Origin of the sequence: Pelagicoccus albus (genome assembly GCF_014230145.1) — a bacterium.
In the GTDB taxonomy this organism is placed as follows: Bacteria; Verrucomicrobiota; Verrucomicrobiia; order Opitutales; family Opitutaceae; genus Pelagicoccus; species Pelagicoccus albus.
In genome coordinates, this window is sequence record NZ_JACHVC010000006.1 from 230687 (window position 1) to 288031 (window position 57345).

Sequence of the window (57345 nt, forward strand, 5' to 3'; positions counted from 1 at the left end):
CGGCAAAGGCTATGTTCTCAATGCGAACGGGACGTTCGAGATATTCTCCTAACGCTTTGGCTAAATCAACACTTACGCCAGCAGGTTGATTGTTTTGATCCGACATCTCGAATGGCGGGTAAGACAATTCCATGCCGACCACAAGAGTTGGGTCTTCGGGCTTTTCTCCGCAGGAAACGAGTAGCAGACTGCAGGCGAGGGCGGTGAGAATTCGGTTCAACATCTATCTAAATGGTGTGTGGACTCTATCGTCTCCTCCAAAGTGTCGCTTGGGCAATGCTGTATTGATTTTTTCGGGAGTGTTCGCGGATGAGGAAAGGCATATCTAGAGCTTCTATCTCTTCGAATTCAGGTTGCAGTATTTTCTGAAGGCTTTGGTAGCTGCGGACTGGCGATCCCTCCTTCTGAAAGCCACCGAGCCATTTATCGCGAGGCGTAAACTCTTCGAGCCAAGTGTAGGGTGATGTGATTGCGAGTATACCATCAGAATTTATCAATGAAGCGATGGAGTGCAGGCATCGCGCCGGATCTGGCAATCGATCGATCAGATTCGCCATTAGCACAAAATCGAACGTACCGAGATCGTTGCTCAGATTCATGGCGTCCCCTTGCTGATACCTCAAATGAGTCGGTCGAGCGGCATTTGGACGATGAAGGGATATCGACGTTGTGAGATCTCCCTCTAGCGCAATCTCGACATCTGCGGACTCACCTTCCTGCATACGTTTTGCTGCTTCAATCAGACCGTGGGAGAAGTCGATCCCAATAGTCTCTTCAAAATGTGCAGAGAGTTCGCAGGAGCTACCTCCCACCGCGCATCCCAAGTCTAGGGCTCTCCCTTTCGAAACGGGATGTCGCAAGGCCAACTGTCCGCACCGCTGGGGGAATGAGAGGGACTCGGGAGGACCTCTAAAATGTTCTGCTTCACCATAGTGGAAGAGCAGGTACTCGGAGATTATCTTATCGGTCTCGTAATAGCTGTCGGTACGGGTCATATCTTACGGAAAGAGACTAAGGGGAAGGTAATTCTGTTAAATCGTCTTTTGGCGAATCAACGAGGGGGCGATTAGCGATATTGCGGACGAGCTTTTTGAAATAAATTGGAAAAAAGTGAATTTGCGGCTAAGCTTCCGGAGCATGTCCAATCCGTACTCAACTCGTTGAAGATTAGGACGATTGGTAAGCCTAAAATACCCATGAGTCTCCCAGATATTTCCGACGATCAGCTTACTACGCTCACTTCAAACGCCATTTCCAGCGTCTTCGAGACGATGCTCGGAAGCGAGGTCGCATTTCAAAAGTCTTGTGACTATTCCGGCATGAAGGCGCCTTTCCCCGACTTAGGCGGAGAGGAGAAGAAAATGATCTTTGTCGGTTCGGTAGGGTTCGTGGGCAATGTAAATGGACTGGTTTACCTCTACATGAAGTCCTGCTTTGCGGAGCGTGCAGCTGGAAAAATTACTGGTTTGGAAGGGGATGAGCTCGATTTTGAAATCGTATCCGATGTGTGCGGTGAGTTGACTAACGTCTTTGCTGGAGGCTTCAAAAATGCCTTGGCGGACATGGGCTACAACTCCGTACTCACCATCCCGACGGTATTGAGTGGCGATGAGCTCTACATTTCCACGCTAGGGGTGGTGAAGCATTTGCGACACAATTATCTCTCAAACGGCGAGGAGATTGTGGCGGATCTCGTTTTAGCTGAGACTAAGGACTAGAACGGTTTCTCAGTGTCTCAATCCTGAGCGTTCGAGACCGGTACTCCCTTGAGAGTGCTTGAGATGAAGGGGATCAATTCCTTTTTGCGGCTTACGACTCCCTGGAGATCGTAGATGCTGCCTTGTTCTACGGCGGGGTAAGATATCCGTTCGATGAACTCGTTGTCACCCGCCACCAGTAGAAGTGAATTATGGCGATTGATATCGGTGACGAGCATGCAAGCGAAGGCGATGTCCTCTTCTGCGGTGAAGGAACGCAGGGCGCTCAAAAGCTCTTCAGACTTATCCCAGAAATTCTGGAAGCCAAGCTCCTCGATTTGAGATACGGAGAAGCGAATTCCGTTTTCTTCGTAGAACTTCTGGTCCGCTACGATAACCTCGGCAGGTTTCATGGAGAGGATCACCGAACCACTTGAGAATAGCTCTTGCGCTAGATCGTTAGCCTTTAGTTGGGCGATTTCTTCGAGCCATTCGATGATGTCTGCATCCTTGGAGGTCGCGGTCGGACCTTTTAGATTTAAGGTATCCGTGATGATTCCGCTCATCATGATGCCTGCGATCTCAGCACTGGGTTCGATTCCGCTGTTGCGGAAGAGATTTGCTACGATGGTGCAGGTTGAGCCGACCGGGTCGTTTATGAAAAGGATGGGCTGTTGAGTGGTGAGGGAACCGAGCCTATGATGATCGATCACTTCCTTGATGTTCACCTCGCCGGCTCCGGGTACGGCTTGTGTCATCTCGTTGTGGTCTACGAGTACCAAATTCGTTTTGTTCGGCTTCAGGACATCGGTTTTTGTGAAAAGGCCTGCTAGTTTGCCGGTATCCTCAGTAACGAAGAAGGCCTGCGCGTTCGAGCTAGCGATTCTGCGGCTGACTTTAGCCAAACGATCGGCTGGAGAAAATTCCACATAGCTTTTTTCGACCAATGGCATTATTTTCGAAGCGGTACGAATTGCCCAAGCGGTGGTCGCTGAATCGTAGGGGCTAATTATCAAGGAGACCCCATTGGCACGAGCTTGGTCGATGACCTCTTGATCGACTCCCAATCCGCCTGTGATAACGAGGAGGCGAACTCCGATCTGGATGGAGCGTTGCTGGATGTCCCAACGGTCGCCTACGATGATGATGGTTTGATTCGCTTGGATGGCGTCGGAGCCACTAAATTTCCCAAAGGAGCGGATATCCATCGCGCCGATCTTCACGTACATATCCTCCAGCGAGTCGCCCTCCCGGATGTTTTTGACATCGGCCTGCAATGCTCGAGCGACATCGTTTATGCTCGTAAATACATGCCGCATCGAACGCGGCTCGTTGAACTTTGGGATAAAGTAGTCTCCCATCTGGAAGATGGAGATGTAGCCTTTCAGAAGGTCGTTGTCATCGACGACGGGCAGCACTCGAACATCGTGTTCGTCGATTAGTTGGAGAGCCTCTGACATGGTCGCCTCCTCGTTTACCTTGACCACTCTTCGCACCATTATGTCACGCACGCGTGCGGAGACGTCTCCCAAGAAGAGCGGAGTTGGCTGGTTAAACTTGGAGAGGATGGTATCGATCCGAGCGTTGGTATTGCCGCAACGTGCTGGGATGTACCCTTTTTGTCCGCTAAGGACTTTGAAATTGGCGTAGGCTATGGCAGAGCAGATTGCATCCGCGTCTGGGTTCTTGTGGCCTATTACGTAAGTAAGTTCTTGGTCTTCGGGCTTAGGCATGGTTGGAATGCTGCTCCGACCATGCTGCCTTCGCATTATCGATCAATTCCCAAATGTTAATTCTTCAGATCTTATTCGATTGAGAGAGGAATTTTGCAGTTTCGTGAAGTTCGGATCTCGAAAGTGGTTGAAGCCGAGAGCGCTTACCAATCTAGTGATCCCCCATGAATCAGGATCTTATCGCTAAAGTTGCTTCGCTTGAAGAGAGCGGCGGGTTGTTGCCATCTGCTGCTAAGAATATGAAAACCTGGCTCGAGGGCGGGTTTCTTTCTGAAACTTCCTTAGCTAGCATCGCTGAATTGCTCGATGCGGGAGCCGCAGACGAACTGAACAATCGCTTTTATCGCGAGATCGCTTTTGGAACTGGCGGCATGCGTGGCCGCACCATTGGCATGACTGCGACTTCGCTTGAAAAGGGTGAGATGGCGACTACCGGGAGCCCTGCGAATCCTGGCGTCGGCTCCAATATGCTGAACGAGTACACGGTCGTTCGAGCCACCTTGGGTCTCTTTGCATACGCCAAGGCCTACCACGATAAGGAGGGAATTTCCTCCGCTCCGAAATTTGTCATCGCCCATGACGTGCGTCACTTTTCCCGTTTCTTCTGCGAATTGGCCGCTTCGGTTTGGGCGAAAAAAGGTGGAGAAGCTTTCATTTACGAAGGACCTCGCTCTACTCCGCAGCTGAGTTTTTCCGTGCGTCACCTCGGCGCAACTTGCGGCGTGGTGATTACTGCAAGCCACAACCCGCCTCACGACAATGGCTTCAAGGCTTACTTCTCGGATGGCGGCCAAGTGGTACCTCCGAACGACACAGGCGTGATCGAGCAAGTCAATGCAACCCCGTTTGCCGGTTTGCAGGATTATATCGATATCGATTTGTCCAAGGTAACGGTTCTCGGAGCCGAGCTTGACGAAGCCTACGCTCAATGCGTGGCGAACTGCGTAATCGACCAGGATGTATTTGAAAAGGCGGACTTGAAGGCCGTTTTCACTCCTATCCATGGAACTGGCGCGGTCGCGACATTGCCAGCTCTCAAGAAACTCGGCCTTGAGCCGCTTGTAGTGCCCGAGCAATACGAGTTCGATTCTAATTTCCCAACCGTCAAATCACCTAACCCCGAGAATTCCGAAGCGCTTGCTATGGCGACTGCTTTGGCTGAAGCGAATGATTGTGATTTGCTAATGGCTACGGACCCGGACGCTGACCGCATGGGCGTAGCGGTGAAAGGGCCAGACGGAAAAATGGTACTCCTCACGGGTAACCAGATCGGTTCTATCATGGCCGAATACCGTATTTCCAAGCTAAAGGAAATGGGCTGGATTCCGGAAGCGGGAGGAGACAACTGTGCTTTGGTAAAGACTTTCGTGACATCTCCCCTCCAAGACGCGATTGCTACGGGGCACGGTATCAAAGTCGTCAATACGCTTACCGGATTCAAGTGGATCGGCGAAAAGCTTCGCATCTACCAGGACGAAGCTTGCGCAAAAGGCGGCGTGAGCGATTACGATTCTCTCTCCCTTAAAGAGCGTGCGGACCTTCTGCAAAAACACAGTACCTTCTACGTTTTCGGAGGAGAGGAAAGCTACGGCTATTTGCCGAACGACACGGTTCGCGATAAGGACGCCAATGCGGCCTGTGCCTTGTTCTGCGAAATCGCCGCGAGCTTGAAGCTCCAAGGTAGCAGCATGCTTGAGTATCTTGACGCGATCTACCTCAAGAATGGCTACTACCTGGAAGGTCTCGGCCAATTGGTTTACGAAGGTGCAGCTGGGGCGGCCAAAATCGCTCGCATTCTGGAGACCTATCGTTCAACGCCTCCGACCGAGTTTCTGGGCAGCAAGGTTTCTAAGTTTACAGACTTCGGAGTCGAAACCGTACTCGATCCGGATGGCAAGGAGGTGCCCAAGCAGGACCTCTATTTTGTAGAGTTGGAAAATGGATACCGTTACGCGGTTCGTGGTAGCGGAACCGAGCCAAAGATTAAGTTCTACATTTTCGCCAAGGGCGATGTCGCTAGCGCTGACGAACTCGAAGCGACCAAGGGTAAGACCAAGGCAACTCTCGAGGAACTGAAGCAAGCGATCTTGGACGACGCCGGGAAGCGTGCTGACAGCTAGTCTCGGAGTCTTCAGCTAATCTTGATTTTAAGCCGCAGCCTGTTCGTTCAGGTTGCGGCTTTCTTATGCCCAAAACGCCGAGAACAAACTAAGAGTTTGCCATCTCCGCCGGAGTTTCCGCGAACTGCTTGACCGCGGTTTTGCCCCGCTGCCATGAAGGAGCTATCAGTAGGGCGCGAGGCTCCGCTTGTAGCCCCGTTTCGCCTCGGTGAATCATGCCGACTAGCATGTCCACTGCGGCTTCGCCCGTATGGTCGTTGTGCTGCCGCATTCCACTCCAGTTCGGGTCGCTTTTACGCCACTCGAGCTGAATCAAGCCGACGTCTTGTGGAACTTTTATGGAAAGCTTCTCCAGCCAATGGGAAACGTCGTTGTATAGAGTAAAAATAACGTCCGGCTGGTACTTTTGCATCCATTTTTTGAATGCGACCTGATCCTCTTCCTCGATGTGTTTCTGGTAGAGAGGGGGTAACCTGTCCTCAACCGGAAGTCGCATTTGCCCGTAAAGATAGCCAGCTGAGAAGCGGCCTTCGACCAAGCGGTCGATGGTCTGATCGAGCACTAGTCCGGGACGGGAATAGCCGAGCCGCAACGCGTTTTCTACCGCTTGTAAAGCAAGCCCGTGATGATCCACGCACACGTAAGGTATGGTTGGATTGCGAGTTCGTACTCCAGTCACCATCATCGGTAAGGCTTCGGCGATAGGGAGAAGTTTCTCGGGAAGGTTACAGTCGTTCATCAAGCCTACTACCAGGGCTCCCTTTATTCCGCGAGCCAGCATGATCGACTTCAAACGGCGTGCTTTCAGCTCGGGATCGTTCAGCCAAAAATAGTCTATTCGGTAGCCCAACGAGTCAGCTCGGTTGCGGATGCCTTCAACGTATTCTGGGATGGTTGGGTGGCTTTTGAGAGAGCCTTTATCCCGGTGAGCATTGATCAGCGCGATGGTGGCTCGGTAGTTGTCGCGGTTGCGAATTTGGGAAAGGAGTTGCCCGAGCGCAGGGTTGAGTTGATAGCCAAGTCGATCCGCCGTTTCGCGGATTTTCTCTTTCATCGCCGTCGAGACTTCAGGGCTGTTTCTCAGTGCGAGCGACACGGTCGCTTTCGAGACGCCAACCTCTGCGGCGATGGTACTCATGGATACTTTTGCGGGCATATGGGGTAAGGTCTAGAGGTGTACCTTAGTCGACCGTAATCGACTATTTTTCAAAGTCTTAACGGTTAAGCAGTCGTTCTCTTTTGCAACTAAAATCAGACCGGTAATAGATAATCCATGAAGTTTTCTATAGGCCTCGATTTCGGAACTAACTCTGTACGCAGTCTGATCGTGAGAACAGACGGTTCGGGAGAAGTTTCCTCAGCAGTTGTTAATTACCCCTCTGGCAAACAGGGCATCTTGCTCGACTCTAGCGACCACCACGTGGCGCGCCAAAGCCCCAAGGATTATTTAGCTTCTTTAGAAAAGGCGACCGTGGAAGCGATCGCGATCGCCAAGGCGGAATGCCCAGATTTTGACACCGCCGCTGTTATCGGAATCGGAGTGGATACCACTGGATCCAGCCCGCTTCCTGTGGATGAAAAGAACCAGGCTCTAGCCGAGTATCCAAAATGGCAGGATAACCTAGCCGCTCAATGCTGGCTCTGGAAGGATCACACCAGCTATGAAGAAGCGGCGACTATTACTAAGATCGCTGCCAAGGAGCGTCCTCAATACCTCGCCAAATGCGGAAACACCTACTCGTCTGAGTGGTGGTGGAGCAAGATCTGGCGTTGCTTGAAGTCCTCCCCAGACGTTTTCGAGGCTGCTTACTCTTGGGTCGAAATCGCAGACTGGATTCCCTCCCAATTGGCAGGTGTTACCGATCCTAAAGAAATTATGCGTGGCGTGTGCGCCGCGGGCCACAAGGCTTTTTACGCGGACGAGTGGGGCGGTCTTCCTGACAAGGAGTTCCTCTCCATGCTGGAACCCAAATTGGCTGACCTACGCGATCGCCTGTATGAAAAAGCTCATGACGCCTCCGTCGCTGCGGGAACCTTGTCCGCGGAATGGGCAGGTCGTCTTGGTTTGCCGGAAGGTATTCCACTCGCTATGGGCGAATTCGACGTTCACTACGGTGCGATCGGTTGTGGCGTAGAAGAAGGCACTTTGGTCAAGGTCATCGGCACTTCCACTTGCGACTGTGCGGTAGTGAAAGCGAGCGGCGACGTACCAGACGTTCCTGGTATCTGCGGTATTGTTCGTGGTTCCATCCTCCCAGGTTACTTCGGCGTCGAAGCCGGTCAGTCCGCAGTGGGCGACTTGTTCAAGTGGTGGGTAGAAGGCGTTTGCCAAGGGGAAGATTCGACCCACGTGGAGCTTACGAAGGAAGCTGCTAAGTTGGAAATCGGTCAAAGCGGCCTGCTCGCTCTCGATTGGAACAACGGCAACCGCACTGTACTAGTTGACCAACGTCTCACCGGGCTAATTCTCGGGCAGACGCTTCACACCAGCCAAGCAGAAATCTACCGCGCCCTAATCGAAGCGACCGCTTTCGGAGCTCGCATGATTCTTGAGCGTATCAGCGAATACGGCATTCCAGTCAACCGTATCGTCTGCGCCGGCGGTATTGCTGAAAAGAACGCGATGCTCATGCAGATCTACGCTGATATCACCGGTCGTGAAATGCTCGTCACCGCTTCATCCCAGGCCTGTGCATTGGGAGCGGCGATTGGTGCCGCAGTGGTAGCAGGAGCAGAAAAGGGCGGACACGCGGATTTCGAAAGCGCCCAGAAGGCAATGTCCGGTCTAAAGCCAGATCGTTACCTTCCTGACCCCGAGCGTCACGCTAAGTACAACCGACTCTTCGCGTTGTATAAGCAGGTACACGACAACTTTGGCGGTGTTGAAGCGGTGGATCTATCCAACGTCATGAAAGACCTGCTAGACATCAAGGAAGGCAAGTAATCCCTGCCGCTTCCTTTTCTCGATTTATAACTATACCCGAAAAAATACACATGAAATCAGCATTTGATACCAAGCAAGTTTGGCTAATCGTCGGCAGTCAGCACCTCTACGGTCCTGAAACCCTAAAGCAAGTCGCTGCGGACTCTAAGGTCGTGGCCGACTCTCTCGACTCCGATCCAAACGTACCGGTTAAAGTTGTCTTCAAGGCACTCGTTACGACTCCGGACGAAATCGAAGCCGTTTGCCGCGAAGCGAGCAGCACACCCGCTTGTGTGGGTGTTACTCTTTGGATGCATACCTTCTCGCCATCCAAGATGTGGATACGCGGCCTACGTGCGTTGACCAAGCCAATTTGCCACCTACACACGCAATTCGCTCGCGATCTCCCTTGGGAAACGATCGACATGGACTACATGAACTTGCACCAGTCTGCCCACGGTGGACGCGAGTTCGGTCACATCTGCGCTCGTCTGAAGAAGGAGCGCACTGTGATCGTTGGCCACTGGGAAAATGAAGAAGTTCGCGCTCAGTTCGCTCGCTGGACCCGTGTTGCTGGAGCTTGGGCCGCAAGCCAAGAGCTCAAGGTTGTTCGCTTCGGCGACAACATGCGCCAAGTGGCTGTAACCGATGGGGACAAAGTGGAAGCGGAATCCGTATTCGGCTACTCGGTTAACACGCACGGTATCGGTGACTTGGTCGAAGTGATCAAAGGAATCAGTGATGCGGAAGTGGATACACTCTGTGCCCAATACGCTTACGACTACGAGCTTTCTTCCAAATTGCTCGCTGGTGGAGCCATGCGTTCGTCTCTCTACGATGCTGCCCGCATCGAGCTCGGACTTCGCACATTCCTCGAAGAAGGAGGATTTGGCGCGTTCACCGATACTTTCGAAGATTTGCACGGCATGGCGCAGTTGCCAGGTCTGCCAACCCAGCGTTTGATGGCGGACGGTTACGGCTTCGGCGGTGAAGGGGACTGGAAGACTTCCGCTCTCGTTCGCACCATGAAGATCATGGCTAGCGGCATCGACGAAGGTACTTCCTTCATGGAAGACTACACCTACCACTTCAACCCAGCAGGAAGCCGTTGCCTTGGCGCTCACATGTTGGAAATCTGTCCATCGATCGCGGTAGCCAAGCCAACTTGTGAAATCCATCCGCTCGGAATTGGCGGTAAGGAAGATCCTGTTCGCCTCGTTTTCACCGGTAAGTCCGGCCCTGCGATAAACGCTTCTGTTGTGGATATGGGCAACCGATTCCGCCTCCTCGTGAACAAGGTAGAAGCAATGCCGCCTGAGCAAGAGCTTCCGAAGCTGCCAGTTGCCAGCGTACTTTGGGACGTAAAGCCAAACCTCGCTGACGGAGCTGCTGCTTGGATCTACGCCGGGGGAGCTCACCACACTGGCTTCAGCTACACTGTTAATGCCAAGGACATGGAAATGTTCGCGTCAATGGCCGGCATCGAGTACTTGCTCATCGACGAAGACACTAAGCTTCGCGAGTTCAAGAACGAGATTCGCTGGAACGATGCCGCTTACGGAATCCGCGGACTGTAATTAAAAATGAATTACAAGGAAATCAGAGAAGAGTGTGTAGTTGCCAATAAGGAGCTACAGTCTCTCGGATTGATCGATATCACCTTCGGAAACGTAAGCATTTACGATCCGGAGAAAAAAGTGTTCGCGATCAAGCCGAGTGGTGTTCCCTACGACGAGCTGAACGCCAAGCAAATCGTTATTGTCGACTTGGATGGCAAAATCGTGGAGGGCGATCTGCGTCCTTCTTCTGACGAGCCAACTCATCGCCGCCTCTTCATCGAACTCGGCGACAAGGGAATCACCAGTGTGGTGCACACGCACTCGCGCAACGCCGTTGGCTTCGCCCAAGCGGAAAAAGGTATCCCTTGTTTGGGTACGACCCACTGCGACTACTTCCGTGGCACCGTGCCCGTTACGCGTGCTATGACCGAAGAGGAAGTTACCGGCGCTTACGAATGGGAAACTGGAAACGTAATCGTAGAGCTTTTCTCCGAGGTTAATCCTTTGGAGGTCACCGCAGCTCTGGTGCGTAACCACGGACCTTTCGTTTGGGGCAAGAACGGAGCCAAGGCAGTGGAAACCGCGTTTGCTCTTGAGATTGTGGCGGACATGGCGGCCAAAACCTTGGCTCTAAATCCGGAAGCCAAAGGAGCCCCGGCTCATCTGCTGAAAAAGCACTACGACCGAAAGCACGGTCCCGGCGCTTACTACGGCCAGAAATAATTCTCAAACGCCCGCTCACTGTAGCGGGCGTTTTTTTGTCCCCTTATTGAGTGCCACTTTAGTCTTTGCTTTGTAGTTGGCTTCGAAAAGGGCAGGGGCTTTTCTCAGGTTCATGTCCAACCCACGTGACGGAATGAACTACGCTCCAGAAGGAAAGCAAATGGAGCCGGTTGTAGCTCCCGGAGAATTCCAGTTTGCGGCCGCGTTCTTTGATCATGGTCACATTTACGCCCAGATCGATGCCTTGGCTCAAGCAGGGGCTACCTTGAAGTATGTGTTCGACACGCAGGATGGCCGGATCGACTCAGTGCTTCGAAAATACCCGCAGGCCAAAGTGGCTCACTCGCTGGAAGAGATTCTTTCCGATCCGGAAATCCGATTGGTAACTGCGGCTGCGATTCCTGATCAACGGTGCGGCATCGGTCTGCAGGTAATGGATGCGGGTAAGGATTACCTTACGGACAAGGCGCCTTTTACGACTCTCAAGCAGCTCGCTCTCGCTCGGGGCAAGGTTGCGGAAACGGGTCGCAAATACGCGGTTTGTTATTCGGAGCGGCTCTTAAGCGAAGCAGGCTACTATGCATGCGAGCTGGCACGGAGCGGACGAATTGGCCGAGTGTTACAGGTTCTCAATCTGGCGCCGCACAATCTAGCTCCCGAAACGAGACCGGACTGGTTTTTTCAGAAAGAGCGGGTCGGGGGCATTTTGACTGATATTGGCTCCCACCAGTTCGAACAGTTTCTTTACTGCGCGAATGCAAAGGATGCGAAGCTCGGCTTCGCTCGAGTCGAAAATTTTGCCAACCCTGATTATCCCGAATTCGAGGACTTTGGGGAGGCTTCGGCGATTTTGGACAATGGGGCTTCGTGCTACTGCCGTCTGGATTGGTTCAATCCGACCGGCTCGAAGACTTGGGGCGATGGTAGGACTTTCATCTTGGGAGAAAAGGGCTACATCGAAGCCCGCAAGTATCGGGACATCGTCCATGGCCAGTCAGACGTGGTTTACGTCGTGGACGAAAAAGGTGAGGAGCGAATCGAGTGCGCTGGGAAAGTGGGCTTCCCATTTTTTGGACAATTCCTACTCGATTGCCTGAATCGGACTGAGATTGCCATGTCGACCGAGCATGCGTTCAAGGCAGCGGAGCTATCGATGTTGGCCCAAAAGATGGCCGACGAAGGATGATTCTTCGTCCGACTCGTTTTGAAGGTAATTGACTTGGCATTTCCGCTCCGATTACTGGGGCGGTTATGGACAACTTGGACGAAAAAGCTCCGAAATCAGCGGTTGCGGTCTATTCCGGAGGAATGGATTCGACGGTCATGCTCTACCACATGCGTGAGCTTGGCGTAGAGATAAAGGGGGCTTTGAGCGTCAATTACGGCCAAAAGCACAGCAAGGAGCTCGACGTGGCCGCAGCCTACTGCCGGGAGCTCGGCATCGAGCACCGCGTGGCGGACTTGAGTGGGCTACAAGGGATCTTTGGCAAGAGCAGTTTGACGAATTCGGACGAGGACGTGCCGGAGGGGCACTACGAAGAGGATCAAATGAAGTCCACCGTGGTGCCAAACCGAAACATGATCCTGCTCGCAATCGCGACCTCTTGGGCTGTTTCGCTGGAGGCTGAATCGGTTGCCTATGCGGCGCATGGAGGGGATCACGCGATTTATCCGGATTGCCGCGAGGAATTTGCCAACGCTTTGGATAAAGCCATCCGACTCTGCGACTGGAGCGAGGTAAGCTTGTATCGACCCTTTGTAAAGTGGTCGAAGGCCGACATCGCCGGTGCAGGCTATCGCCTCGGAGCCCAATTGGAGCGTACCTGGTCTTGCTACAAGGGCGGGGCAGACCACTGCGGTCGCTGCGGAACCTGCGTTGAGCGCCGGGAAGCTTTTTACTTGGCCGGAGTCGAAGATCTTACCCCGTACGAGGCATCGGCTCCCTCGGTTGAGGAGCTCGTCAAGACAGGTTGGAAAATCTAGTTTTCTTCGCTAGGACTGAACCCCTGTTTCCTGCTAGGATTCAAATTTAGAAATCAATGTTCACCTGTAAAAAGACCTATGCGGACATCCCGTTCGCTCACCGCCAGCATCGCCACGACGGGCATTGCGCTCAAATTCACGGGCACAATTGGAGTTTCACGTTTACCTTTGGTTGCGACGAATTGGATGAATGCGGTTTTGTGGTCGATTTCGGCAAGCTGAAATACATCAAGGCTTGGATAGAAGAAAACCTGGACCACGCCTGCGTCTTCAATCACGACGATCCGCTTCTGCAGGACATCCTTGCCATTAACGAACAGAGCGGCTGCAAGGTTTATCAGCCATACATCGTAGATCTTTGCTCGAGTGAGGGTATCGCAAGGCACGTCTTCGAGGTGATGGAGCCCCAAGTGAAGGAACAGTCGAAAGGCAGGGCGTTTCTGATCTCGGTAGAAGTCGTTGAGGATAGCCGCAATAGCGCGACCTATCAGCCTTCGAGGGCGTAGTTGATACACGGATATGGAAGGTGGGGTTAAGCGATTGCCAGTCCACGAACGGTTTTATTCGTGGCAAGGAGAGGGGATGCACCTTGGGCGTTCCGCCTACTTTATTCGGCTGTTCGGATGCCCCGTCCATTGTCCATGGTGCGACTCTGCTGGAACCTGGCATCAGGACTACATTCCCAAAAACGTGGAACGGTTTAGTCCGCAGGAACTTGCGGATGCTGCTGCTGCCAGCGGAGCGGCTTTCGTGGTGGTAACGGGAGGTGAGCCCGCCATTCACGACCTGAAACCTTTGACTGATGCATTGGGCGCAGCGGGGCTTACGCGTCACTTGGAAACAAGCGGAGCTTTTCCCATCAAAGGCGATTTCGATTGGATTACCCTGAGTCCCAAGTGGCAAAAGGAGCCACTCACGGAAAACCTGCAAAAAGCGTCGGAATTTAAGATTATCGTTGAGGACGCAGAATCCATCCACAGGTGGCAGGACAAGATTGGTAAGCATTTCTCCAAGACAAAGCCCGTGTGGCTGCACCCGGAATGGACTCAGCACAAGAACCCAGAGGTGCTTGAGTCGATCACGCGTTGGATAAAGGAATACGGAGATCCATATCGAGCAGGCTATCAAATGCATAAACTCTATCAGGCGGATCTCTTAGATCCTAATTCGCGTAAGTCAGCTCCCCTTGGAGGAGATGTCTCCAAAGGGTATTAGTGATAAGAGGCGATGAGGTTTAAGACGATAGCTGTATCCAATTATCGGAACATAAAGCTTGCTCGCTTAAATGTTGACGCGGACCGGGTCTTTCTTTTGGGCCGAAATGGACAAGGTAAAACTAACTTGCTCGAAGCCATTGGTTATGTGACCTCGCTGCGTGCGTTTCGAGCACGGGAAAACGATACGCTACTCGGACCCGAATCGCCGCAAGCGGAGATTCTTTATGAGATCGACCACGAAGAGTTTGACGAGACGCAGGCTCGAGTTCTGATCAAGAAAAAGGGGAAGGAAGTCTCTCTCGATGGCGAGTCGGTGCGGCGAGCTTCTGATTTCGTGGGCCGTTTCCCGGCGGTTACTTTATCATCGGAGGATTTGAGTATCGTAAGAGGGTCGCCGGGAGGACGTCGCCGGTTTATCGATACATTTTTGTGCGGTATCGATCGCCAGTACTACGTCGCTCTGCAACGCTATCAAAAATGCGTGCAGGAACGAAATGCACTGCTGAAGAAAGGAGCGGCTGCGAGTTTGATGCGTCCTTTCGAAGCTCAAATGATCTCTCCCGCACTCGAGGTGATAGGGAAACGCAAGCAGGTGATCGGTGAGCTTGGCGAGTTGGCCAGTCGTTTCTATGGGACTTTGTCAGGATCCGAAGAGCAAATCGGCGTGAGCTACAAGCCAAATGCAGATCCGGAGAGCGAGGAGGCCTATTGGACGCTCTTGGATAAGAATCGAAAACGAGACGAGATTCTACACAGCACCGGAAAGGGTCCGCATCGGGACGATTTTGAACTCAGCCTGAATGGCAGAGTTGCTTCTGATTTTGCCTCTGACGGGCAGCAGCGTAGCATTGCTCTCTCGCTTGCATTCGCGACTATCGCTTACTGGCGAGAACGTTTTGGCGTTTGCCCGGCACTCCTGATCGACGATGTGCTAGGAGAGCTTGATCCCTTGAGACGGGAACGATTCTGGAATGCTTTGGACGAGCGTATCCAACTGATAGCGACGGGAACGGAACTCCCCGATGCAGCCAGCGGAAAAGACTGGATGGTATACGGCGTGGAGAACGGCCGTTTCGAATTAAAAGCCTAAAGGGCGGCTTCCAGAATTTCGATCAACTCGAATTTCGAGAGTTCGATCGGGTTGCCTTTCATGCTGCTCGATTGGGCAGATTTGCGGGCCGCTTCTTCGATCTTTTCTTTTTCAAGTCCGAGTTCGCCGAGCGATTTGAGCGGAAGATCTTTGCAGAGCGATTCCAGCCAGGCGACGGCGTAGGAGGCTTTGGCCTGTGGATTTCCGGTTAGGACCGTCGCGGCATCGTCCAGCTTCGCGCGACTAGGATGCTCGGGAGCTCGGTCCTTGAACGCTCGTAAATTGGCTGATAGACAAGGGACGAGGAGACTGGCGCAGATCGCTCCGTGCGGAGCGTCAATCATGCCTCCCAAGGGTCCGGCAAATCCGTGCACGGAACCAAGTTTGGCATTGGCGAGGGCGATGCCGCTACAAAGGCTCGCAGCGCATAAGTCGGACTTCGCTTCCGTATCCAGCTCTCCTCCGCATGCTTTTCGTATGGAGCGAGCGGCAAGCCGGAGTCCCTCGCGAGCGATGCCATCGGTTAGTGGATTTGCGTCTCGAGAAAGATACGCTTCAAGGCACTGGATTAAAGCATCCATGCCGGTATAGGCGGTTACATGTTGCGGCAGCCTGTAGGTAAGCTCCGGATCGACCACCGCCCATTTTGGCAACATGGTTTTGCTGCGAAGGCTTACCTTAACTCCGGCCTGTGGCACTCCGATTACGCTATTGCGGGTAACTTCTGATCCGGTTCCCGCCGTGGTGGGTATGGCCATGAAAGGGAGAGAGTCGTTGCTAAGCGTTTTGCCTTTTCCGACGCCTTCCAGATAGTCGATCAGTTTACCAGGATTGGTTGCCAGAGCGGCGACTGCTTTCCCGGTGTCGAGTGCGCTGCCACCTCCGATGGCGATGACTGCGTTTGCGCCTGCGTCGCGAGCCGCCTCACAGGCTAGGCTGACAGACTGGACTGTTGGCTCTCCCTGTACGGGATGGATGAAGACTTCGAAGCCGTTTTGTGTGAGAAGTCCGATCGTCTGGGAGTATCGTTTCGAGTCGCTACCGGTCAGGACAAAAAGCGGGGAATGGCTTTCATCCAATAGACTTGGTATGGTTTTGACCATGCCCTCTCCGAAATGGATTTCGTTGGCGGTGGCGAATGCGAATGACATGGGCGGCCGAGCGTTTGGGGCTATTTCTTGAACTTGATCTTGAGGGCTTCGTTCACGTTGGGCGGGACGAAGTGTGATACGTCGCCTCCGAACTTGGCCACCTGTTTGACGATGCTGGAGCTGGTGTAGTTGAAGCCTTCTTTAGTCATCAGCAGAACGGTCTCGATCTGCGGAGTTAGGTGGCGGTTCATGAGGGCCATCTGGAATTCGTACTCGAAGTCCGATACCGCTCGCAGACCACGGATGACGGCAATGGCCCCTTGCTCTTTGGCGAAGTCCACTAGAAGTCCGTTGAAAGTGGTCGCCGAGGCATTGGGCAGATCCTTCAAATTTTCCTCCACGAGGGCAAGTCGCTCCTGCGGAGTGAAGAATGGGCCTTTGCCCACGTTGTCCGCGACTGCTACGATGACTTTATCAAACATGCGGCATGCCCGCTGCATGATGTCTAAGTGCCCAATTGTGATGGGATCAAAGGTGCCTGGATAGATGCAAATTCTCATAAGCCAGTAAAAATGAGGAGGTTGCGGTCTGCTCGCGGTTTTGGCAATGCCGGAATAGGTGGATGGTAAGGATGGAATATGGCGTAAATGAGCCATTGGGATACGGTGGATAAGCGATTCGAATCTTCGCTTGAAAGTCTGTGACATTTGGGAGGCTTAGCTTTACTTTGACTGTCTAACCTTCTTGAGTGCGCCCGATGAACCTTCCCAACATACTGACCCTGTCGCGAATCCCGCTGATGTTCATCATCGTGTGGCTAATGCGTGAGTCGTTTTCAGGGGCTGCCAGCGCCGCTTTCGTGCTTTTTGTCATAGCGGGGATCACCGATTGGGCGGACGGCTATGCGGCTAGAAAACTCAAAATGGTCTCGAATTTTGGCATCTTGATGGACGCATTGACCGACAAGATCCTGATGCTTGGCCTTATGGTCGCTCTCGTTGAGCAAGGTATGGTACAGATTTTCCTCGTATTGCTGATTCTGGGTCGCGAGTTCATGATCACCGGCCTGCGTCTCGTCGCGGCGACCAAAGGCGTGGTCATGGCTGCGGAAAGCGCCGGGAAGCAAAAGACGGTTACCCAGATCATTGCTGTGGGGGGATTTTTGCTAGCGGTCGTTTTCCACGTGGACCTAGCCCGAGCCGGAATGCCGTACTCGGAAGAAATCGGATGCTGGGTGGAGTGGATCGGACGGGGCTTTTTCTGGCTCTGTGTGGCGATGACTCTGTATTCGGGGGCGAAGTACTTCCGTAAGTATGGAGAATTGGTATTTAGCAACGACAAGTAGTCGCGTTTTCAGATGATGAGAAATCCGAAATGGGCCCGTTTTTGGCCCGACAAGGTGGTAGTCAAATTGGCTACTTTGGGTAGTATGGGAGATCTCAAGGCTCCCGGAACTTGGGGCTCGGCCATGGGGATCGTATTTTACGCGGTCTTCATTTCCCACCTAAGCGACTTCACGGCGGCGATTGTCTTGGCGGCAGCGACCTATTTTGCGATCGGGATTTGCGGCGAGGCGGAGAAACGGCTCAAAAAGGTCGATCCCGGAGAGGTAATTCTCGACGAGTTTGTTGCTATGCCGATGTGCTTCCTTGGATTGAGCGCCTATGGGTCGCATCCGAAATTCTTCTGGATCCTGCTCGCGGGATTTTTGCTATTTCGCTTTTTCGATATTCTGAAGCCACTAGGCATCAAGAAGCTACAGCGTTACCATGGAGGATTTGGCGTGGTGATCGACGATGTGGCGGCCGCTCTGATGGTAGCGGTTATTATGAATTTCGGAGTCCGATTCTGGCTCGGCTAGGATCTGCCAATTCCCGAAAGCTCTGGCTGCGAACTAGACGGTTTTCTTCCGGCGCGCATAGAGAATGATGGCGATACCCGCTAGTGCCATGGCGAGTGATAAAATCGCTCCCCGGTTGAGGCCCATGATCGGATCTATACCGAAATCGGGCTCTCTGAATTGCTCTCCGATAACCCGTACGATGGAATAGACTAGCAGGAATTCGCCTCCTATCTGGCCAGGGTAGTTCTTGAGGACGGGAGAGGTCCAAATCCGAATCTGAGTATAAACGAGCATCAACAAACCCTCTAGGCCTGCCTCGTAGAGCTGAGATGGATGCCTAGGAACATTGCCAGCCCCCGGAAAGATAACACCCCAGCTTCCATCCGTCGGCTTGCCCCAAAGCTCACCGTTTTGGAAATTGGCCAATCGACCGAACAAAAGCCCGGGAGGAGCCAAGGTCGCGAGTAGGTCACCGATCCTGAAAAACGAAACCTTGAAGCGTCGGGCCATGAGCCATCCTGCTAGGATGACTCCGATGAAGCCTCCGTGACTCGCCATGCCGCCTTGGCTGAATTGGAAAAAGGCGAGGGGATCTTCGAGCAAGGTATCTGGACTATAGAAAATGAAGTAGCCAAGTCGGCCCCCGACGATGACTCCACCGATGATGGCGAGAAAGAGATCGCTCTGCTGGTTGGTATCCAGCGGGGAGAGCCCTTTCTTGTAGTAAATGTGCAAGAGCCAGGCCCCCACCATAAATCCGGCTACGTAGGCGAGGCCGTACCAACGGATTCCAAATGTCTCGGTGAACCTCAAAATGAAGGGGTCGAGATCGTGCGTCCAGATTTGGGAGAATGGCATGTCTAAGGGTTCCAATAACTGGATACCGAAAAGGCGAATAGAAATCTGCGTTTAGGCGGAATCTGGCTTTTCTGCCTGCTTGGGTTCTTCAGGCTCTGCGCCTTCTTTTTTGCCTTTAGCCTCGGAGCGGGCGAACTCCCGCATGTCGATGGCCACATCGTCTTTCTCGAAAATTTCGCGTCCGAGGATATACTCCATGATGTCCTCCATCGTCACGACACCTGCCATGGATCCAAACTCATCGACCACCACGAGAAGTTGCTGGTGAGTTTTGAGAATAGTCTGCAACGCTGCGGCCACCGTAACTGTTTCGGGGATGAAGTGGACCTCGTCTTTAATCTCATTGAGGCGAACTCGATCTTGGTCCTCTGCCACGTACTTCAGTAGGTCCCGTCTTCTGACCACTCCGACGATTTGGTCGATGTCCTCATTGTACACGGGCATGCGAGCGAATGGAATATTGGGAAAGGTCCTAAAAACGTCGCCAATGGTAAGCTCATTATCCAAAGCGGTCACCACCACGCGAGGAGTCATGATGGTACTCACCATTTCATCGTCCAGCTTTAGGGCGTTGGTGACCATGTTGGACTCGCTACTGGTCAGGGTGCCATCCTTGGCCCCTTTCTCTGCCAAGAGGATGATCTCCTCTTCGTTGGAGGAAGAGTCCTCGCTGTTTTGCTCCTCGCGGACCACGAAGCGAACCGAGAAATTGGTGAGAGAAGTGGCGGGCCAAAGCGCGAGCTTCATCCAGCGGAGCGGACTTACGACCCATGGCTGAAGCTGAACGCGGTAGGTTACGCCCAGGTTTTTCGGAATGATTTCCGAAAAAATGAGAATGCTCAGCGTCAACAAGCCGGTGACCCAGCCAAGCACGGCACTGCTCCAGATTTGAGCGGCGAGAGCCCCCACGATCGTTGATCCTGCTGTGTTGGCGATCGTATTCAAAGTCAGGATCGCCGAAATGGTATCCGACAGGTCTGTCTTGTGACGTTCCAGCAATTCGCCTTTTTTGGGCAATCGCTTTTTGAGAGATTCAATATCCGCGATGGTGGTGCTTAAAATCAGAGCTTCGAGCATCGAGCACACGAATGAAACTCCGATGGTAAACGAGACCGCTAGGACGAATTGGATGATCATCTCTTCAGCGTAACTCCAAATTGGGATGACCGGATGGGTCGGTTCAGAGGCAGGTCATAGTCCGCTTTGGGACTTCGCGAGTCAGGTTCCTCTTCCGGCTCTCCTTCCATTTGGAAGCAGGCCAAACCGGGGCAACTTTCGGAGTGTTGGGATTTCGTCATTGATTTTAGCAAGATGGAATCGCTGCTCAAAAAAATCAAGGAGCATATTGGGAGCCAAAATTCCCTCTAGAGAAGCTCTTTTTCTAGGTCCAAGGATTGCAAAAGCGCCGGTGAGCAGACTGGTTTTGTCGGATGGATCCTTTTCTTTTCGATCAGCGTTTCGCCCGTTTTGTGGGTCAGGTCGACTCTGCGGCGGCCTCCAAAGGGACGGAGTTGTTCGAGTCGGGCGCGGTTCGTGTGGACTCCTTGGGTAAGTCATTGATTTCCGGTTGGGTGGAAGAGCGACGCGAAGGGCGATTTCGAGTCAAGTTGGCTTTGAACGACGAAGGTGGATTCAGTGGTTCTTGCAGTTGTCCGGAGGTTTTTAACTGCTGCCATAGCTATGCCCTGGCTCGGCAGGCGAGGCTACAGGTGGTTGGCTCTTTTGGCGGTCAAACCAATAGGGCTTCGAGCACTGCAGATGTTCGAAGTCCAGAAACCAAGGAGATCGATCGCATTTGGGGCTTGGCGAAGCGCTCTGGCAATCTGCTTTATCCGAGGGATTTGCTTAATATCGTGGCGAATCGAACGGACTTAGGTCCCGTTTCGAGAGAGCCTTTTCGCGATCTCAAACGAGTGTTGCAAAGAGAGAATCCTTCCTCTTCCGGAGCGTTTAGTGAAGTCCTGTTCCAATATTTGCGACACAAAGGAATTGCAGTCGCCGACGCGTATTCAAAGTTTGGTGAAACTACCTCAAAAACCAGGGCTTTCGAGAAACCGACTGAAAGACGGGACTGGGATCGCCCACCCTTAAAGCTGCGAGTTAGGTTTGAGTTGGAGGAATCGCCAGATCGAGACTGGTTTCAAGCGAGAGCTGTTTGGGAGGTGGAAGGAATGGCCCTACAAGCCTCCGAGATAGATCAACTTCGAAGCGCGGACGGGGCTCTCGTTCGTCTAGAGGGTAAGGGGTGGTACCGGCTGGATGGTGAACTAGCGAGTGAAAACCGGCGTGCTCTGGACGCTCTAGGCTTGGACCCGGAGCGCGGTAATTCGCAGCGGATACACCTCAGTCAGATTGAGGACCTATTGTCCGAGGAAATGCTTGGCCAAAAGGAGTGGCAGGTGTTTCAGGATAAAGGTCGCCGCATCAAAGCCCAATCCCTGCCATCGCCACCTGCTCCTCTCTCTTCCGTTCTACGACCCTACCAGATCGCGGGCTTCCAGTTTCTTTGTAGGATGAGCGAGTGGCAGTTTGGCGGGATATTGGCGGATGATATGGGATTGGGAAAAACAGTACAGGCTCTCGCTTGGCTGCTGCATTTGTCCCATCTGAAAGGAAAAGGTTTTCGGGCATTGGTGATTTGTCCGAAATCTGTAACGGATAACTGGGTACAAGAGCCAAATAAGTTCAACACTGGTTTAGTCGCTCGCCGTTTCGACGGGAAGGTCGGCATCGATCCTACCTCCCACATTGTGGTGGCCAACTACGCCCAGCTTCGCATCAAATCCGAAGCCTTTCTATCCGAGGATTGGGATGCGGTGATTTTGGACGAAGCCCAATACATAAAGTCACCCAGCTCGCAGACCAGCAAGGTAGCCTATAAGCTCAAAGGAAAACACCGTCTGGCTATGACAGGTACGCCTGTCGAAAACAGTTTGACCGATTTGTGGAGCTTGATGCGTTTTGCGATGCCGAGGCTTTTCGGACCCTTGCCGACCTTCAGGGCCAATTACTCTTCCCAACGGGCGGATGACAACCTTCTTGCCTTAAGAAATAGAATGAAGCCCTTTTTCCTTCGTCGATTAAAGACGGAGGTGGCGAAGGATTTGCCGGAGAGAATCGAAAAGGACATTTATTGCGATTTGGAAGGGGAGCAGCGAGCTCTCTACGAAGCTCAGCTTGCGGAAGCTCGGTCGCTTCTCAATTCAGCGAAAAAGGGGGGACGGGGCGGTTCGCTCAATGTACTTCAAGCCCTGCTGCGGCTAAGGCAGACTTGCTGCGACCCGAGGTTGTTGAGGGCCGATCGAGGTGCGGAGAAAACAGAATCCGCAAAACTGCAGGCTTTGTTGGATCTCGTCGAACCCTTGGTGGCGGAGGGACACAAGGTTCTGGTTTTCAGTCAATTCACCAAAATGTTAGATCTAGCCGAATTGGAATTTGGTAGCCGTGGCATCTCTTACTTGAAGCTCACGGGGCAAACGAGGGATAGAGCCAAGTTGGTGGACCGCTTCCAGAACGGGGGGAATGAGAGCATATTTCTTCTCTCGCTCAAAGCTGCGGGATCGGGCCTTACGCTGACTGCAGCTTCCTACGTGGTCCTACTGGATCCTTGGTGGAACCCAGCGGTTGAAGCACAGGCTATAGACCGAGCTCATCGAATAGGACAAAAAGACCAAGTCATCGCCTACCGTATTCTCGCCAAGGATACGGTGGAGGAGAAAATCAGGCGTATTCAGGACGAGAAAGCCGAGCTAGCGGCCGCGGTGTTTGGCGAAGGGGCCAAAAGCACAAAATTTGAATTATCCGAGCTAGAGGCTTTCCTCGATTAGGAAACGAGGCTCATCTCCCGAAAGGATACGTCGGCAAGACACCCCTCGACCGCTGTAATGTAATCGGACACGTGCTGAGCCTCTAAGTGACTTTTCCACGCGGCTCGATTTTCCCAGATTTCGTAGATGAAGAAGTGCTCGGGGCGATCATTGTCCTGGTTAATCTCGAAAGTAAGGCAGCCCTTCTCTTTTTTTGAGATTGGGAGGAGCTTACGGAGCTCGCTCTTAACGATTCCGGCTTTATCAGATTTAGCTTCCACGTGGGCAGCGATAGTAAGAGGGGGCTTCATACTTGTTTTTGGGGAATCGATACTGTTGCGAAACGGTTTAAATATACGCTCGCATGCAAGCTGTTCCAGTCTTTTTGCGAAAGATACGACCACCAAGTTACGCTAGGGTTGCGAACTGTTTTTCGCTTCTATCCAGCGACTCATGAATTCAGTGCTACGGTGCTGATGGTGCCTCAACATTTGGCCCACAAAATTATGCGAACGGCGGGAGTCGCGTTCTTCGAATGCCTCGCTTAAAAGGGACGGAAGTTTCGGCATCCATTCTTTCTCGGAAAACCTGTTACGTGCGATTGCGTATCCACAAGCTTGAGCATGCTCCCATGCGTTTTTGTCCTCGTGTATGCGAATCGCTGTTTTAGCGAATTCCTCCGTTTTGGTAGATACAGAACTTCCCCAGTCGAAATTGCCCGGCATCGATTCAACCGCGATAGGGCTAGCTACGCTCGGTGTACCGGACAAGAAGGAGTCTGCTAGCTTTCCTTTTAGACCTGCTCCGAAGCGCAGGGGGGCCAGATTTACCCGGTAGCGAGCCAGAGTGGTTTGGGCATCATCAGCTCGTCCCAGAACGCGAAATCCGATTTTGTCGTTGTCAAGCTGGCGAGCTTTGGGAGGAGGGTAGGAGCCGTAGACATCGAGTTTAGCATCAGGCAGCTCCTTGCGTATGAGAGGCCAAATTTCCTTTCGACAGTATTGGACTGCGTCCCAGTTCGGTTCGTGCAAAAAGCTACCGATCATTACGAAGTTATTTCGTTCTTCGAAAGGAGGAACGCCATTTTTCGGCTCGGGTAACGCGAAGGGCCAGTAGGCTATCAGGGTATTGGGGACGTTAAAGGTTTCGCTTAGGATTTGCATCTCCTTTTCGGCGATCATGAGGCTTAGGTCCGCTCGATAAATGGCTGCTATTTCACGAAGGGAAATCTCGTTGTGGAGATTTAGAGGGGAATCTGACTTTAGTGCCTGCTCTCGTGCATGACGTAGGCAGTGAAGATCACTTGTATCGATCACTTGGAGACAGTCTGGTAAAGCCTGTGCCACCCTCCAGCCGAATTGTTCCTCTGTCATGTAGCGGTCAAATAGGACGATATCCGGTTGCAAACCACTGACCCATTGGTCGAAGCTGGAATGGTTGAGCTCTATGGAGTGGGTGGAAATCTCAAATCGACTTCCCAAGTCGTCACTAAATTCGCTCTTTTGTGCTGCGCATGCGAAATGAACCTCCCAGTGTACAGCACGAAGAGCCCTCAAGATGTCCAATGTTCGCGAGCCGGCGGCCGACGACTTTGGCTCTGGCCAGATCTTTCCGATTAGGAGAACTTTCATTGAGTGATGTAAACGTGAAATTACTGAGATGTCTTATCCAATATTAGGATACGATCTTTAATGCTACCTTTCCCAAACACTCGAACGAAGAAGAGTATGATACGAGCCAGTCGGCTAGGGGGATGCGAAATGTGACGGGCGAAATTCGCTACCGCTTTATCTCGGGCTTTGATGTGTTCGACTTGCTTCAAATCGTCGAGCAGACATAGCTCAAGCGTTTGTGTCCAAGCCTTGTCTCTAGCGTATCCGATGCTGAATATACTCAGCGTTTCGTCAATCGGGCCGAGCAGGCGATCTGCGAGTCCGAAAAGACGAAACATGCGAGTCAGTCGTTTTTGGGTGTCGTCTATCAAACTCTCCAAAATCGTGTTTATGTGGCAAAAGTCCTTTTTCAGCGAAAGAGGGTCTGAGTGACCTGCTTGGGCGGCGGCAATGCCGAGGTCCAAACTGATGTGGGCGTTCATACCGAGCATTAGATGCTGTAAGGTGGTCAATTTACGATCGGATGCCTCCTCAAACGCGAAGGCCCAGGAATCGCTGTGAGCTTTGCCTTCTTGTCGGGCCTCGTATGCGTCAATGTAGCGATTTGCGAACAGGATATCCAACTTCTCCATACGCAGAGGATCTTCAAACTCGCCTCGTTCGATCGCGTCGCGTACCTCGATCGTGACTCGCTTATAGAGTGCGGCGAAATATCCCAAGGGGCTGGATTTTGCTACGGACTCTTGGACGATCGCGTCCAGACGGTCGATGACCTGCTCTAAGGTTTGAATCATGTTAGGCCAAGGTGGCTTACTATGACTCGATAATCAACTCCGCTGCTCTCAGTTTTCGCGCTTGGACGATTGGGTAACCCACTTTTCGAGGGCTGCGGAAAGCTCGTTGGTTTTGATCGGTTTTGTTAGGAAGTCGTCCATGCCAGCGTTTATGCAAGCGACCCGATCTCCTTCCATCGCTCCCGCTGTGACTGCGATTATCGGGATATGGGATCCATCGCCTTTCCTCTGCTCTAGGATGCGAATCTGTTTAGTGGCGTCCAAACCGCTCAATTCGGGCATCTGGCAATCCATGAAGATCAAATCGTATTGCCCTCGCTGAAAACGTTTTATTGCTTCAAGGCCATTCGAGGCCAGTTCTACATCGCACTGGAGCCTTTTGAGAAGGCGAGTAGCGAGCTTTTGATTGGTAGGGTTGTCCTCAGCCAGCAAGACTTTGAATTTCGGTTCGAAGTCGGATTTTTTGCGTCCGCTGCTTTTTTGTGGAGTAAGGCCCTCGACTTGTTGCTGGACAGACGGAGACTCGCCAATCGTTTGATCCAAGGCTTTTTTAATCGCAGAAGCGAGGAGCGTCGGACGGATAAGCGGTTTCAGTAGGATAGAGTGAATACCCTTTCCGAGCAGTTTCGATAGCCGGTTTCGATCGGAATTCTTCCCGAGAGCAATCAGTGGAAGATCGCGAATCTCTGGATGGGCTCTTAAATCTGCTGAGATGGATTTCAGATTCGTAGCGGAGTGACTGTTGTCTACGATGGCGAAATCGAATGGACCGCTTGCTCTGGTTGCTGATGCAAGCCGATCGGCCAGATGATCGAACGCTATCAATGCGTCTACTCGGATATTCCAGTCCTCCAGTTGCTCGACGATTAGTCTTCTCCCAAATTCGCTTTCGACCGCTACAATCGCCTTTTTCCCGTATATGGATTTTGTGGATACAATAAGGGGCAAGTCTTGTTGGGCGGGCTTCAAAGGGAGTGAAAAGAAGAATTTGCTTCCTTCGCCCAATCTGCTCTCGACACCGATTTTCCCTCCCATGAGCTCGACAAGTTTTTTGGAAATAGTGAGACCAAGTCCGGTGCCACCGTATTTGCGAGTAGTGGACGAATCCGCTTGAGTGAAACTATCGAAGAGAGCGGTCTGCTGGCGTTCAGAAATGCCAATGCCTGTATCCGTAATCGAAATGCAAATGAGCTCTTCGTCTCGAGGGCATTTTGAAACTTGGATGAGAACGTGTCCTTGTTCTGTGAATTTAACCGCGTTGTTTGCGAGGTTCATGAGAACTTGCCGAACGCGTACGATATCTCCGAGGAATTTGCTCGGGATGTTGGGGTCGCATCTAACGGCTAGCTCGATCCCTTTTTGGTCTCCTACCGGAGAAAGAATTTCGGCCACGTCGTCCACCACTCTGGAGAGGTCGAATTCAACGTCCACGATTTCGAGCTTATTCGCCTCGATCTTGGAAATGTCCAAAATGTCATTAATAAGTGCCAGCAGCGCGTTGCTGGAGTTCTTTATGGTTTGGACGAACTCTCTCTGTTCGCCGTCGAGGTTGGACTCAACCAGTAGATTCGTGAATCCGATGATGCCGTTCATCGGGGTACGAATCTCATGGCTCATGGTGGCGAGGAACTCGCTCTTTACCCGGCTTGCCGCCTGGGCTTCCTGCTCCAGACGCTTTGATTCAGTCAGAGATTTGGTTAACAGGGCATTCGACTCTTCGATCTTTTCTTTGGCCGCGATGATTTCAGCTTTTCGTCTGCGGCTCTCCGTCACGTCAATCATTACTCCCTGCGCGGCAACCGCTTCGCCGTTTTTCATCTCGATTGAGATGCGATCATTGATCCAGATTGTATGTCCCTTGCCATGGATCATGCGGTATTCAATTTCGTAACACGTTCCTTGGCTGCAATTTCTACGGTAGGCTTCAAAAACCCTTTTAGCGTCTTCGGGGTGAATCACCGACACTACGAATCTTGGATTCTCTAAGTAGGTTTCAGGCGAGTATCCCAGGATTCGCTGGGCCTGGTCGCTCATGAATGTGAAGCGGTGGTCTCTGAGATCCGCTTCCCAAATTACGCCGTCCACATGATTGACGATGGACGCCATTTTCCGGCGACTCAAATCGAGTTCCTTGGTCCGTTGCTGAACGATTTGCTCGGTCAGTTCCTTAGAGTTCTCCAAGGTAGCCTGCTGTTTGGCAATCAGGCGCATTTCGCGAATGCTATCCAAGCAATAACGGATCACAAAAAAGTCTTCGAATGCTACCCAACCAACGTGTTCAAGCCACCGCCAAGGACTTGAAGTCAGTAGGCCGAATACGGAGCTAGGCCACCAAACTCCGCGCATGAAATGGTCGATTCCCGTTACGATTGTGAAGGATAGGATTACCCGCCAGTCGCGGTAGAAAGCCAGGAATGCAATCGATCCGAAAACGTGGAAATGCGTCTCAATACGACCGCCGGTTAGGTGTATGAGCAGCGCTGAAAAGAGGGCTTGCGAGACAGCTATAACTTGCCGTGTCGAATACCGGCCTGGGCGATTGAAGGCGAGGTAGACCGGAAGGCTGGCAATTGCTCCTCCTAAAAATATAGCAGCCCAAACATTGATGTGAACTGAACTTTCACTGCCAACCCATTCTAGAGGTGTGAAAATGAAAGAGGCTATGATCCCGGCGATCCATTGAAGGATCATCAGCTTGCCGAATGTTCGGTCCGAGCGCTCGGAGATGGCTCGGAGCTGCTCGTCGAAAATCACGTTCTCCCTCATCGGTGAGGGGGAACCGACGGAACGGTCGATGTAGGAGCTGAAAGCGTTTATTGGCATAGCCTAAGAATCGCTTTCCTCCATCAGGGAACAGCCGAAGGTGGCTGTGGTTTTGACTTCTGACAGGTTTTTGCCGCTCGCTATTTCAGCCAAAGCATCCAAGCCAAGACTTGGGCCGGCATGTCCTCTGGAAGCGGTAATCCCTCCTTGAAAACGCAGCGTGCCGGACTGATCGTATCCAGCAACTGATCCCGATACGAATGCGCCAAACTCGTGAGCGAGCTTGCCACCTCGATCCATGATGGAGATGGCGTTTGGCATTTTATCGATTCGCTGCCAGTAGTCGTTCGACTGATAGTTAGAGTCTTCCGCAGCGTCTTCCTCGACAGAGAAGAACGCGATAGCCCGGGAGGAATTCGGGAAATGGGTGAGCAGCCTATCGAGTTGCTCGAGGCTTGCTGAAGTGCAGGGGCAATCTGGGTGGACTGAAATGACCACTGTCAATGGACAGTCTTCCCCCTGAAAGTAGCTTGCTAGGTCCGAAGGTATCTTGGTCGGTGCAGGATTGCTTTCTCCAGGAGTGAACTGATGCCTGACCATGAACACGGAGCCGATTCCCACACTTAGCACCCAAAGGAGTAAGAATAGATTAAATGGGCGGAAAATTGATTTGAGTCGGCTAGGCATTGGCGTGCAGGCGTGTGCTCAGACGAGCGTGATCACACAGCATCTTTGAATCGGAGAACTGGGCTCCGGCTTAAGCCTCCTAATGAAGTTCGTAAGGTTCCCTAATCTTACCGTTCGGGACACGTTGAAGGAATCCTAGCGGACAAAAAAAGACACCGGGCGACTCGCGCTGGGTGTCTTAGATTGGCTATGCGTTGATCCGTAGCAGCTTAGAATTTTGGCCGATTGGGAGGTCTACGATTTCTCCTGTTCCGGGGAGGATTCGCAGTCTTGGCAGGCGAGGATTCAGCGGCGGGGCGGGCGGAGGGCCCCGATCCACCTTGGGACCCGCTTGGCTTGTTCGTTTTTTGAGGACCTCGTCTGCGATTCGGGCGGTTTTTGGATCCAGCTTTGTGATTGTTGGAGCGATCGTTCCCCGGCTTTGGACCACGAGCAGTCTGCGTCTTTTTCGGCTTTTGCGGATTGGCGATTCGTTTCGCTTCCCGGCCAATTTTTCCGTTGGGGCTGAGCTCGAGCATTTTTATTTCCCGCTTCAGCAACTTCTCGATGGCTACGAGATAGGCTTCTTCGTCGGATGAAACGAGAGAAATGGCTTTCCCTTTTCGTCCGGCTCGGCCAGTTCGGCCAATGCGATGGACGTAGTCCTCAGGGACATTTGGTAGCTCGAAATTAACCACATGTGGAAGATCGGCGATGTCGATGCCACGCGCGGCAATATCTGTGGCGACTAAAACTCTAATATAGTTGGTTTTGAAGTCCTCGAGAGCACGCTCGCGAGCTCCTTGGCTTTTGTTACCGTGGATGGCGGCCGCTTCGATACCGTCCGAATTTAGCTGTTTGGCCAAACGGTTTGCTCCGTGCTTGGTGCGAGTGAAAACGAGGACTTGCTGCCAATCTCCCTCTTTTATCAGTGCGGATAGGGCGGAACGTTTGTTCTTTTGGCCGATAGAATAGGCTTCTTGGGCTACTTGGTCGGCGGTCGAGTTTCGAGGAGTGACCTCCACTTCGACAGGATTTCGCAGAATCGTGTCTGCCAGCCTCTTCACCTCCTTGCCATAGGTGGCGGAAAAGAAGAGATTTTGTCTTTCGGCGGGCAGGACTTTGAGGATTTTGCGGATGTCGTGGATGAAGCCCATATCTAGCATGCGGTCCGCTTCGTCCAATACCAGCGTTTCGATGGCGCCGAGATTTGCCTCGTGTCGTTGGCAAAGGTCGAGAAGTCGACCGGGTGTCGCTACAATGATGTCCACTCCGTGCCGCAGCTTAGTTATCTGCGGATTTATGTTAACGCCTCCGAAGAAACAGGCGGATCTCAAGGAGAGATCTTTGCCATAGTCCAAGATGCTTTGGTGAACTTGGGCGGCGAGTTCGCGAGTTGGAGCGAGTATCAGCGCTCTGGGACGCTTGGTCTTGAAGTTGTTCTGAGTCAGTCGCTGCAGGAGCGGCAAGCTGAATGCTGCGGTTTTTCCCGTACCTGTCTGGGCTCCTCCGAGCACGTCTCGACCTTCGAGAATCGCGGGAATGGCTTTGGCCTGGATAGGAGATGGTTCAGTGTAGCCTTTGGCTACAACAGCGGAAACGATTTCGGGGCGAAGCCCGAGGGTTGCGAATGGCATTTGTTGTTAGGTAGTGGCGAGTCGCGGCCCCGAACCATTTGGTTCGAGCTCCGATCTAGCGACTTCCTTGGCCAGTATGGCGTGTTTAATTTCGCCGCGATAAAAGTCGATTCCTACCGGAGCGGGGCGTAGGCCGATCAGAAGGCCGATGCCGCGTAAGGGGCGGACTGTTAGCGCAAAGAGTTCGATTCGCCTAGAAAAAAGTGGAGTTGGATCGATATTGCTCTTTTGCGGGACTGGAGGCGCTCCTGATTATTCAACGTGTTGTACGTATTACTATTCAATTGGGTGTCCGCCTGTTTCGATGGTCTATTAACTGCTCTCAGCCCCGCATGCACAGACGAGATTTTTTGAAGGCTTCAGCGGTAAGCGGTATTGCTCTAGGTATTGGAGAAAAGGCAGTTTCGGCAGCTAGTTTCGAACGGCTTTCTTCTTTCGACAAAGCCGGAAAATCCCCGGAAGAACTTGCCCGCGATGAAGGGTACTGGCGTGAGGTGCGTCGGGACTACGCTCCGGCATCCGATTTTGTGAATTTGGAATATGGATACTTCTGCCCCGCGTCTCTTCCGGTCTTGGAAGAGGAGATTCGCGGTAGCAGAGAGATTAATTCTAGAGCCTCGTTTTTTATGCGCCGGGAAATGTGGGGAGAGCTTGAACAGACCCGCGAAGATCTCGCCAAGCTGGCAGGAGTGACTGCCGATGAAATTTGCATCACTCGTAACACGACTGAGTCCATGAACATCGTGGTCCAAGGTCTAGACTTCAAGGAAGGCGACGAGATCGTGTATTCAGACCAAGATTACGGAAGTATGGTTGAGGCGATGAAGCAGAAGGCAGAGCGTTTTGGCATTGTCCTCAAACAGGTCGCGGTGCCATTGCATCCTGAATCGGATGAAGAGATCGTGGCTGTTTTTGAAAATGCGATTACGCCAAAGACGAAACTGCTGCACGTAACGCATTTGATAAATCTGAGCGGGCACGTTTTGCCAGTTAAGAAGATTTCGGACATGGCTCACAAGCACGGAGTCGAGGTTCTCTTGGACTCGGCCCACGCCTTTGCTCATATCGATTATGATATCCCCGATTTGGGATGTGACTACCTTGGGACCAGTTTACACAAGTGGCTCGGATCACCGGTTGGATTAGGTATGCTCTATGTCAAAAAGGAAAAGATTCCACAAGTTTGGGGACTAATGGGGGACACTGTTAGAGCAGACGATGATATACGGAAGTTGGAACGACTTGGAACTCGTCCATACAATCACCACAGAGGTTTGAGAACTGCGATCAAGTACCATGATGAAATTGGGTCGTCGGAAAAATTCGAACGTCTCAATTATCTAAATACATATTGGACCAGCCATTTTCGCGATCATGAGCGCGTATTCCTAAACACGCCGAAAGAGAAAATGCGTCATGGAGCTATCGCCAATGTGGGCATAGAGGGAGTGGATCCAGCAGATTTAGGAAAGTTTTTGTACGACAACTATTCTATTCTCACTGCGCCAATCCCTAATCATCCGATCGTGAAAGGTGTGCGCATAACGCCGGGCGTGCCGACTCCGCTTCGTCACTTGGATATTTTGATCGAGGCCTTGGATAAAGCAGCCAAAACGCTTTGATCCTAGAGGAGCGTTGGACCTAAAGGGAGAGGCTTTGGTCAGTCTCCACCTCTTCTTCGATAGCGACTTTTTTCTTTTGGATTTTAGCGAGGCGTTCCACTTCTTTGCTCGCCTCAAGCGAGGCCTGGGCGGCCTCTGCGTTTCTTTCGTCCTCGATAGAAGCCGAGATGGCATCATCCAACAGATTCAAAAGCCGCGATTTTCGTACAGGTTTGGGGAGGGCTCGGTAGCGTTTTCCTTCGATATCGAAGAAGTATTTTTTCTGGTCAGATTTTCCGGTTAGGAGGCCGGTCAGAAAAATGCACTTCGTGAAGCGACTGTTCAGCTTGGCTGATATTTCTTCCGCAATCGCAGTACCCTGCATGTCTGGTAGCATCACGTCTATGATCATAGCTCTGGGAGCATTCATTGATGCAAAGTGGAGAGCATCCCGACCTTCCCCAAACTCAAGCACATCGTATCCTGCCTTTTCGAGGATGCGGGTGATAATGGCTCGGGAAGTACGATCGTCTTCGACTACGATAACTCGATGCTTGTTCTTACTGTTGCTCATAGGAGGGATTAGGCAGTTCCGCAATCGGATCTATTGTCCCAATCTTGAGCAGTAAGCACCTTTAGCCCTCTAGAATTTTACTAACAGACGGAGGGACAGTACCTTGTCGCCTGACCGCTTCGGTCTAGGCAATTCTGTCAATCTTCCACCTCTACGATGGCAGATATCTCAACCGGGGCTCCAAATGGTAGCGAGCTCGCACCTATGGCGATGCGGGCGTGCCTGCCTTTTTCGCCGAAGACCTCTACCAGCAGGTCCGAGCAACCATTGATGACCAGCGATTGCTTCTCGAAGTCCGGTCCGCAGTTCACGAAGCCCTCTACTCGGACAATCCGTTTCACCTTATCAAGATCTCCGAGCTCTCGCATCAAAGATGAGATTAGGGATATGCCAACCTTTCGGGCAACTTCGTAGCCTTCATCGACAGTCAGATCGTCGCCCACTTTACCACGGTAGAATTTGCCATTCTCGTCTTTAGCGATGGCTCCAGCCAAATATACCATGTTGCCCGCCCGAGCGGCTGGCACATAGTTAGCGACAGGCAAAGGGCCGCTGCTTAGGGTGATGCCGAGCTCTTCTAGCTTTTTGGCGGGTTCGGCTATCGACAGTCCCGAAGGTGCCGCAGCAAGGCAAAGCAACGCTAGGCTTCTGCAAAGGTTTTTCTGAAATCTGGGCTTCATCAGAGGACGTAGGTCAGGGCGCTTGTCAGCTTTTCCATTTGCTCTATTGTTCCCACGCTGATGCGGAGGTAATTTTGGCCGAAATAGTTGCGAGGGCTCACCTTCAAGTTGAAAGCGCCGAAAATAGCGTCGGCCACTTGAGTCGAGTCTTGTTTGATGGGAGCCAAGATAAAGGTCGTTACCGATGGAATGTAGCTTTGGCCAATAGAGTCGTAGTAGTCGCAAAGGTATTTCCTCGACTCGGCTGTTCGGGTGCGGACCGAATCCATCCAGCTTTGGTCTGTGTAGGCGGCGATGGCGGCTTCCAGAGAGGTGTGACTGCAGCCACAGCCGATCCCCGTAACATAGTAGGCTGCGAGTCGATCTGCTAAATCCTTGGTGGTGACAGCGTAGCCAACCCGCATTCCTCCTAGGCCGTAGGCCTTGGAAAACGTTCTCAAGACTATCACTGGCAGTCCTTCCCGCACGCAGCGCATCATGCTAAGCGAGTCTACATCGCCCGCATATTCGATGTACGCTTCGTCGACGAGGACTGGGCATTTCTCTGAAACGCGCTTGCAGAATTCGTAAAGGTCGTGCGGATGCTCAAGGGTCCCTGCTGGATTCTCAGGATTGCAGATGTATACAAGACTGGTATCCTCAGTAATTGATTCCTCGATGCGGGTTAGATCTGCCCGATGTTCCGCGTCCCATGGTATTTTGACATGGTCCACTCCGAATTTCTCTGCCCAGAGCATAAGCGGGTGGAAAGAAGGGTCTGAGCTGACCATGTTGCTTCCGGTTCTCCCAAAGGCGCTTGCAGCTCCCATAGTGATGTCAGAAGAGCCTGCTCCCAAAATGACTTGGCTCGTGGCGACAGATTCTTTTTTCGCGATAAGCTTTTTCAGTCTCTCTTGAGCCTCGAGCGGATACTCGTTGGCGTAGATCGAGGACTCCTTAATGGCCGAGAGGGCCTTCATGGAGGGACCGAATTGGTTCTCGTTCATGGAGAGGTTTATGCAGCCATGAGAGCTTTCCCTCGGTGGCAGAGTTAGGCCGTCGGCGAACGTCTTGCGTGCAATGCACGACGCTCCCACGGCGATGGAGGCTGATTTTATCCAATCGCGTCGGTTCATAGTCTAGACATCTTTCGCCTGGCGACAGCGACTTTCGCGCCACGCCCCTGCGGGCGCTTGATTTCGAGCTAGCTCGCTTTACTAGCCCAGCGTCTCTCGCGTTGCTTCACTTTTACTGGCTCCGTCTCGACGATGCATCCCATCACTGCTGGGTGCTTGCGGAGTTCGGTCCAATCCTTGGTGTTGACCCTCCATTTTAGGGAGCTGGCGGTAGTCGCCGACGTGATACAAGTGTCGCTGACCCGAAACGCGATGTCGCTAGCGGTCGAACCGCGGGACCGATCCAAAACCTCCCGGTACTTGTACAGGAAACTATCGGTTTCTTTCTCTGGATCCAGAACCCAGGTGACGTGCTTTATTTGGCCGGGCATGAAAGCCTCGAGCATGTGGACTTCCAGCACGTTCAGGCGAACCTCTCCATCTCGTCGAATGACGGTTCCCTTGATCAGGATCAGATTGTCGTTTTCGAGGTTGTGGCCGAACTCCTCATAGGCGTCGGCGTAGCAATTGACGGTTAGGGAAGTTTTACGGGTTCCAAGGTTGAAGAATGCCCATGGGCGGTTGTCTTTGCGGGAGAGTTTTTTGACTACGCCACCGGCGACTCCGCAGGCTTGAAATTCCACCTTGTCACCCAATTCGTCGACTTTGCTCAGATCGAAATTCGTAAGGGCTTCGGCTAGGCCTTTGTATTCATCGAGCGGGTGACCGGATACGTAGAAACCAAGCAGCTCCTTCTCGAAGCGAAGCATTTCGCTTTTGCTGAAATCCTTGCTCAAATCCCATTGAGGCGTGTCTTTGGCGGCAACGGGTTCTTCTTCGATCATATCGAAGAAAGATTCCTGGCCCCGTTCCTTGTCCTTTTGTTTTTCGGAGGCCTGGTTCATAGCTCCCTCGAGTCGATGGAAGAGGGAACCGCGCGGCTCGCCGGTGAAGTCGAAGGCACCGGTCTTTATCAAGTTTTCCAATACGCGTTTGTTTACAGACTTGGTGTCTACGCGTTCGAGTAGGTTGTCGAGCCCCTCGTAGGGGCCGTTTTTGTCACGTTCGGCGATGATCGTTTTTGCTGCGGAGTCGCCCACGCCTTTTACGGCGCCCATTCCGAAGAGGATGGAGCCGAGCTTGCCGTCTTCCTTGTCCCTCTCGCTATCGATAACCGGAGTGAACATCTCGTTGGATTTGTTGATGTCCGGACTGAGAACGCGGATGCCCATGCTGTTAGCCTCGTCGATAAAGTGGGAAACCTTATCAGCATTACCCAGCTCGGCGGAGAGCAGAGCGGCCATGAACTCAACCGGGTAGTTCGCTTTCAGAAAAGCGGTCCGGTAGGACAACATAGCATAGGCAGCAGAGTGAGACTTATTGAAGCCGTACTGGGCGAATTTCTCCAGAATCGCGAAAATGTTGAGAGCTTCCTTCTCTTTAATACCGTGAGTCGCCGCAGCTCCATCCACGAAGATCTGTTTTTGAGCGGCCATAACGGAGGCAATTTTTTTGCCCATGGCGCGTCGCAACATGTCCGCTCCCCCCAAGGTGTATCCGGCGATAATTCTCGCGGATTCCATAACCTGCTCCTGATAAACGAGGACCCCGTAGGTTTCGGATACGAGTTCCTTTAGCAGCGGGTGAGGGATTTGGATTTTTTTCGGATCGCGTTTTCCCTCGATGAACTGGGGTATGAACTGCATCGGCCCCGGACGATAGAGAGCGATCAAAGCTATGATTTCCTCGAAAACGGATAGGCCGATCTGCTTGCAGAGGTTTTGCATGCCTCCGGATTCAAGCTGGAATACGCCCACCGTGTTGCCCGCGTTTAGCAGGTCGTAGGTTTTAGGGTCTTCGAGCGAAACTTTCTCGATGTCGAAGTCCGGCATTCCGCGAGTGCTGCGGATATTGTCTTGGGCGTCCGATATGACCGTGAGTGTCTTGAGCCCCAGGAAGTCCATTTTGAGGAGGCCGAGATCTTCGGATGGCCCCTTGGGGTACTGGGTCGTCAGGTCACCTTCCTGTAAGGTTACGGGTACGAGGTTGTGGATTGGTTGGTCTCCGATGATGATACCGCAGGCGTGTTTTCCGGTGTTGCGGACCATCCCTTCGATTACCTTGCCGTGCTCGACGATGGTTTTGGCAACTGGGTTGCGGGCAATCTCGTTTCGAAGGTCGGATGATTTTTCGACAGAATCGTCGAGCGAGATGTTCAGCTCGTCCGGGATCATCTTGGCTATCTTGTCAGCCTCGACGAAAGGCAGGTCGTTTACGCGAGCCAAATCGCGAACGATCATCTTTGCACCGAAAGTACCGAAGGTGATGATATTGGCGACCGAATCGTGTCCGTATTTCTCGCGTACGTAATTTACCACTACGTCACGCCGCCTCATGCAGAAGTCGATATCGAAGTCCGGAGGCGAGACACGCTCTAGGTTGAGCATACGCTCGAAGAGAAGGCCGAAGCGTAATGGGTCGATATCGGTAATCTTTAGGATGTAAGCGATGATGCAGCCAGCTCCCGAGCCGCGGCCAGGACCGACGGGTATGCCTTGGCTACGGGCGAAGTTGATGAAATCCCAGACGATTAGGAAATAGTCCACGAATCCCGTACCGGTGATGATCGCCAGCTGGAAGTCCATCTGCTTGCAGACGAAGGGACCGAAGTCTTCTGGTTCGCCTTCCTTCGGCTGATAGGTTTCCGGGTGGTCGTAGTCGACTCCGTAGCGCTCCTTTAGTCCCTTTTTGCAAAGGTCTAGCAGCACGAATCCGTTTTTCTTGTGAGAGGCCCGTTCCTCTGCCGTCAGCTTGCAAACGGTGTCGTCTCCGTTCTGCTTGTTAACTTTGGTCTTTTCGAATTCGTATACGTCGAGAATTCGGTCGAAGGCGTCGTCGTCAGACTTGTATCCAAGTTCTGGAGGACATTCGAAAACAGGGTAGTGGTTTTCGTTAAAAGGAATTTCCAAATCGACCATTTCGGCCACATGTACAGTATTGTCCAAGGATTCGGGCACTTCCTTGAAGATCTCGTACATCTCTTGGCGACTCTTGAGGTAGAACTCCTGAGACGGGTACTTCATACGATTCTCATCGTTGATGATCTTCCCGGTCTGGATGCAGAGTAGGGCATCGTGCGGTTTGGCGTCATCTTTGTACACGTAGTGCGAATCGTTGGCGCAGATCACCTTCAGGTCGAATTCCTTGGCGAGCTTAAGAAGGCCGGGGATGATCCGTCGCTGCACGGGCATGCCGTGGTCTTGGATCTCGATGAAATAGTTCTCTTTGCCGAAGATGTCTACAAAGGTCCCGGTCGCCTTGCGGGCATTTTCCTCGTCTCCGTAAATGAGGTACTGGGCGGCCACTCCGTTTATGCATCCGGAAAGGCCGATTAGACCCTTCGAGTACTTTGCCAAAGTCTCGATGTCGGCTCGAGGCTTATAATAGACGCCGTTTACGTGGGCGTCCGAAACCAATTTGCAGAGGTTTTGGTAGCCTTCGAAATCCTTGGCGATGACGCCCTTGTGGTGGATCTGGTATTTGGGGAAATCTTCTTTGGGTGGAATGTAGTTTTCCGGAATATCGCCGATGTCGTCTGTCCGCTTACGTTCGCGTCGTGGACGCTCGGATTGCTTGTGGTCGTTGACATAGTAGAGCTCGCAGCCGATCAGAGGCTTGATCCCTACCTTTTTACAGGAACGGTAGAAGTCTATCGCTCCGAATAGGTTGCCATGGTCGGTCATGGCGAGAGCGGGCATCCCAAGTTCGAGGCAACGTTGCGCGGCGCGCATCGGTTTGGCGCAGCCGTCTAGAAGAGAATAGTGTGTATGATTATGTAGGTGGACGAAGGGGCCTTCGGCGGGATTGGACATGCCGCCGAGTGAAGAGGGAAAAGCCGCTTGTGAAAAGTGAAAGCTTCTAGGAGTTATTCACAGGGAGCGATCTGGCGAAGGCGGCTATTTGCTGTAGGCTCGCTTGTTCTTAGAAAAGGGTTGACGAGTAGGAGGAAAAGGCCCTTGTTGGGCGTCTTTCAATTTTTCCACCATGGCAATCGAAGTAAAAATCCGCAAAAACGAACCTGTAGAACGTGCGCTCCGCCGTCTGAAGAAGAAGCTCGATCGCGAAGGCGTCATCAAGGACGTTCGCGCTAACCGCTACTTCGAAAAGCCTTCGCAAACGAAGCGCCGTCAGAAGAAGGTAGCCGCCTTCAACAACATGATCCGCTGCAAGTACGACAACTAGTCGTAACCTTCGCTGAAAATTTCGATAGGCTCATCCGTTCAGGATGAGCCTTTTTTATTCCGAAGGTACGGAAAGGGGCCCTAGATAGGTGGTCGGAGTTGAGTCGAGAGCTAGCTTTGATTTTGCTCGTTTAAACCTAGACTTCTACCGCTTCGAGCATCGCTGTTATTCTGACTGTACGATACCTGTGCGGTTGTTGTAAGAGCGGCAGCGTCAAAATCTATTACCTGCGACAGCGTTGAAGGCTAGACCTTGTTTTAGCTTTCTGAGAACCCCGCGCCATTTCTCGAATTCTTCAGTCCTATCGGACGAAGGCGCCAGCGGTGTTTGAAGCGATTAGCCCCTGTTTCCCCTCAATTCTCAAAAAACCTCACATGAATCAGTCTCTTACCAGTTCGCTTGGTTTCTATTTCGAAGAGTCTCTCAGTATGGCCAATGCCGTCGGGGACAAGCCATCCGAAACTCTCACAGTAATCGCGAATCGATTCAAGGAGCTCAACCCGAGAGCACCTGTAACTTACCGGGCCTTCTCGACCCGTGGAATCGAAAGATCGCAGGATTATCGCTACGAGGCGGATTTTAATGCCTTCTTTCCCGATGCGGAAGATGAGGAATATGTATTCGCTTGGTCTAAGCTATGGTCAGGCGCTGAGGGCGAATTGATGTTCGACATCAATTGCTATGGACCGATCAAGGTTTACCTAAACGGACAAGAGGCTTGGAGTTCGAATATATTCACGGAGCGTTACCCGAAGCAACGCAACCGATTCACTTTGAATATGGCCAAGGGTTGGAACCAGTTCGTGGTTCGCGCCAAGAAGACCAGAGGAGGTTTCGGTTGGAAATTCGGATCTTGGCTGGGTAAACACCCCTATGTCTTCATGATGCCTTCTGCGGAGCGCGAAGGCATGGAAGGCTGGCTATTTAGCGATCCTCTCCCAGCTGGAACCGAGCTCTCTCTTGAGCTTGGCGATTCCGAGTCGGCCACTGGGCAAACTTGGTATCCGGAAAGCGCTTGGAAGGATGCGGACCTAGAGCGTGGAGTTTGTGCAAGGATTTTTGGAGATCTCGAAGGCAAAACCGCAGTTGCCTGGAGTAAGGCGGTCGTGTCGGGATCATCAGCCAAAGTAGTTGCCAAGGGGAGTTCGAAGGGCTCTGCCAAGGTGCTTGTAGACGGGAAGGACGTTTTTTCAGGAGTTGCGGGAGAGGCGATTGGATTTGAACTCGAACTCACAGAAGGCTCTCATGATATTCATGTCTTGAATACGGGAGGTTCTGATGGTTGGGGCTTCGAACTGCAATTGGAAGCCGAATCGGGCTCGCTCGAGCTGGCAAATCCATGCGACTTGCAAGGAAGCTCCGCAGTCTGGCTTTTCTCTGGCCCGTATGATGAGGATTGCCAGCCTGACTTGGAGGCGATGAACGACTTCCTTTACGTTCACAAAACGTCCTCTGGAGATGGATACTGGAAAATCGATGCTCCGGACACTTACTTGCGTCTCTACAACGAGAACCCTTTATTTGGACGCTGGAACTACCCGTTAGGTGTGACTCTCACTGGGCTGTTGCACGCCGGTTTGACACTCGGTTCGGAAGAGATCCAGTCCTACGTGCGGGATCATGTTCAGGTTTGTTGTTCCACTTACGCTTATTCGTTGTGGGATCGATCCCAGTTTGGGGGGGCAACCCACATGCACAGATTACTGTCTAGTATCGATAGCTTGGATGACTGTGGTTCTTTCGGCGCCTGCATGCTGGAAACGGCCAAGCATTGCGATGTGGAAGGCTTCGAGCGTCTGGCCCATTTCGTAGCGGCGTTTATCTCAGAGAAGCAGGACCGTTTCCCAGATGGAGCATTCTACCGTCGCGAGATGATGCACGAGTTCCATGAGAACACGATGTGGGCCGACGATCTGTACATGAGCGTGCCTTTCCTGTGCCGTTACTATAAATTGACGGGCGATAGCCGCTACATCGATGACGCAGCGAACCAGTTTATCGGTTTCCGTAAGCGCCTTTACATCCCAGAGGATCGCATCATGTCGCACGTGTTCGATTTGCGACGTGAGATGGCTACAGGAGTACCTTGGGGCCGCGGTAATGGCTGGACTGTTTTCTCGCTCGCTGAATTGCTCGGCGTGCTGCCGGAGGATCACAAAAATCGTGCGGAACTCCTAGAGTTCTTCCGTGAGATTTGTTCAGGAATCTTGGCCCTTCAGGACGAGGAAGGATTTTGGCATCAGGTGCTGACGCACCATGATTCGTATCCAGAAACCTCTTGCACGGCCATGTTCATATTTGGTTTCTCGCAGGGCGTACGAAACGGTTGGCTTGAAGATGCAGAACCGTATATCAAGGCGGTAGACAAGGCTTGGGGCATCATCAACCGCTGCTCCATTGACAAAGAAGGAAACGTTTATGGCGTTTGCCGTGGATCAGAATTTTCCTTCAGCCCTGAGTACTATAAGAAAGACTTGCTTCCTCGACTGAATGACACGCATGGAATCGGTATTGTATTGCTTGCGGGTGTAGAGGTTATTCGACTGAGGAATCACCTCGCCGAAAAATAGAAAGTAACTACTTGGAAATGAAACGAATCGGAGCTCGAGCCCACGACTACGGAACTCTCCCCGCTGGGGATCTTGCAGCAACTTTGCAGAAAAACGGTTTCTGTTGCGCTCAGGTTGCCTTGAACAAGGCGATTCAAGGGCTCGATCTCAAGCCAGGTGACTTGAATCCAGGTTTGGCTTGGCAAGTGGGCCGTGGCTTTGCCGACCACGGCGTTCAGATCGCGGTGTTGGGTTGCTACATCAATCCTGTGAATCCAGACGATGCTCAACGTGGCGAACTACTTCGGTTCTTCAAGGATCACCTTCGATTCGTGGGCGACATGGGCGGTAGTCTGGTGGGTCTCGAGACGGGAACACCCAACGTCGACTACGCTCCCGATCCGAATACGGGTAGCGAGGAAACTTTCCAGGCCCTCGTCAGGAGCATAGCTGAGCTAGTTGAGACGGCGGAAGCTTGCGGCGCGAAAGTCGCGGTAGAGGGAGTCGTTAGCCACACGATTTCTACTCCCGAAAAGATGAAGCGACTGATTGATGAGATTCGCTCGCCCGCGATGGTTGTCATTCACGATCCGGTAAATTTCATCAACGCTGGTAACTTTGAGGAAGAGGCTCGATTGATTGAAGAGCCGTTCCAATTGTACGGAGATCGCATAGCAATCATCCACGCCAAGGACTACACTGTAGAGGGCGGCGAATACAAGCAAGTGGCCACGGGTCTGGGGCGTATGGATTACGGCCGTCTGTGTGGACTAATCGCAAAATCTAAGCCCGGAATCAGCGTTTTGCTAGAGGACTCGGGACCTGACGTCGTAGACATTTGCCACGCTCACTTGAATAAGCATTGGCCTAGTTGAGTCGGTAAGGGGAGATCTGTTTGAGATCGCCTCCAGATTGTCAGGTAATACGGATACAACTTTCTTGCTCGGCTTTGATGGGAGAGTGACTCTGTGCTTTCTAGGAAGTGCTCTCCTTAAGTTGATCAGCAGCGTTTTTGAGGATTTGGGAAATTTCCTTAATTTTCCTCCTGGTGAAACGGTGTGTCGAAGCCGTGATCCCAATAGAGTAGGAAGCCATATTCGAAGAGTCAAAAACGGGAACGGCTATGCAGCGGATGCCCTCGTGGTACTCCTGTTCATCGATTGCGTATCCAAGTTTTTGGATACTGACTAATTCCTTCTCCAGCTCTTCCCGGTTTTTGATAGTGTTCGGAGTGTGGGAGGTGTATTTGATCTCTTGTACGATTCTCGTTCGTTCGCTTTCGCTGCCGAAGGCGAGCAAAACCTTGCCTGATGCGGAGCAGTGGATGTCCGCTCCAGTGCCGGGTCGTGAGTGTGCGGCGAGAGGGTGAGGACTGTCTTCCACTTCGACTATGAGCACTTGAGGGCCGCTGAGAATGGCAAGTTGCGACGTTTCGCCTGTCAGTTTCGTCACTTCTTTTAGAATCGGGCGGGCTAGCTGGTTTATCGTGGAGGAGTTGATTGCTTTACGCCCCAAACCAATCAAGGCGCCGCCCATCCGGTAGGACTTGTCCTCCCGAAAAAGCCAACCTTCTTCGCACAAAGTGCTCAGGATGCGAAATACGGTGCTTCGCGGCAAAGTTAGTGTGTCGGCAATGTGTGACATGGTAAGCGGTTGGCTCGAGTCAGCTATCAATTGCAGAATGCGGCAGGCGTTTTTCAGATTGGGGATGGTGTATTCCGACATTGGGGAAATGAATTCCATATATGGAAACAGAAGTCAAATATGGAATAATGCGTTGACTCGGTATCGTATTGGGATTCCATTCTACACTGTTTTAAACGCCCTAACGTTTACCCAATAACGAGTATACTGCATATGAAGTACGAAGTACGATACGCCTGTCATCCGCGTGATTTTAAAAGCTACGACACAAGTCGTATTCGCGATGAATTTCTCATCACGAACCTCTTTGAGGAAAATGAGATATCTCTCGTTTACTCCTTGCTTGACCGTTACATCGTTGGCGGTGCCAAGCCTACCACGGAGACGCTTAAGCTCGAATCTTTCGAGGAGCTAAAAGCCGAAAATTTCTTGGATCGCCGCGAGCTTGGCGTGATCAATGTCGGTGGCGACGCGACAATCGTCGCGGACGGAACGACTTACACCGTGAAATACAAGGAAGCCCTTTACCTCGGCGCCGGCGTTAAGGACGTGACCTTTGCTTCTGTGGACGCCTCTGCTCCTGCCTTGCTCTACATCAACTCCGCGCCCGCCCACAAGTCGTTCCCATCTAAGCACGTTACTCTCGAGAATGCTAAGGTTCTGAACCTCGGCTCTCTCGAAACTTCCAACGAACGTCAAATCAATCAGCTCTTGGTCAAGGAAGTCCTTCAGACCTGCCAGTTGCAAATGGGGATGACTGAGCTGAAGCCAGGTAGTGTTTGGAACACGATGCCGGCTCACACGCACCTCCGTCGTATGGAAGCTTACTTCTATTTCGAAGTTCCGGAAAACCAGTCTGTTTGCCACTTCATGGGCGAAACCGACGAGACTCGTCACATTTGGATGCAGAACCACGAAGCGGTGCTTTCTCCCTCATGGAGCATCCACAGCGGTTCCGGTACGGCCAACTACATCTTCATCTGGGGAATGGCCGGTGAAAATCTCGATTACACGGACATGGATGTCCGCCAACCCAATCAACTCAAATAACAAACCCTGTTTATGAATAACGAACTTTTTGATCTAACCGGTAAGGTTGCTCTGATTACAGGCGGCACGCACGGCATTGGCATGGCTATCGGTAAGAAGCTAGGCCAAGCTGGCGCTAAGATTTGCGTCAATGACATCTCCGAGGACAAGCTCGAGAGCTGTAAGGCTGAATACGCTGAAGCAGGTATCGATGTTTACACGCTTGTATTCAATGTTACTGACGAAGCGGACGTAGATCGTGGTATCTCCCAGATCGAGAAGGATGTGGGCAGCGTCGACATCCTTGTGAACAACGCTGGTATCATCAAGCGTATCCCGATTCTCGAGCAGTCTGTACAGGACTACCGCACTGTTATCGATGTGGACCTCATCGCTCCTTATATCGTAGGCAAGCGTGTCGCGCCAAACATGATCGAGAAGAAATTCGGCAAGATCATCAACATGTGTTCCATGATGAGTGTGTATGGCCGTAACTCGGTATCCGCATATGCATCTGCGAAGGGTGGTTTGAAGCTTCTGACCGCGAACATGTGTTGCGAATGGGCGAAGCATAATGTGCAGATTAATGGCATTGGCCCTGGCTACATCGCCACAGCTCAGACTGCTCCGATCCGCGAAGGAAACCATCCTTTCAACGATCTCGTTATGACCCGTACGCCAGCCGCTCGTTGGGGTGAGCCTGAAGATATCGCGAACGCAGCGCTCTTCCTCTCTTCCAAGGCTGCTCAGTTCGTTAATGGTCACGTGCTTTACGTGGATGGCGGTATTCTCGCCAACTTCGGTTACGTAAAGGGCGAGAACGACCTTCCAGAACTGTAAGGGTTACTAACGCGGCTTTATTGGTCGCTCCTACTTTCGAAACTCCAGACTTCGGTCTGGAGTTTTTTTGTCTGTAGTAAAATGGCAAATACGGACCTATCTCGCAAGGAGCTCGCCAATCCACTTTCGATGAGGACCTGAAAAGGCTAGGCTTTCGATGAGGTCGGGCTTGGCCCAAATATAGTCTTCCGGGATCTTGTTCGGAAGGGATGCGGGTGAAATATCGAATATGCGTTCGGTTATTCGATAGCGGGTGATGCCACGTTTACGGGTTGCGATAGGGGTACTGGAGGGCACAGGGATCGAGAGCGGTGCAAGCTCGGGGAGCTCATGTAAGCCCCTCATGCGTTTGGCATTGGCTGGTATCTTATGTAGGAGAATGCTGCCTTCTTTCTGTATCCAGGCTCTGTTTACGGTGACATCTTCGAATTTGATCTTGGCCAGTTTCGGCAGGGACTCGGCGATTCCTTTTTCGAAGCCAAGGCAATGCTCTCGCACGGGACACAGTAAACAGTTCGGAGAGTTCTTATGACAAACAGTGGCTCCCAGCTCCATCATGGCTTGGTTGTGGTCCCCGGGCCGCTCTCGGTTTAGCAGCTCCTGCACGAGAGGCCGGTACACCTTTGCGGCTTCGGTGGAATTTGTGTAGCTACTTTCGTCCGCTGTCATGCGGGAGAGGATACGTACCACGTTTCCGTCCACCACGGCGGATTGGTCGGAAAACGCAATGCTACAGACTGCCGCGGCCGCGTAGGGTCCAATTCCCGGAAACTTGAGCCAGCTCTTCGCGTCTTGCGGTATTTCGTCTGCTGGAATTGCGGAAATTTCTTTGGCAAGTTTCAGGAGGTTTCTTGCCCTAGAGTAGTAGCCGAGACCTTCCCAGCTTTTGAGTACTTGCTCTTCGCTGGCTTGAGCCAAGTTTGCAAAATCTGGGTAGCTCTTCAGCCACTTGGCGAAATAAGGCAAAACCGTCTTTACCTGTGTTTGCTGGAGCATGAACTCGGACACCACGGTTTTGTAGAGCGACGGTTGCACCCGCCAAGGCAGATCTCGCGCGTTCTCATCGTACCAGTTGATGAGGGCGCTTTGGAAGGCGGCTGCGTTTTTAACGAGAGCTTGGGACATGGATTGGTAAACTTGCAGAAGTCATCCGTTCGCGGCTAGTGAAATTTTCGTCCGCAGATTCTCCTTCGCCTCGGGATTTGTCAGGCTTGAATCCGTCTTGGAAAGAGACCCATTTGGCGGGAGCTTTTTTGATTTTCAAACCCCGAAGGCTCTGCCTTGCTGGTCTTCAGCGAACACAGATGGCCAGAGGCAAAAAGAAAGCGGCAGTCGACCCGGACGAGCCAAAAAAGAAAACGATGTACACCAACAAGCTCTCCCAAGAGCAGTTGGACAAGCTGCAGCACATTTTGGATATGAAAATGTGGGAGCCCTACGAGGTTGAATACGCTCAGTTCGGCTTCAAGGGCGACAAGGTGAATGTAGTCGGCTACAAGAGCGGCAAGCTCGTGGTGCAGGGAAAGGCAACCGAGGATTTCGTAATCAACACTTTGGAGCCGGAAGTGCTGGGCGAAGCTCGGTTTGGCTACGATGAAGTCTATCATCCAGAGTGGTTTGAGTCGCACGCGGGGATGGATGAGAGCGGAAAAGGTGACTTCTTCGGTCCGATCGTAACTGCCTGTGTGATCGCGGATAAGCAGCACATAGACGAATGGGTCAAAGAGGGTATTCGCGACTCCAAGACCATAACGGACGGCCGGATTCTCAAACTGGACAAGATCATACGAGGTACCAAGGGAGTCGCCGTTGAAACCTGTTTTTGCGGGATGCCCAAGTACAATCAGCTGATGAGCAAGCCAAGGGCGAACTTGAATCTTCTGCTCGCATGGCAACATGGAATTTCGCTCAAAGCCGCTCTAGGAAAAAAGCGCGTTCCTTGGGGGATGTTGGACCAATTTAGCAAGCAAGACCTCGTCGGACGCTACTTTAAGGACGACAAATTCGAACTTCGGATGCAGACCAAGGCGGAAGAGGATCCGGTGGTCGCTGCTGCCTCGGTGGTAGCTCGCGCAGAATACGTTCGCTACATGGATGGGCTTTCCAAGAAGTTCGGCGATACCCTTGCCAAGGGGGCCAGCTCGAAAGTGAAGGTGCAGGCGGCTGAGATACTGGAGAAGTTCGGACCCGAGAAGCTCGGTGAGTTTGCGAAATTGCATTTCAGGACCGCTTTCGAAGTCGTAAAGGCGGCCGGAATGCTTGATCGCTTGCCTCTCAAGGAACCCAAGGCCTATACATTTAAGCGATAGTGGTGGTCGTTTGGCGTAAAGAAATAGAAATTAAGACCGGAGGTGGTTCGGAATGAAGTCGCATCGTCTGCGAGCTTTTGACCGGAAGGTCCTAAAAGGACGGTTGGGCCTGATTGGTGTAGATGAGGCGGGTAGGGGCGCCTTGGCTGGCCCGGTGGTCGCCGCCGCAGTCGCCGCCCGAAGTGATTTTTATGATAGCGAGTGGTGCAAGCGAAACGCTTCCAGCATCAACGACTCCAAGCTTCTTACATTCGAACAACGCGAAGAGCTCTACGCTAAGCTCAGATGGCTTGAGCGGGAAGGGCGGCTCCTAATCGGAGTGGGAAAAGGAAGCGTAGAAGACATTGAGGATTTGAATATCCTTGGGGCTACGCAGAAGGCGATGAAGACCGCGGTCGAGGAAGTCCTGGCTGCAGGCGATATTTCGCCGCATGATCCGGATCCACTTTTTGATGCGACTCTACCAGGCTCCACACCCAGGGAAACCCTCTCTCAGTGGGAGATTCTGGTAGACGGGAAGCAGATGAAGCACCTCGGGTACCGGCATCGGGCTATCGTGAAAGGAGATTCCAAAGCCCTCTGTATTGCCATGGCCTCTATCATTGCGAAGGTTACTCGTGATAGGATCATGATGGCCTTGGACTGCGAGTATCCGCACTACGATTTGGCGTCCTCAAAGGGCTATGCGACCGTTTTACATCGGGCAGCGATCCTAGACCACGGACCCACCGAAATGCACCGTCCGCTTTTTCTGCGTAAGTTGCTCGAAGAACCCAGCGAAGAGACCCAGGAGGAATTTGGCTTTTAGCGCTAGTGCGAGCCGAGACGTTAGCCGAGTTTTGGGCACAAAAAAACCGGCTTTCCTAGGAGAAACGCCGGTTTAGGTAAATGATTTAAGCGGCAAGCTTACTTTTTCGCTGCCTTGGTTTGACGCTGGTGGGCGAGAGTCACCTTGAACATCTGAAGACAGAAGTAGAAGGTACCCGCTGCAGGGAGAGCTGTAAATCCAGCTACGAGGTTGATGATGAGACCATCTTCGCTTGGAACGTGCGGCTTGAACCAAAGTGTGAAGAGGAGCCAAACGATGCCGACGAGTACGACATCAAAAGCGATTGTGGCAGGCGTTACTTTTAGGACTTTCGACATAGCTAGAGAAATAGGTAGCTCTGGAATCAGCCTTGTCGACCCATTTTGCGCATTATCTTCGGTATTTGATTCGAAATTTGACCGATTCGCCCGTTCACGGTGCGATTGCGGCTTTAACTCAGTCGATTTGCGGAAAACCGTGCGCAAAAGAGTATGCTTCACGGATTGTGGATTTTGATCCGTTTTGTTATTCTTTTTGCATGCTCGGTAACACGAGCGGACAGGAATCAAAAACAGAGGATAACTTTCTTTGACACTGATTTTTAGTTCCAAAACTGAGTCGTTGCTAGGCCGGAGCGGATGTGGGACCGCTCCGGTCTTCTCGTTTTTGGGGACAATTGATTTTAGCCAAAATCCATTAGCTCCCTTACTTTCAGAGGCAAAGACTCTGATACATTTGAAGGATCGATTTCCCTCAATTGACAAGGTGTCTATTTTGGCTTAAATAATTGGTATACAAAGAATTGAGATGCGGTGTCTGGCTCTGCTTCTACAGCATCCAGGGGATGATAGCATCAAACGGGCGGAGAAACCGCCCGTTTTCGCTTTCTAAGTTTGGGACTCGGTTTTGGTCGACATATCCCGGTCGAAATGGCACCGCTTGTGTTGCTTAACCCCACATTTTTGCTCCATGTCCAAAATCGTTGTAGTCGGAAGTTTCGTTCAGGATCTCGCTTTTCTTACTCCCCAATTCCCCACGGTGGGAGAGACACGAATAGGTACGTTTTTTCCGGGGCCAGGAGGCAAGGGGTTCAATCAGGCTGTAGCCGCGGCTCGGCTCCAACCTGGGACCGAGTTTATTGGGGCGGTCGGCAACGATGTTTTCTCCGAGACGGCCCGCTCCTTCGCAAAGAGCGTGGGGCTAACGAACTTGCTGGAAGTAGTGGAGGGCGAATCCTGTGGAGCCGCCTCGATCTTAGTGGATGAAAATGGCGACAACCAGATCGTCGTTTCTCTGGGGGCAAACAGCGTTTTGAGCTCGGATTGGATCAAGGGAAACTTGGCCTCTTTTCAATCGTCGTCCGTGGTGCTCTGCCAGCTTGAAGCGAACCTTTCGGCAATCCAGACCGCACTGGCGCTTGGTCGTGAGTCTGGGGCGGCGACTATTTTGAATCTAGCTCCTATTAATCAGGATTTGAAGCCGGATTTGGTGGGAATGGCAGACATTGTCACCCCTAACGAAACTGAATTTGCCTTCGTCTACCAGCTGCTCACCGGAAAGTCGCTTCCGAGCGATTACTTCGAAACTTCGGATGAAGAACTGCACTTCTTGTGCCGCGAGTTAAATGTACCCGTGGTAGTCATCACTCTCGGGAAGATGGGGTCGTTTATTTCCGTGGATCCAGATAAACTGCCTCAAGCGTTGAGCTTAGCAGGAAGCCCCTATCAGCGTTTCAGTTGCATCGAAGCAGACGCTATAGACACTTCAGGGGCCGGAGACGCCTTCAATGGGGGACTCGCTGCCGGACTTGTTCGCTTTGGCGGCGACTTAGTTCAAGCGATGAAATTCGCTTCGGTGGTTGCGGGACTGTCTGTTGAAAAAAGGGGAACTGCACCTGCGATGCCTACTTTAGCTGAAGTGGAGGCCCGGCAAGCTCTCTAACCTTTTGGTTAATCCAATTCTCGGATACGGAAATCCTTGATGACGAAGTCTGACTCTTCGGCTTGGATTGTGATGTAACCAGAATTTGTAGACGCGTTTTTTCCTTCGTTGATCAAGTGATCGTTGAGGTAGACCTGGACGGTATCCTCCTTCGCGATAATCCGCATGCGATTCCACTGGTCCGCTGGTAACTCTACTTTGATGGGTGGCTCGCCGTACTTACGTTTTTCTTCGATCTTGAGTCGATGGCGTCGATTCCGATCGGCCGCCTTCAGCGGCATTTGCTCTTCCTCTACCTCTAGCTCAGTATTGAGTAGCCAAAAATCTCCTGAGTTTTCGTACTCAAGCTGAATTTCGATGCATTCTGGCCAGATGCTAAAGGAGGTATCTGACGTACAGTGAATTTGGATACCGCTTTTCCCAGGTTCTCCGGGCCAACGGTATTCGAAGCTCACTTCGTAATTTTCGTACTCATCCAAGGTCTGGATGTAAGCCTCCGATTTGCCTTCACCGTGGATAAGTAAAGTTCCGTCAGTTTCGAACTCGAATACCTCATCCGGCTCCTCGCCCTCGAGAGAATCAAAATAGAAATCTCCGTATTCCGCACCTTTGAAAAGGTAGGTCCCTGCCGAGTCAGCTTGGGCCGCTTGTACTGCAAAGATAAAAGTTCCGACTAAGAAAAGCGTTCGCATAGGCATGTTGGGTGATTGCTAGAGACTGACAGTAGCTCCTCGCCGATGATAACGCAAGTGGAACGACGAGGATGTGCTTAGCTCTGAATTGAGTTGCGAGAAATCTTCATTTGCCTGTCCTTCTTAGCTCGTAGTGTCTTTGTTGGATTTGCTGTTTCATTGTGTCAGAAAAGGAAAAAACAAATACTAGACCGCACACGGTTAGAGCTAAGGTACAGCGAGTGCGGGAGGGGTTGTCTGAGGTCGTCGACGACCGTTTGGCAATCGAAGAGCCTCTCGAGATCGCGGTGAAAAATGGGTCCGGCCTAATGCCCATGGGAGTTGTTTTCAGGACCCCTGGTGATGATGAGTCGCTCGTTTTGGGCATGCTTTTTAGCGAGGGTGTCATCGATCGATACTCCGACGTACTTTCGATTCGGTTTACCCAGGAAAAAGGGGCGACCATGCCCTCTTGGAGAGCGGTGGCCAAGGTGACTGAAGATGTGAAGCTAGATTTCGAAAAGAACAGTCGGGTTTTTCCCATCAGCTCCGCGTGTGGAGCGTGTGGAAAAAGCGCACTTGAGGCTTTGAGGATTCAACGGAAAGAACGTTTCGATCCGCGCTCGGGGGCTCGTATAGAGCTTGCGAATCTATTGCGACTGCCTGACCTGCTGCTTGCTGCTCAGGCCGCTTACCAAGACGCAGGGAGCTTGCATGCGGCCGCTCGATTTTCTGCGAATGGATCGCTTCTGGATGCTGCGGAGGATATCGGCCGCCACAACGCGATGGATAAGCTCGTTGGCTCTTGGTTGAAGTCTGACTCGTCAACCGAATGGTCAGAGCAGATCATTCTCTTCAGTGGACGGATCGGATATGATCTGATGCAGAAAGCGATCGTAGCAGGGTGTCCCTTTCTGGTGAGCATCGGTGCTCCATCCAGTTTCGCTGTGGAACTGGCGAATCTATTCGAAGTGACTTTGGTTGGCTTTTTGCGAGGAAAGGGATTCACTACCTACAGTGCCCCTTATCGGATTCTCATGGACTGAGAATCCCTTCTTTTCCCAATCCCGCATCTGCCCCTATGCCTAGACGTCCCGCTGAAAATACGCCCGAAGCCCTCGAAGATCTAGAAATCGGAAAACCGTGCAATAAAGCGGGGGGAGTGGAAGCGGTTTATCATGCGATGAGGCATGCAGTCGGAAAAGCGGGCGTAGTTAGGGCCAAAGATTCTTTGACCAGTCTTAATCAAAAGTCCGGCTTCGATTGCCCTAGCTGCGCTTGGCCAGATCCAGATGGGGATCGGAGCCGTTTTGAGTTTTGCGAGAACGGAGCGAAAGCGGTCGCTAGCGAAACAACCGCAGCGAGGATTGGCCCTGAGTTTTTCGAGCGTCACAGTGTTGTCGAACTGAGTGAACATTCAGACTATTGGATGGATCAGCAGGGCCGAATTACGGAGCCCTTTGTTTTGCGACCCGGGAGTGATCGTTATAAACACATAAGTTGGGAAGACGCATTCCAGTTGGTGGGACAAGAATTCGCATCGCTCCAAAATCCAAATGAAGCGATTTTCTATACTTCCGGACGGGCGAGTAACGAAGCTGCTTTCCTGTACCAGCTACTGGCTAGGGCGTGGGGCACCAACAATTTGCCCGACTGCTCGAACATGTGCCACGAATCCAGTGGCTTGGCCTTGAAACAATCAATCGGGATAGGGAAGGGCACGGTCACACTTCAAGACCTCCGAGAAGCAGAATTGATTTTGGTAGCTGGACAGAATCCTGGAACGAATCACCCCCGCATGCTTTCGACTCTCCAGCAGGCGAAAGAGAATGGAGCGGTAATTGTATCTATAAATCCGCTACGGGAAGCCGGGCTTGTTGCCTTTTCTCATCCTCAAAGGTTGACGCAGGCCCTTGGAGCTAAAACAGATTTAGCGGACGAATTTGTTCGGCTGAAGATAAATGGAGATCAAGCTCTCTTTCAAGGTATCGGAAAGCGTTTGCTAGAAATGGATAGCGAGAAAAGTGGAGTGGTCGATCTTTCGTTCGTATCCGAATTCACCGATGGTTTTGAAAGTTATAAGGAGAAGCTAGAGAGTCTCGACTGGGATCGTTTAATCGAGGCTTGTGGAGTTTCGAAAGAAACGGTTGATCGCCTCGCTGGCTTATTTGCTAAGTCCGAAAAGGTCATCTCCTGCTGGGCAATGGGATTGACCCAGCATCGAAATTCGGTCGCCACCATTCGCGATTTGACCAATCTCCATTTGTTGCGAGGAGCGATCGGTAAACGTGGCGCTGGCTTGTGTCCAGTGCGCGGCCACAGCAACGTGCAAGGAGATCGCACTATGGGGATTTTCGAGCACATGCCGGAATGGTTTTACCAGGGCTTGGAGCGGGAATTTGGTATCGACTGTCCAAGAGAAGCGGGAGTTAACGCCGTTGGCTCAATTTTGGATATGAAGGCGAATGCAGGGAGGATTTTCGTTTCGTTGGGCGGTAATTTCCTCTCGGCAACCCCAGATACTGAATACACAGCTGATGCTCTCAGGAATTGTCGTTTAACTGTCCAGATTTCAACCAAGCTCAATCGGTCCCATTTAGTTGCTGGAAAAACAGCCCTAATATTGCCCTGCCTTGGCCGGTCAGAGCGAGATGTTCAAGATTCAGGAGAGCAATGGGTAAGTATGGAAAATTCGATGGGTATCGTTCACTCTTCCTCTGGTCAATTAGAGCCTGCCTCTCCTAAGCTCAAGAGTGAGGTGGCGATCATTTGCGGCCTAGCAAAAAGTATTTTGACCAAAGCTAATATCCGGATCGACTGGTCAAATTTCGAGGGGGATTATTCACTCATAAGAAGCGCTATTGAGCGAGTTGTGCCCGGGTTCGAGAATTATAACATAAGGGCTAGACAGCCGGGTGGTTACTATCTTCCCAACCCAGTTAAAGAACGTCAGTTTGAAACGGATACAGGCAAGGCGAATTTTGGCGTAGCGGATTTGGACATCGAGCGCCCTTTAGTGGGCAGGTTTCTTTTGATGACGATTCGCAGCCATGATCAATTCAACACGACTGTCTATGGGTTGGATGATCGTTACCGAGGAATTAAGGGAGAACGGCGGGTCGTATTCATCAACCCCGAGGATATGGAGAAGCTTTCGTTGAAGACTTTCGATATCGTAGATGTTCATTCTCACTTCAAAGGCGAAGTTCGCGTGACCCGAAAGTATCGGCTCGTTCCTTACGATATACCTGCCGGCTGCTTAGCAATGTATTTCCCGGAGGCAAATACCTTGGTGCCTATTGGGCATATGGCGGCAGGGAGCGAGACTCCCGCCTCGAAGTCGATTCAAGTAGAGATTCGGAAACACTCCGTTTAAATTGAGAATTAGGTTCTCTCTGTATTGAGATGTCCATTACTCTATAAAGAGAAGGATCTTTCATCTTCAGACCCCTTCGACAGGCGCTCTGTCGACGATATCAACGTTGGTCGCGAGATCTTCCTGGGCTTGTTTGTAGGGGTCTGCCTTGCTGGTATTTAGTCTCTTTTCGTACCTGCTGATCTGTCCTGCCGTCAAGGTAGCTATATGGCAAACGGGTTCTCCGGGTTTAACTGCTGGCATAGTCGCCATGCCAATCGCAATCCCGTTGGCGGGACTGGTAATGATGTTTTGCTCCTGTCCTAAGATGGAGTAGTTAGTCGCGATGGGTTGGCCCTCTTTGACGAATTCTCCAGGACTGATGTGGAACTTGAGGATGCCGCCTACGGTAGCTCGCACCCATTGCGTTTTGCGAATGGTCGCTTGGTAGGGAGGAGGGATTGGATCGCCGTCCTGCATCCCAAGGTGGATAAGTACATTGCGAATCCCCTGCACGCCGATCTGTAAGACGCTCGGTTCGATCTTCCAAGGCTCGCCAGCTTCCAAAATGATAGTGGGGCATCCGGCCCTGGCGCATTCACGCCTAAACGAGCCTAGGGGGCCCTTCCCGTCGATGACGAGGGCACATCCGAACGCCAGAGCGAGTTTTCGAGTCGCCGCTTGGGAAAGGTCCGCTCGAACGTTTGGGTAATTTGTCCTTTGAAATGCGGCCGAGTGAAGATCGATCCCATAATCGCATTTGGAGGTGATCTCGGTCATTAGCTTTTTGGCAATGCGAGAGGCCATACTGCCATTTGATGAGCCGGGAAAGCTCCGATTGAGATCCCTTCGGTCTGGGAGATAACGTTGGTTGTTTTCGAATCCTAGCACGTTCACCACCGGCACTAGAATCAAGGCTCCCCGCTTGATCGTGCAGGCCTCTCCAAAGAGGAAATCGTGGATAATGCCCGTCCCGTTGATTTCGTCCCCGTGGATGGCAGCAGTAACGAAGACGCGCGGTCCTGGCTTTTTGGCGCGGATCACCCGCACGGGCATGCGAATCGCGTCTCCCGTGTAGGTTTCGGAAAGTTCTAATCCAATGTCTTTGGATTCACCGGGACGAACGGTGACCCCGCCAATTTTCAAGGGCTGATTTGCCATACTTTACTCGCTCGGGCTCTCGGGGCGTTTGGTCGCTTTGCTCGTCAATGAGCTCTTTTTCTTTCTGCGTTTCGTTTTGACCAGATTTGGGAGCACGCCTTGAAGAGCGGCCTTCAGTCCGTAGCAGAGGAGGGAGTCTCCCTCCTCGATGACCCGGCTGAACTTGGGGTTGGCGATATGTTCAGTTCCCCGTACCAATCGGAGGACAACGATGTCTCGGTCTCGCAGTCCGGAGTCGGCAATCGTCTTGCCCGCGATTTCCGAATTTTTTTCCACAGAAAATTCAGTTACAGAATAGCCTTTGGTGAGAGCCAGTCGCTCACGAACGTCGAAGTTGCCGAACTTGATCTGTTGCTCGAGGTACTCGATGATTTCTCCAGCGATATCAATGCCTGTCGCTCCCTCGATTCCTTCAAGCCCGGGAGAGGAATTGACTTCCATGATTACCGGGCCATTCGCTCCTTCCAACATGTCAACGCCAGCCACGTGCAAGTTTAGGATTTGGGCAGCTTTCACTGCAGTGCGCTCGTATTCGGGATCTAGCGTCACAGTTTGAGTGTTTCCGCCACGATGTACGTTGCTGCGGAATTCTTGTCCAGCGGCAGTTCTTCTCATAGCGGCAACCACACGGTCTCCCACCACGAAGGCTCGAATATCTCGTCCTTTGGATTCGGATACGAATTTCTGCACCAGCACGTTTTGTTTGACGGCGCTCAAGGTTTCGATGATCGCCTCAGCGACCTTGTTGGTCTCGGCGAGAATTACTCCAATGCCTTGCGTGCCCTGCAGCAGCTTGATGACAACGGGAGCTCCCCCCATGGCTTGGATCGCCTTGAGGATGTCATTGGGATTTCGGACAAAAGCGGTTTCGGCGATTCCCACGTTGTGACTGGAAAGCTCCTGCATGGAGGCGAGCTTGTCACGTGAGGCGAGAATCGCGTCGGCAGTGTTTAAGCAATAGGTCCCCATTTGTTCGAATTGCCTGACTACAGCCGATCCGAAAAAGGTAATGGAAGTGCCAATACGAGGAATGACCGCGTCGTAGTGACTAAGAGCTTTGCCGCCGTAGGTGAGGTCGGGTTGTCCGGACTCGATGTACATGGCGAATTTAAGCGTATCGAGTACCTTGACTTTATGGCCTCTCTTTTCCGCCGCTTCTCTTAATCTGCTGGTACTGTAGAGACGGGGGCCTCGGGATAAAATTGCGATTTTCAGTGGGTCCATAGTGGGATTTAGGAAAATGCTCCTTATTTTTGGTTGGATTATCAGCTCGAAAGCTTGGGCTTTCGGTTTGGTCTTGTCAGGAAGCTGCCGGAGCAGTCTACGAGGAAATCCTCTTCTAGGGCCAAGCGTCCTAGTAACATGCGACATTGCATGTGCTTGCGATTGCTGAGGCTTAACTCGATGCGTTTCACGACCGGCCCAACTCGGACATTGGTTGCCACGAAGTATCGTTCGTGCTGTTGGCCATTGCTGGAGCGGACGTGGGTTTGATGTTCGATATCGGCTATGATTGTGGTTTTCAATTGTCCGGAGCGACGGTTGGCCGCTACGTCGAATTGCACCTTGTTGCCCGGCAGCTCTACTATGTTTTCCACATCGATCGCGGAGCGTCTGGCGCCAGTATCTGTTTTGGCGGTAATATCGATTATTCCCCAGTCGGGAAGATCGATAGACTCTTTCCAACCTATGAGGGTTGGTTGAGGATTAGGCATATCAGTTAGCTGGAATTTTCTAGTCTTTCACGACACTTTTCTTAGCGAGGTGTAAGATGAGTTTTCCATCCATGCGGTACTCGATGTAGTTGGCTGTGGTGGTGACCCAATCGGTATAGCCATTGGGCTCTTTGCCTTGGTTCGCGGGGGATACGAGCTCCTGTTTGCCATTAAACCAATTCCTGTATCCGGAGTTTAGCGACATCGAGTTTTTGAGTATAATTTCCTTCTCTTTGTAGTCCGGATTTAGCTTCAGGTAAATGCGTCCATTTTCCTCAACCTTCACGTCTTTGACGATGTTTGCATCCCTGACCAGAGCGACGTAAGGCCCGTACTCCGCATGTTCTCCGCTCGCAAGCAGATTGCTTGCTGAAAAGAACGTTAGAAGGCTGGTGACGAAAAGGAAAAGGCGAAGTGGTTTCGTATTCATAGCGAGTGTACTGTTAGGGCAAAAGTTTATTGAGAGCTGTTCGGGCCATCAACCTAATACTTTTCGGCTAGGGCGCAAATTTGCTTCCAACTATCTCAATCCTCCTGAGGTTCAGTGGAGCTAGAACTAATAGTCTGGGAGATCAGAAGCTCCGTGTACAGGCGTGGAGAGTGGTCTACGAAATAGTCGGAAGGGATGGCGGAGAAATCCTTGGCGGACCAACGTTCAAAGAGGCTCTCAGTGAATGCTCCGTGCCCTTCTAAGCGCTCCCTCCAAATGCGGGTTTTTGGCGGATCGATCAATAAATCTCCTTTTGAGGTGATGAAATATGTCGGGCCTATGTGGCGGTAGAAAGGACGCATCGGTACCCGGGTGACGATATCGTTGTCGTTGACGATTCGAAATAACGGCAGCTGTTGGTGGCACTTCTGGGCTAGGGATCGGTTCACCAATCGTGGACTGCCAATTGTGTAGATGGCGCTCACGAACTCTGGGTTCCTGATAGCGAATAGGGTAGCGAGGGCAGCTCCGAGACTGTGGCCAGTCAGCCAAACTTTTTTGTCAGGGTTCTCCTGCAGGCGCGATT

52 protein-coding genes (2 of these 52 only partly in view) are annotated in these 57345 nt (G+C 52.0%); 24 read left to right on the top strand and 28 right to left on the bottom strand.

Annotated elements, in window-relative coordinates; translation table 11 throughout:
- Together H5P27_RS04410 and H5P27_RS04415 are read right to left on the bottom strand one after the other, a co-directional pair.
- A protein-coding gene (locus tag H5P27_RS04410; RefSeq protein WP_185659165.1) for a transporter substrate-binding domain-containing protein crosses the window boundary here: on the bottom strand, positions 1 to 223 show its 5' portion. The gene continues 560 nt to the left of window position 1, outside the view; only the first 223 of its 783 coding nucleotides appear in the window; its start codon is at positions 221 to 223; its stop codon lies off the left edge, out of view.
- Positions 224 to 245: 22 nt separating this feature from the next.
- The gene (locus H5P27_RS04415; protein ID WP_185659166.1) at positions 246 to 995 is read right to left on the bottom strand and encodes a putative 4-mercaptohistidine N1-methyltransferase; all 750 of its coding nucleotides are present in this window, start codon (positions 993 to 995) and stop codon (positions 246 to 248) included.
- Positions 996 to 1196: 201 nt separating this feature from the next.
- Here H5P27_RS04415 and H5P27_RS04420 point away from each other — a divergent pair, with 201 nt between their 5' ends.
- A complete protein-coding gene (locus tag H5P27_RS04420; RefSeq protein WP_185659167.1) occupies positions 1197 to 1718 on the top strand; it encodes a chemotaxis protein CheX in 522 nt (173 codons plus the stop codon).
- Between the two features lie 17 nt (positions 1719 to 1735).
- On the opposite strand, the gene H5P27_RS04425 is transcribed toward H5P27_RS04420, so the two are convergent.
- Complete coding sequence (locus H5P27_RS04425; protein WP_185659168.1) at positions 1736 to 3430, bottom strand: putative manganese-dependent inorganic diphosphatase; 1695 nt, start codon at positions 3428 to 3430, stop codon at positions 1736 to 1738.
- 164 nt (positions 3431 to 3594) lie between these two features.
- Between H5P27_RS04425 and H5P27_RS04430 the strand changes: the two genes are divergently transcribed.
- Positions 3595 to 5550 (top strand): phospho-sugar mutase, encoded by a 1956-nt coding sequence (locus H5P27_RS04430; RefSeq protein WP_185659169.1) that lies wholly within the window; start codon positions 3595 to 3597, stop codon positions 5548 to 5550.
- Between the two features lie 88 nt (positions 5551 to 5638).
- On the opposite strand, the gene H5P27_RS04435 is transcribed toward H5P27_RS04430, so the two are convergent.
- Positions 5639 to 6706 (bottom strand): LacI family DNA-binding transcriptional regulator, encoded by a 1068-nt coding sequence (locus H5P27_RS04435; RefSeq protein ID WP_185659170.1) that lies wholly within the window; start codon positions 6704 to 6706, stop codon positions 5639 to 5641.
- Between the two features lie 117 nt (positions 6707 to 6823).
- On the opposite strand from H5P27_RS04435, the gene H5P27_RS04440 reads away from it, so the two are divergent.
- The 8 genes from H5P27_RS04440 (at position 6824) to recF (ending at position 15045) form a co-directional block, all read left to right on the top strand.
- On the top strand, positions 6824 to 8494 hold the full coding sequence (locus H5P27_RS04440; protein ID WP_185659171.1) for a ribulokinase: 1671 nt from the start codon (positions 6824 to 6826) through the stop codon (positions 8492 to 8494).
- A 50-nt stretch (positions 8495 to 8544) separates the two neighbouring features.
- Complete coding sequence (gene araA / locus H5P27_RS04445; protein ID WP_185659172.1) at positions 8545 to 10050, top strand: L-arabinose isomerase; 1506 nt, start codon at positions 8545 to 8547, stop codon at positions 10048 to 10050.
- 6 nt (positions 10051 to 10056) lie between these two features.
- On the top strand, positions 10057 to 10755 hold the full coding sequence (gene araD, locus H5P27_RS04450) for an L-ribulose-5-phosphate 4-epimerase AraD (RefSeq protein ID WP_185659173.1): 699 nt from the start codon (positions 10057 to 10059) through the stop codon (positions 10753 to 10755).
- A gap of 112 nt (positions 10756 to 10867) precedes the next feature.
- Positions 10868 to 11941 (top strand): Gfo/Idh/MocA family protein, encoded by a 1074-nt coding sequence (locus tag H5P27_RS04455; protein ID WP_185659174.1) that lies wholly within the window; start codon positions 10868 to 10870, stop codon positions 11939 to 11941.
- Between the two features lie 65 nt (positions 11942 to 12006).
- A complete protein-coding gene (gene queC / locus H5P27_RS04460; protein ID WP_185659175.1) occupies positions 12007 to 12738 on the top strand; it encodes a 7-cyano-7-deazaguanine synthase QueC in 732 nt (243 codons plus the stop codon).
- Between the two features lie 56 nt (positions 12739 to 12794).
- Positions 12795 to 13244, top strand: coding sequence for a 6-pyruvoyl trahydropterin synthase family protein (locus H5P27_RS04465; RefSeq protein WP_185659176.1), 450 nt, complete (start codon positions 12795 to 12797; stop codon positions 13242 to 13244).
- A 13-nt stretch (positions 13245 to 13257) separates the two neighbouring features.
- Entirely contained in the window at positions 13258 to 13953 is a 696-nt protein-coding gene (locus tag H5P27_RS04470) for a 7-carboxy-7-deazaguanine synthase QueE (protein WP_185659177.1), read from the top strand.
- A gap of 12 nt (positions 13954 to 13965) precedes the next feature.
- Entirely contained in the window at positions 13966 to 15045 is a 1080-nt protein-coding gene (recF, locus tag H5P27_RS04475) for a DNA replication/repair protein RecF (RefSeq protein ID WP_185659178.1), read from the top strand.
- Here recF and H5P27_RS04480 read toward each other — a convergent pair.
- Both H5P27_RS04480 and coaD read right to left on the bottom strand, forming a co-directional pair.
- Positions 15042 to 16196 (bottom strand): iron-containing alcohol dehydrogenase, encoded by a 1155-nt coding sequence (locus H5P27_RS04480; RefSeq protein ID WP_185659179.1) that lies wholly within the window; start codon positions 16194 to 16196, stop codon positions 15042 to 15044. The genes recF and H5P27_RS04480 overlap by 4 nt on opposite strands.
- Positions 16197 to 16216: 20 nt before the next feature.
- Positions 16217 to 16696, bottom strand: coding sequence for a pantetheine-phosphate adenylyltransferase (gene coaD / locus H5P27_RS04485; protein WP_185659180.1), 480 nt, complete (start codon positions 16694 to 16696; stop codon positions 16217 to 16219).
- Positions 16697 to 16893: 197 nt separating this feature from the next.
- Between coaD and pgsA the strand changes: the two genes are divergently transcribed.
- Positions 16894 to 17481, top strand: coding sequence for a CDP-diacylglycerol--glycerol-3-phosphate 3-phosphatidyltransferase (gene pgsA, locus H5P27_RS04490; RefSeq protein WP_185659181.1), 588 nt, complete (start codon positions 16894 to 16896; stop codon positions 17479 to 17481).
- Between the two features lie 15 nt (positions 17482 to 17496).
- Positions 17497 to 17997: a phosphatidylglycerophosphatase A family protein gene (locus tag H5P27_RS04495; protein ID WP_221774603.1), complete on the top strand. Its 501-nt coding sequence runs from the start codon at positions 17497 to 17499 to the stop codon at positions 17995 to 17997.
- 33 nt (positions 17998 to 18030) lie between these two features.
- Here H5P27_RS04495 and lgt read toward each other — a convergent pair whose 3' ends face one another.
- Genes lgt through H5P27_RS04510 form a run of 3 tightly spaced genes read right to left on the bottom strand, consistent with a single transcriptional unit; the run spans position 18031 to position 20135 of the window.
- Complete coding sequence (gene lgt, locus H5P27_RS04500) at positions 18031 to 18837, bottom strand: prolipoprotein diacylglyceryl transferase (protein WP_185659183.1); 807 nt, start codon at positions 18835 to 18837, stop codon at positions 18031 to 18033.
- A 51-nt stretch (positions 18838 to 18888) separates the two neighbouring features.
- Positions 18889 to 19974 (bottom strand): CNNM domain-containing protein, encoded by a 1086-nt coding sequence (locus tag H5P27_RS04505; RefSeq protein ID WP_185659184.1) that lies wholly within the window; start codon positions 19972 to 19974, stop codon positions 18889 to 18891.
- Entirely contained in the window at positions 19971 to 20135 is a 165-nt protein-coding gene (locus H5P27_RS04510) for a hypothetical protein (RefSeq protein WP_185659185.1), read from the bottom strand. The genes H5P27_RS04505 and H5P27_RS04510 overlap by 4 nt, the downstream gene beginning before the upstream one ends.
- 132 nt (positions 20136 to 20267) lie before the next feature.
- Here H5P27_RS04510 and H5P27_RS04515 point away from each other — a divergent pair, with 132 nt between their 5' ends.
- Positions 20268 to 22664: a DEAD/DEAH box helicase gene (locus H5P27_RS04515; protein ID WP_185659186.1), complete on the top strand. Its 2397-nt coding sequence runs from the start codon at positions 20268 to 20270 to the stop codon at positions 22662 to 22664.
- Here H5P27_RS04515 and H5P27_RS04520 read toward each other — a convergent pair.
- The 6 genes from H5P27_RS04520 to H5P27_RS04545 all read right to left on the bottom strand — a co-directional run bounded on the left by H5P27_RS04520 (position 22661) and on the right by H5P27_RS04545 (position 30116).
- Positions 22661 to 22954, bottom strand: coding sequence for a putative quinol monooxygenase (locus tag H5P27_RS04520; RefSeq protein ID WP_185659187.1), 294 nt, complete (start codon positions 22952 to 22954; stop codon positions 22661 to 22663). The genes H5P27_RS04515 and H5P27_RS04520 overlap by 4 nt on opposite strands.
- A 102-nt stretch (positions 22955 to 23056) precedes the next feature.
- Positions 23057 to 24274, bottom strand: a complete 1218-nt coding sequence (locus H5P27_RS04525; protein ID WP_185659188.1) for a glycosyltransferase — start codon at positions 24272 to 24274, stop codon at positions 23057 to 23059.
- 20 nt (positions 24275 to 24294) lie between these two features.
- Positions 24295 to 25050, bottom strand: a complete 756-nt coding sequence (locus tag H5P27_RS04530; RefSeq protein WP_185659189.1) for a DUF5995 family protein — start codon at positions 25048 to 25050, stop codon at positions 24295 to 24297.
- A 48-nt stretch (positions 25051 to 25098) separates the two neighbouring features.
- A complete protein-coding gene (locus tag H5P27_RS04535; protein WP_185659190.1) occupies positions 25099 to 27873 on the bottom strand; it encodes a hybrid sensor histidine kinase/response regulator in 2775 nt (924 codons plus the stop codon).
- A gap of 3 nt (positions 27874 to 27876) precedes the next feature.
- On the bottom strand, positions 27877 to 28500 hold the full coding sequence (locus H5P27_RS04540) for a hypothetical protein (protein WP_185659191.1): 624 nt from the start codon (positions 28498 to 28500) through the stop codon (positions 27877 to 27879).
- A gap of 209 nt (positions 28501 to 28709) precedes the next feature.
- Positions 28710 to 30116: a DEAD/DEAH box helicase gene (locus H5P27_RS04545; protein WP_185659192.1), complete on the bottom strand. Its 1407-nt coding sequence runs from the start codon at positions 30114 to 30116 to the stop codon at positions 28710 to 28712.
- A gap of 332 nt (positions 30117 to 30448) precedes the next feature.
- Here H5P27_RS04545 and H5P27_RS04550 point away from each other — a divergent pair, with 332 nt between their 5' ends.
- Positions 30449 to 31738, top strand: a complete 1290-nt coding sequence (locus H5P27_RS04550) for an aminotransferase class V-fold PLP-dependent enzyme (protein ID WP_185659193.1) — start codon at positions 30449 to 30451, stop codon at positions 31736 to 31738.
- Positions 31739 to 31757: 19 nt separating this feature from the next.
- On the opposite strand, the gene H5P27_RS04555 is transcribed toward H5P27_RS04550, so the two are convergent.
- The 4 genes from H5P27_RS04555 to dnaE all read right to left on the bottom strand — a co-directional run bounded on the left by H5P27_RS04555 (position 31758) and on the right by dnaE (position 37937).
- Positions 31758 to 32291, bottom strand: coding sequence for a response regulator (locus H5P27_RS04555; protein WP_185659194.1), 534 nt, complete (start codon positions 32289 to 32291; stop codon positions 31758 to 31760).
- 137 nt (positions 32292 to 32428) lie between these two features.
- On the bottom strand, positions 32429 to 32971 hold the full coding sequence (locus H5P27_RS04560; RefSeq protein WP_185659195.1) for a RidA family protein: 543 nt from the start codon (positions 32969 to 32971) through the stop codon (positions 32429 to 32431).
- Positions 32971 to 34086: a pyridoxal phosphate-dependent aminotransferase gene (locus H5P27_RS04565; protein WP_185659196.1), complete on the bottom strand. Its 1116-nt coding sequence runs from the start codon at positions 34084 to 34086 to the stop codon at positions 32971 to 32973. The genes H5P27_RS04560 and H5P27_RS04565 overlap by 1 nt, the downstream gene beginning before the upstream one ends.
- 68 nt (positions 34087 to 34154) lie before the next feature.
- Positions 34155 to 37937 carry a DNA polymerase III subunit alpha gene (dnaE, locus tag H5P27_RS04570; RefSeq protein WP_185659197.1) on the bottom strand — a complete coding sequence of 1261 codons (3783 nt, stop codon included), beginning with the start codon at positions 37935 to 37937 and terminating at the stop codon, positions 34155 to 34157.
- 172 nt (positions 37938 to 38109) lie between these two features.
- Between dnaE and rpsU the strand changes: the two genes are divergently transcribed.
- The 3 genes from rpsU to H5P27_RS04585 all read left to right on the top strand — a co-directional run bounded on the left by rpsU (position 38110) and on the right by H5P27_RS04585 (position 41731).
- Positions 38110 to 38307, top strand: coding sequence for a 30S ribosomal protein S21 (gene rpsU / locus H5P27_RS04575; protein ID WP_008103948.1), 198 nt, complete (start codon positions 38110 to 38112; stop codon positions 38305 to 38307).
- 374 nt (positions 38308 to 38681) lie between these two features.
- A complete protein-coding gene (locus tag H5P27_RS04580) occupies positions 38682 to 40877 on the top strand; it encodes a glycoside hydrolase family 88/105 protein (RefSeq protein WP_185659198.1) in 2196 nt (731 codons plus the stop codon).
- Between the two features lie 17 nt (positions 40878 to 40894).
- Positions 40895 to 41731: a sugar phosphate isomerase/epimerase family protein gene (locus tag H5P27_RS04585; RefSeq protein ID WP_185659199.1), complete on the top strand. Its 837-nt coding sequence runs from the start codon at positions 40895 to 40897 to the stop codon at positions 41729 to 41731.
- Positions 41732 to 41831: 100 nt separating this feature from the next.
- On the opposite strand, the gene H5P27_RS04590 is transcribed toward H5P27_RS04585, so the two are convergent.
- Positions 41832 to 42599, bottom strand: a complete 768-nt coding sequence (locus H5P27_RS04590; RefSeq protein ID WP_185659200.1) for an IclR family transcriptional regulator — start codon at positions 42597 to 42599, stop codon at positions 41832 to 41834.
- Positions 42600 to 42713: 114 nt separating this feature from the next.
- Here H5P27_RS04590 and kduI point away from each other — a divergent pair, with 114 nt between their 5' ends.
- Both kduI and H5P27_RS04600 read left to right on the top strand, forming a co-directional pair.
- Positions 42714 to 43550 carry a 5-dehydro-4-deoxy-D-glucuronate isomerase gene (kduI, locus tag H5P27_RS04595; RefSeq protein ID WP_185659201.1) on the top strand — a complete coding sequence of 279 codons (837 nt, stop codon included), beginning with the start codon at positions 42714 to 42716 and terminating at the stop codon, positions 43548 to 43550.
- Positions 43551 to 43562: 12 nt separating this feature from the next.
- Positions 43563 to 44369, top strand: a complete 807-nt coding sequence (locus tag H5P27_RS04600) for a gluconate 5-dehydrogenase (RefSeq protein WP_185659202.1) — start codon at positions 43563 to 43565, stop codon at positions 44367 to 44369.
- 96 nt (positions 44370 to 44465) lie between these two features.
- Here the strand turns inward: H5P27_RS04600 and H5P27_RS04605 are convergent, their stop codons facing one another.
- Positions 44466 to 45494, bottom strand: a complete 1029-nt coding sequence (locus H5P27_RS04605; RefSeq protein ID WP_185659203.1) for an A/G-specific adenine glycosylase — start codon at positions 45492 to 45494, stop codon at positions 44466 to 44468.
- A 179-nt stretch (positions 45495 to 45673) separates the two neighbouring features.
- On the opposite strand from H5P27_RS04605, the gene rnhC reads away from it, so the two are divergent.
- Both rnhC and H5P27_RS04615 read left to right on the top strand, forming a co-directional pair.
- Entirely contained in the window at positions 45674 to 46678 is a 1005-nt protein-coding gene (gene rnhC / locus H5P27_RS04610) for a ribonuclease HIII (RefSeq protein WP_185659204.1), read from the top strand.
- A gap of 52 nt (positions 46679 to 46730) precedes the next feature.
- Entirely contained in the window at positions 46731 to 47486 is a 756-nt protein-coding gene (locus H5P27_RS04615; RefSeq protein WP_185659205.1) for a ribonuclease HII, read from the top strand.
- Between the two features lie 98 nt (positions 47487 to 47584).
- Here H5P27_RS04615 and H5P27_RS04620 read toward each other — a convergent pair whose 3' ends face one another.
- On the bottom strand, positions 47585 to 47824 hold the full coding sequence (locus tag H5P27_RS04620; RefSeq protein WP_185659206.1) for a hypothetical protein: 240 nt from the start codon (positions 47822 to 47824) through the stop codon (positions 47585 to 47587).
- A gap of 631 nt (positions 47825 to 48455) precedes the next feature.
- On the opposite strand from H5P27_RS04620, the gene H5P27_RS04625 reads away from it, so the two are divergent.
- A complete protein-coding gene (locus H5P27_RS04625) occupies positions 48456 to 49427 on the top strand; it encodes a ribokinase (RefSeq protein ID WP_185659207.1) in 972 nt (323 codons plus the stop codon).
- A gap of 8 nt (positions 49428 to 49435) precedes the next feature.
- On the opposite strand, the gene H5P27_RS04630 is transcribed toward H5P27_RS04625, so the two are convergent.
- Positions 49436 to 50125 (bottom strand): 3-keto-disaccharide hydrolase, encoded by a 690-nt coding sequence (locus tag H5P27_RS04630; RefSeq protein WP_185659208.1) that lies wholly within the window; start codon positions 50123 to 50125, stop codon positions 49436 to 49438.
- A 155-nt stretch (positions 50126 to 50280) separates the two neighbouring features.
- On the opposite strand from H5P27_RS04630, the gene H5P27_RS04635 reads away from it, so the two are divergent.
- Positions 50281 to 51144 (top strand): formate dehydrogenase accessory sulfurtransferase FdhD, encoded by an 864-nt coding sequence (locus H5P27_RS04635; protein WP_185659209.1) that lies wholly within the window; start codon positions 50281 to 50283, stop codon positions 51142 to 51144.
- 35 nt (positions 51145 to 51179) lie between these two features.
- Positions 51180 to 53474 carry an FdhF/YdeP family oxidoreductase gene (locus tag H5P27_RS04640; RefSeq protein WP_185659210.1) on the top strand — a complete coding sequence of 765 codons (2295 nt, stop codon included), beginning with the start codon at positions 51180 to 51182 and terminating at the stop codon, positions 53472 to 53474.
- A gap of 66 nt (positions 53475 to 53540) precedes the next feature.
- Here the strand turns inward: H5P27_RS04640 and H5P27_RS04645 are convergent, their stop codons facing one another.
- From H5P27_RS04645 to H5P27_RS04665, 5 genes are all read right to left on the bottom strand, one after another.
- Positions 53541 to 54614, bottom strand: coding sequence for a succinylglutamate desuccinylase/aspartoacylase family protein (locus H5P27_RS04645; RefSeq protein ID WP_185659211.1), 1074 nt, complete (start codon positions 54612 to 54614; stop codon positions 53541 to 53543).
- A gap of 3 nt (positions 54615 to 54617) precedes the next feature.
- Positions 54618 to 55829, bottom strand: coding sequence for a 30S ribosomal protein S6--L-glutamate ligase (rimK, locus tag H5P27_RS04650; RefSeq protein WP_185659626.1), 1212 nt, complete (start codon positions 55827 to 55829; stop codon positions 54618 to 54620).
- A gap of 50 nt (positions 55830 to 55879) precedes the next feature.
- The gene (locus tag H5P27_RS04655; protein ID WP_185659212.1) at positions 55880 to 56329 is read right to left on the bottom strand and encodes an ATP-dependent zinc protease family protein; all 450 of its coding nucleotides are present in this window, start codon (positions 56327 to 56329) and stop codon (positions 55880 to 55882) included.
- Between the two features lie 19 nt (positions 56330 to 56348).
- A complete protein-coding gene (locus H5P27_RS04660) occupies positions 56349 to 56759 on the bottom strand; it encodes a hypothetical protein (protein ID WP_185659213.1) in 411 nt (136 codons plus the stop codon).
- Positions 56760 to 56854: 95 nt separating this feature from the next.
- Positions 56855 to 57345, bottom strand: the 3' portion of a protein-coding gene (locus tag H5P27_RS04665) for a lipase family protein (RefSeq protein ID WP_185659214.1). Its footprint extends 451 nt past the window's final position; only the last 491 of its 942 coding nucleotides appear in the window; its start codon lies off the right edge, out of view; its stop codon occupies positions 56855 to 56857.

Coding starts and splice junctions, on each gene's coding strand:
- H5P27_RS04415 (WP_185659166.1), bottom strand. CDS start 995: ATGACCCGTACCGACAGCTATTACGAGACCGATAAGATAATCTCCGAG.
- H5P27_RS04420 (WP_185659167.1), top strand. CDS start 1,197: ATGAGTCTCCCAGATATTTCCGACGATCAGCTTACTACGCTCACTTCA.
- H5P27_RS04425 (WP_185659168.1), bottom strand. CDS start 3,430: ATGCCTAAGCCCGAAGACCAAGAACTTACTTACGTAATAGGCCACAAG.
- H5P27_RS04430 (WP_185659169.1), top strand. CDS start 3,595: ATGAATCAGGATCTTATCGCTAAAGTTGCTTCGCTTGAAGAGAGCGGC.
- H5P27_RS04435 (WP_185659170.1), bottom strand. CDS start 6,706: ATGCCCGCAAAAGTATCCATGAGTACCATCGCCGCAGAGGTTGGCGTC.
- H5P27_RS04440 (WP_185659171.1), top strand. CDS start 6,824: ATGAAGTTTTCTATAGGCCTCGATTTCGGAACTAACTCTGTACGCAGT.
- araA (WP_185659172.1), top strand. CDS start 8,545: ATGAAATCAGCATTTGATACCAAGCAAGTTTGGCTAATCGTCGGCAGT.
- araD (WP_185659173.1), top strand. CDS start 10,057: ATGAATTACAAGGAAATCAGAGAAGAGTGTGTAGTTGCCAATAAGGAG.
- H5P27_RS04455 (WP_185659174.1), top strand. CDS start 10,868: ATGTCCAACCCACGTGACGGAATGAACTACGCTCCAGAAGGAAAGCAA.
- queC (WP_185659175.1), top strand. CDS start 12,007: ATGGACAACTTGGACGAAAAAGCTCCGAAATCAGCGGTTGCGGTCTAT.
- H5P27_RS04465 (WP_185659176.1), top strand. CDS start 12,795: ATGTTCACCTGTAAAAAGACCTATGCGGACATCCCGTTCGCTCACCGC.
- H5P27_RS04470 (WP_185659177.1), top strand. CDS start 13,258: ATGGAAGGTGGGGTTAAGCGATTGCCAGTCCACGAACGGTTTTATTCG.
- recF (WP_185659178.1), top strand. CDS start 13,966: ATGAGGTTTAAGACGATAGCTGTATCCAATTATCGGAACATAAAGCTT.
- H5P27_RS04480 (WP_185659179.1), bottom strand. CDS start 16,196: ATGTCATTCGCATTCGCCACCGCCAACGAAATCCATTTCGGAGAGGGC.
- coaD (WP_185659180.1), bottom strand. CDS start 16,696: ATGAGAATTTGCATCTATCCAGGCACCTTTGATCCCATCACAATTGGG.
- pgsA (WP_185659181.1), top strand. CDS start 16,894: ATGAACCTTCCCAACATACTGACCCTGTCGCGAATCCCGCTGATGTTC.
- H5P27_RS04495 (WP_221774603.1), top strand. CDS start 17,497: ATGAGAAATCCGAAATGGGCCCGTTTTTGGCCCGACAAGGTGGTAGTC.
- lgt (WP_185659183.1), bottom strand. CDS start 18,837: ATGCCATTCTCCCAAATCTGGACGCACGATCTCGACCCCTTCATTTTG.
- H5P27_RS04505 (WP_185659184.1), bottom strand. CDS start 19,974: ATGATCATCCAATTCGTCCTAGCGGTCTCGTTTACCATCGGAGTTTCA.
- H5P27_RS04510 (WP_185659185.1), bottom strand. CDS start 20,135: ATGACGAAATCCCAACACTCCGAAAGTTGCCCCGGTTTGGCCTGCTTC.
- H5P27_RS04515 (WP_185659186.1), top strand. CDS start 20,268: ATGGATCCTTTTCTTTTCGATCAGCGTTTCGCCCGTTTTGTGGGTCAG.
- H5P27_RS04520 (WP_185659187.1), bottom strand. CDS start 22,954: ATGAAGCCCCCTCTTACTATCGCTGCCCACGTGGAAGCTAAATCTGAT.
- H5P27_RS04525 (WP_185659188.1), bottom strand. CDS start 24,274: ATGAAAGTTCTCCTAATCGGAAAGATCTGGCCAGAGCCAAAGTCGTCG.
- H5P27_RS04530 (WP_185659189.1), bottom strand. CDS start 25,050: ATGATTCAAACCTTAGAGCAGGTCATCGACCGTCTGGACGCGATCGTC.
- H5P27_RS04535 (WP_185659190.1), bottom strand. CDS start 27,873: ATGCCAATAAACGCTTTCAGCTCCTACATCGACCGTTCCGTCGGTTCC.
- H5P27_RS04540 (WP_185659191.1), bottom strand. CDS start 28,500: ATGCCTAGCCGACTCAAATCAATTTTCCGCCCATTTAATCTATTCTTA.
- H5P27_RS04545 (WP_185659192.1), bottom strand. CDS start 30,116: ATGCCATTCGCAACCCTCGGGCTTCGCCCCGAAATCGTTTCCGCTGTT.
- H5P27_RS04550 (WP_185659193.1), top strand. CDS start 30,449: ATGCACAGACGAGATTTTTTGAAGGCTTCAGCGGTAAGCGGTATTGCT.
- H5P27_RS04555 (WP_185659194.1), bottom strand. CDS start 32,291: ATGAGCAACAGTAAGAACAAGCATCGAGTTATCGTAGTCGAAGACGAT.
- H5P27_RS04560 (WP_185659195.1), bottom strand. CDS start 32,971: ATGAAGCCCAGATTTCAGAAAAACCTTTGCAGAAGCCTAGCGTTGCTT.
- H5P27_RS04565 (WP_185659196.1), bottom strand. CDS start 34,086: ATGAACCGACGCGATTGGATAAAATCAGCCTCCATCGCCGTGGGAGCG.
- dnaE (WP_185659197.1), bottom strand. CDS start 37,937: ATGTCCAATCCCGCCGAAGGCCCCTTCGTCCACCTACATAATCATACA.
- rpsU (WP_008103948.1), top strand. CDS start 38,110: ATGGCAATCGAAGTAAAAATCCGCAAAAACGAACCTGTAGAACGTGCG.
- H5P27_RS04580 (WP_185659198.1), top strand. CDS start 38,682: ATGAATCAGTCTCTTACCAGTTCGCTTGGTTTCTATTTCGAAGAGTCT.
- H5P27_RS04585 (WP_185659199.1), top strand. CDS start 40,895: ATGAAACGAATCGGAGCTCGAGCCCACGACTACGGAACTCTCCCCGCT.
- H5P27_RS04590 (WP_185659200.1), bottom strand. CDS start 42,599: ATGGAATTCATTTCCCCAATGTCGGAATACACCATCCCCAATCTGAAA.
- kduI (WP_185659201.1), top strand. CDS start 42,714: ATGAAGTACGAAGTACGATACGCCTGTCATCCGCGTGATTTTAAAAGC.
- H5P27_RS04600 (WP_185659202.1), top strand. CDS start 43,563: ATGAATAACGAACTTTTTGATCTAACCGGTAAGGTTGCTCTGATTACA.
- H5P27_RS04605 (WP_185659203.1), bottom strand. CDS start 45,494: ATGTCCCAAGCTCTCGTTAAAAACGCAGCCGCCTTCCAAAGCGCCCTC.
- rnhC (WP_185659204.1), top strand. CDS start 45,674: ATGGCCAGAGGCAAAAAGAAAGCGGCAGTCGACCCGGACGAGCCAAAA.
- H5P27_RS04615 (WP_185659205.1), top strand. CDS start 46,731: ATGAAGTCGCATCGTCTGCGAGCTTTTGACCGGAAGGTCCTAAAAGGA.
- H5P27_RS04620 (WP_185659206.1), bottom strand. CDS start 47,824: ATGTCGAAAGTCCTAAAAGTAACGCCTGCCACAATCGCTTTTGATGTC.
- H5P27_RS04625 (WP_185659207.1), top strand. CDS start 48,456: ATGTCCAAAATCGTTGTAGTCGGAAGTTTCGTTCAGGATCTCGCTTTT.
- H5P27_RS04630 (WP_185659208.1), bottom strand. CDS start 50,125: ATGCCTATGCGAACGCTTTTCTTAGTCGGAACTTTTATCTTTGCAGTA.
- H5P27_RS04640 (WP_185659210.1), top strand. CDS start 51,180: ATGCCTAGACGTCCCGCTGAAAATACGCCCGAAGCCCTCGAAGATCTA.
- H5P27_RS04645 (WP_185659211.1), bottom strand. CDS start 54,614: ATGGCAAATCAGCCCTTGAAAATTGGCGGGGTCACCGTTCGTCCCGGT.
- H5P27_RS04655 (WP_185659212.1), bottom strand. CDS start 56,329: ATGCCTAATCCTCAACCAACCCTCATAGGTTGGAAAGAGTCTATCGAT.
- H5P27_RS04660 (WP_185659213.1), bottom strand. CDS start 56,759: ATGAATACGAAACCACTTCGCCTTTTCCTTTTCGTCACCAGCCTTCTA.